This is a genomic window from Kineococcus mangrovi, from assembly GCF_041320705.1.
Classification (GTDB): domain Bacteria; phylum Actinomycetota; class Actinomycetes; order Actinomycetales; family Kineococcaceae; genus Kineococcus; species Kineococcus mangrovi.
Genome location: NZ_JBGGTQ010000006.1, coordinates 1 through 57526 on the forward strand (window position 1 = coordinate 1; position 57526 = coordinate 57526).

Annotated in this window: 56 protein-coding genes and 1 tRNA gene (1 of these 57 cut by a window edge); 26 read left to right on the forward strand and 31 right to left on the reverse strand. The window is 75.2% G+C overall.

What is annotated here, in order from left to right; translation table 11 throughout:
• The first annotated feature begins 434 nt into the window (after positions 1–434).
• Both AB2L28_RS13295 and AB2L28_RS13300 read left to right on the forward strand, forming a co-directional pair.
• Positions 435–3140 (forward strand): MGH1-like glycoside hydrolase domain-containing protein, encoded by a 2706-nt coding sequence (locus tag AB2L28_RS13295; protein WP_370719459.1) that lies wholly within the window; start codon positions 435–437, stop codon positions 3138–3140.
• A gap of 130 nt (positions 3141–3270) precedes the next feature.
• Positions 3271–4851 carry a GGDEF domain-containing protein gene (locus tag AB2L28_RS13300; protein ID WP_370719460.1) on the forward strand — a complete coding sequence of 527 codons (1581 nt, stop codon included), beginning with the start codon at positions 3271–3273 and terminating at the stop codon, positions 4849–4851.
• 4 nt (positions 4852–4855) lie between these two features.
• Here AB2L28_RS13300 and AB2L28_RS13305 read toward each other — a convergent pair whose 3' ends face one another.
• The 4 genes from AB2L28_RS13305 to AB2L28_RS13320 all read right to left on the reverse strand — a co-directional run bounded on the left by AB2L28_RS13305 (position 4856) and on the right by AB2L28_RS13320 (position 10134).
• The gene (locus AB2L28_RS13305) at positions 4856–6835 is read right to left on the reverse strand and encodes a M13 family metallopeptidase (RefSeq protein ID WP_370719461.1); all 1980 of its coding nucleotides are present in this window, start codon (positions 6833–6835) and stop codon (positions 4856–4858) included.
• A 161-nt stretch (positions 6836–6996) separates the two neighbouring features.
• Positions 6997–8271: a multidrug effflux MFS transporter gene (locus tag AB2L28_RS13310; protein ID WP_370719462.1), complete on the reverse strand. Its 1275-nt coding sequence runs from the start codon at positions 8269–8271 to the stop codon at positions 6997–6999.
• Positions 8272–8562: 291 nt separating this feature from the next.
• A complete protein-coding gene (locus AB2L28_RS13315; RefSeq protein WP_370719463.1) occupies positions 8563–8805 on the reverse strand; it encodes a hypothetical protein in 243 nt (80 codons plus the stop codon).
• A 69-nt stretch (positions 8806–8874) separates the two neighbouring features.
• Positions 8875–10134, reverse strand: a complete 1260-nt coding sequence (locus tag AB2L28_RS13320) for an MFS transporter (protein WP_370719464.1) — start codon at positions 10132–10134, stop codon at positions 8875–8877.
• Between the two features lie 88 nt (positions 10135–10222).
• Between AB2L28_RS13320 and AB2L28_RS13325 the strand changes: the two genes are divergently transcribed.
• Together AB2L28_RS13325 and AB2L28_RS13330 are read left to right on the forward strand one after the other, a co-directional pair.
• Positions 10223–10831 carry a TetR-like C-terminal domain-containing protein gene (locus AB2L28_RS13325; RefSeq protein ID WP_370719465.1) on the forward strand — a complete coding sequence of 203 codons (609 nt, stop codon included), beginning with the start codon at positions 10223–10225 and terminating at the stop codon, positions 10829–10831.
• Between the two features lie 9 nt (positions 10832–10840).
• A complete protein-coding gene (locus AB2L28_RS13330) occupies positions 10841–11419 on the forward strand; it encodes a TerD family protein (RefSeq protein WP_370719466.1) in 579 nt (192 codons plus the stop codon).
• Positions 11420–11516: 97 nt separating this feature from the next.
• Here the strand turns inward: AB2L28_RS13330 and AB2L28_RS13335 are convergent, their stop codons facing one another.
• The 4 genes from AB2L28_RS13335 to AB2L28_RS13350 form a co-directional block, all read right to left on the reverse strand.
• Positions 11517–12227 (reverse strand): DsbA family oxidoreductase, encoded by a 711-nt coding sequence (locus AB2L28_RS13335; protein ID WP_432526076.1) that lies wholly within the window; start codon positions 12225–12227, stop codon positions 11517–11519.
• Positions 12228–12298: 71 nt separating this feature from the next.
• The gene (locus AB2L28_RS13340) at positions 12299–12517 is read right to left on the reverse strand and encodes a hypothetical protein (RefSeq protein ID WP_370719468.1); all 219 of its coding nucleotides are present in this window, start codon (positions 12515–12517) and stop codon (positions 12299–12301) included.
• Between the two features lie 78 nt (positions 12518–12595).
• The gene (locus tag AB2L28_RS13345; RefSeq protein ID WP_370719469.1) at positions 12596–13087 is read right to left on the reverse strand and encodes a dihydrofolate reductase; all 492 of its coding nucleotides are present in this window, start codon (positions 13085–13087) and stop codon (positions 12596–12598) included.
• Positions 13088–13097: 10 nt separating this feature from the next.
• Entirely contained in the window at positions 13098–13916 is an 819-nt protein-coding gene (locus AB2L28_RS13350) for a thymidylate synthase (RefSeq protein ID WP_370719470.1), read from the reverse strand.
• 131 nt (positions 13917–14047) lie between these two features.
• On the opposite strand from AB2L28_RS13350, the gene AB2L28_RS13355 reads away from it, so the two are divergent.
• Positions 14048–15226 carry an ATP-binding protein gene (locus AB2L28_RS13355; RefSeq protein WP_370719471.1) on the forward strand — a complete coding sequence of 393 codons (1179 nt, stop codon included), beginning with the start codon at positions 14048–14050 and terminating at the stop codon, positions 15224–15226.
• Positions 15227–15230: 4 nt separating this feature from the next.
• Here the strand turns inward: AB2L28_RS13355 and AB2L28_RS13360 are convergent, their stop codons facing one another.
• Positions 15231–16130 carry a hypothetical protein gene (locus tag AB2L28_RS13360; protein WP_370719472.1) on the reverse strand — a complete coding sequence of 300 codons (900 nt, stop codon included), beginning with the start codon at positions 16128–16130 and terminating at the stop codon, positions 15231–15233.
• A 92-nt stretch (positions 16131–16222) separates the two neighbouring features.
• On the opposite strand from AB2L28_RS13360, the gene AB2L28_RS13365 reads away from it, so the two are divergent.
• A complete protein-coding gene (locus AB2L28_RS13365) occupies positions 16223–16786 on the forward strand; it encodes a hypothetical protein (RefSeq protein ID WP_370719473.1) in 564 nt (187 codons plus the stop codon).
• On the opposite strand, the gene AB2L28_RS13370 is transcribed toward AB2L28_RS13365, so the two are convergent.
• The 6 genes from AB2L28_RS13370 to hutH are packed head-to-tail and all read right to left on the reverse strand — an operon-like array spanning position 16783 to position 23260.
• Positions 16783–16938, reverse strand: a complete 156-nt coding sequence (locus AB2L28_RS13370; protein WP_370719474.1) for a hypothetical protein — start codon at positions 16936–16938, stop codon at positions 16783–16785. The two genes, AB2L28_RS13365 and AB2L28_RS13370, sit on opposite strands and share 4 nt — an antisense overlap.
• A 1-nt stretch (position 16939) precedes the next feature.
• Positions 16940–17542 carry a phospholipid scramblase-related protein gene (locus tag AB2L28_RS13375; protein ID WP_370719475.1) on the reverse strand — a complete coding sequence of 201 codons (603 nt, stop codon included), beginning with the start codon at positions 17540–17542 and terminating at the stop codon, positions 16940–16942.
• A 40-nt stretch (positions 17543–17582) separates the two neighbouring features.
• Positions 17583–18728 (reverse strand): imidazolonepropionase, encoded by a 1146-nt coding sequence (gene hutI / locus AB2L28_RS13380; RefSeq protein WP_370719476.1) that lies wholly within the window; start codon positions 18726–18728, stop codon positions 17583–17585.
• Positions 18725–20041: a formimidoylglutamate deiminase gene (locus AB2L28_RS13385; RefSeq protein WP_370719477.1), complete on the reverse strand. Its 1317-nt coding sequence runs from the start codon at positions 20039–20041 to the stop codon at positions 18725–18727. Before AB2L28_RS13385 ends, hutI begins: the two co-directional genes overlap by 4 nt.
• Entirely contained in the window at positions 20038–21705 is a 1668-nt protein-coding gene (hutU, locus tag AB2L28_RS13390; protein ID WP_370719478.1) for a urocanate hydratase, read from the reverse strand. Before hutU ends, AB2L28_RS13385 begins: the two co-directional genes overlap by 4 nt.
• A gap of 10 nt (positions 21706–21715) precedes the next feature.
• Positions 21716–23260, reverse strand: coding sequence for a histidine ammonia-lyase (gene hutH / locus AB2L28_RS13395; protein ID WP_370719479.1), 1545 nt, complete (start codon positions 23258–23260; stop codon positions 21716–21718).
• Between the two features lie 71 nt (positions 23261–23331).
• Here hutH and AB2L28_RS13400 point away from each other — a divergent pair, with 71 nt between their 5' ends.
• Complete coding sequence (locus AB2L28_RS13400) at positions 23332–24090, forward strand: IclR family transcriptional regulator (protein WP_370719480.1); 759 nt, start codon at positions 23332–23334, stop codon at positions 24088–24090.
• A gap of 137 nt (positions 24091–24227) precedes the next feature.
• Positions 24228–25124 carry a dihydrodipicolinate synthase family protein gene (locus AB2L28_RS13405; RefSeq protein ID WP_370719481.1) on the forward strand — a complete coding sequence of 299 codons (897 nt, stop codon included), beginning with the start codon at positions 24228–24230 and terminating at the stop codon, positions 25122–25124.
• A gap of 139 nt (positions 25125–25263) precedes the next feature.
• On the opposite strand, the gene AB2L28_RS13410 is transcribed toward AB2L28_RS13405, so the two are convergent.
• Complete coding sequence (locus AB2L28_RS13410; RefSeq protein WP_370719482.1) at positions 25264–25725, reverse strand: OsmC family protein; 462 nt, start codon at positions 25723–25725, stop codon at positions 25264–25266.
• Between the two features lie 101 nt (positions 25726–25826).
• The gene (locus AB2L28_RS13415; RefSeq protein ID WP_370719483.1) at positions 25827–26930 is read right to left on the reverse strand and encodes a spore photoproduct lyase family protein; all 1104 of its coding nucleotides are present in this window, start codon (positions 26928–26930) and stop codon (positions 25827–25829) included.
• Positions 26931–27084: 154 nt separating this feature from the next.
• Here AB2L28_RS13415 and AB2L28_RS13420 point away from each other — a divergent pair, with 154 nt between their 5' ends.
• Positions 27085–27474, forward strand: coding sequence for a TfoX/Sxy family protein (locus AB2L28_RS13420; protein ID WP_370719484.1), 390 nt, complete (start codon positions 27085–27087; stop codon positions 27472–27474).
• Between the two features lie 76 nt (positions 27475–27550).
• On the opposite strand, the gene AB2L28_RS13425 is transcribed toward AB2L28_RS13420, so the two are convergent.
• Together AB2L28_RS13425 and AB2L28_RS13430 are read right to left on the reverse strand one after the other, a co-directional pair.
• Positions 27551–28174 carry a maleylpyruvate isomerase family mycothiol-dependent enzyme gene (locus AB2L28_RS13425; RefSeq protein ID WP_370719485.1) on the reverse strand — a complete coding sequence of 208 codons (624 nt, stop codon included), beginning with the start codon at positions 28172–28174 and terminating at the stop codon, positions 27551–27553.
• Positions 28175–28268: 94 nt separating this feature from the next.
• Positions 28269–28580 carry a hypothetical protein gene (locus AB2L28_RS13430; RefSeq protein ID WP_370719486.1) on the reverse strand — a complete coding sequence of 104 codons (312 nt, stop codon included), beginning with the start codon at positions 28578–28580 and terminating at the stop codon, positions 28269–28271.
• A 58-nt stretch (positions 28581–28638) separates the two neighbouring features.
• Here AB2L28_RS13430 and AB2L28_RS13435 point away from each other — a divergent pair, with 58 nt between their 5' ends.
• Both AB2L28_RS13435 and AB2L28_RS13440 read left to right on the forward strand, forming a co-directional pair.
• A complete protein-coding gene (locus AB2L28_RS13435; RefSeq protein WP_370719487.1) occupies positions 28639–30303 on the forward strand; it encodes a CYTH and CHAD domain-containing protein in 1665 nt (554 codons plus the stop codon).
• Between the two features lie 116 nt (positions 30304–30419).
• Positions 30420–32045 (forward strand): methyl-accepting chemotaxis protein, encoded by a 1626-nt coding sequence (locus AB2L28_RS13440; protein WP_370719488.1) that lies wholly within the window; start codon positions 30420–30422, stop codon positions 32043–32045.
• Here the strand turns inward: AB2L28_RS13440 and AB2L28_RS13445 are convergent.
• On the reverse strand, positions 32026–33762 hold the full coding sequence (locus AB2L28_RS13445; RefSeq protein WP_370719489.1) for a putative bifunctional diguanylate cyclase/phosphodiesterase: 1737 nt from the start codon (positions 33760–33762) through the stop codon (positions 32026–32028). The two genes, AB2L28_RS13440 and AB2L28_RS13445, sit on opposite strands and share 20 nt — an antisense overlap.
• A 223-nt stretch (positions 33763–33985) precedes the next feature.
• On the opposite strand from AB2L28_RS13445, the gene AB2L28_RS13450 reads away from it, so the two are divergent.
• From AB2L28_RS13450 to AB2L28_RS13480, 7 genes are all read left to right on the forward strand, one after another.
• Positions 33986–36709, forward strand: a complete 2724-nt coding sequence (locus tag AB2L28_RS13450) for a putative bifunctional diguanylate cyclase/phosphodiesterase (RefSeq protein WP_370719490.1) — start codon at positions 33986–33988, stop codon at positions 36707–36709.
• Positions 36710–36729: 20 nt separating this feature from the next.
• Entirely contained in the window at positions 36730–37251 is a 522-nt protein-coding gene (locus AB2L28_RS13455) for an FBP domain-containing protein (RefSeq protein WP_370719491.1), read from the forward strand.
• 143 nt (positions 37252–37394) lie between these two features.
• Positions 37395–37661: a hypothetical protein gene (locus AB2L28_RS13460; protein WP_370719492.1), complete on the forward strand. Its 267-nt coding sequence runs from the start codon at positions 37395–37397 to the stop codon at positions 37659–37661.
• A gap of 34 nt (positions 37662–37695) precedes the next feature.
• On the forward strand, positions 37696–37869 hold the full coding sequence (locus AB2L28_RS13465; RefSeq protein WP_370719493.1) for an I78 family peptidase inhibitor: 174 nt from the start codon (positions 37696–37698) through the stop codon (positions 37867–37869).
• 151 nt (positions 37870–38020) lie between these two features.
• Positions 38021–39004: a glycoside hydrolase family 6 protein gene (locus tag AB2L28_RS13470; protein ID WP_370719494.1), complete on the forward strand. Its 984-nt coding sequence runs from the start codon at positions 38021–38023 to the stop codon at positions 39002–39004.
• A 17-nt stretch (positions 39005–39021) separates the two neighbouring features.
• Positions 39022–39094, forward strand: a tRNA-Gly gene (locus AB2L28_RS13475).
• 23 nt (positions 39095–39117) lie between these two features.
• Positions 39118–39567 carry a hypothetical protein gene (locus AB2L28_RS13480; RefSeq protein ID WP_370719495.1) on the forward strand — a complete coding sequence of 150 codons (450 nt, stop codon included), beginning with the start codon at positions 39118–39120 and terminating at the stop codon, positions 39565–39567.
• Here the strand turns inward: AB2L28_RS13480 and AB2L28_RS13485 are convergent.
• Complete coding sequence (locus tag AB2L28_RS13485; RefSeq protein ID WP_370719496.1) at positions 39519–41540, reverse strand: SpoIIE family protein phosphatase; 2022 nt, start codon at positions 41538–41540, stop codon at positions 39519–39521. The genes AB2L28_RS13480 and AB2L28_RS13485 overlap by 49 nt on opposite strands.
• 33 nt (positions 41541–41573) lie before the next feature.
• Positions 41574–42035: a redox-sensitive transcriptional activator SoxR gene (soxR, locus tag AB2L28_RS13490; protein ID WP_370719497.1), complete on the reverse strand. Its 462-nt coding sequence runs from the start codon at positions 42033–42035 to the stop codon at positions 41574–41576.
• A gap of 94 nt (positions 42036–42129) precedes the next feature.
• Between soxR and AB2L28_RS13495 the strand changes: the two genes are divergently transcribed.
• Complete coding sequence (locus tag AB2L28_RS13495; RefSeq protein WP_370719498.1) at positions 42130–43167, forward strand: LLM class flavin-dependent oxidoreductase; 1038 nt, start codon at positions 42130–42132, stop codon at positions 43165–43167.
• 55 nt (positions 43168–43222) lie between these two features.
• On the opposite strand, the gene AB2L28_RS13500 is transcribed toward AB2L28_RS13495, so the two are convergent.
• From AB2L28_RS13500 to AB2L28_RS13520, 5 genes are read right to left on the reverse strand one after another with little or no spacing between them, the layout of a single operon-like run.
• The gene (locus tag AB2L28_RS13500; protein WP_370442755.1) at positions 43223–43492 is read right to left on the reverse strand and encodes a DUF4235 domain-containing protein; all 270 of its coding nucleotides are present in this window, start codon (positions 43490–43492) and stop codon (positions 43223–43225) included.
• Positions 43493–43494: 2 nt separating this feature from the next.
• Positions 43495–43797: a DUF3618 domain-containing protein gene (locus AB2L28_RS13505; protein WP_370719499.1), complete on the reverse strand. Its 303-nt coding sequence runs from the start codon at positions 43795–43797 to the stop codon at positions 43495–43497.
• Positions 43794–44267 carry a phage holin family protein gene (locus AB2L28_RS13510; protein ID WP_370719500.1) on the reverse strand — a complete coding sequence of 158 codons (474 nt, stop codon included), beginning with the start codon at positions 44265–44267 and terminating at the stop codon, positions 43794–43796. The genes AB2L28_RS13505 and AB2L28_RS13510 overlap by 4 nt, the downstream gene beginning before the upstream one ends.
• A 44-nt stretch (positions 44268–44311) precedes the next feature.
• Positions 44312–45946 (reverse strand): L-glutamate gamma-semialdehyde dehydrogenase, encoded by a 1635-nt coding sequence (gene pruA / locus AB2L28_RS13515; RefSeq protein WP_370719501.1) that lies wholly within the window; start codon positions 45944–45946, stop codon positions 44312–44314.
• Between the two features lie 41 nt (positions 45947–45987).
• Positions 45988–46905: a proline dehydrogenase family protein gene (locus AB2L28_RS13520; RefSeq protein WP_370719502.1), complete on the reverse strand. Its 918-nt coding sequence runs from the start codon at positions 46903–46905 to the stop codon at positions 45988–45990.
• Positions 46906–46994: 89 nt separating this feature from the next.
• On the opposite strand from AB2L28_RS13520, the gene AB2L28_RS13525 reads away from it, so the two are divergent.
• The 5 genes from AB2L28_RS13525 (at position 46995) to AB2L28_RS13545 (ending at position 51232) form a co-directional block, all read left to right on the forward strand.
• Entirely contained in the window at positions 46995–48092 is a 1098-nt protein-coding gene (locus tag AB2L28_RS13525; RefSeq protein WP_370719503.1) for a PucR family transcriptional regulator, read from the forward strand.
• Between the two features lie 171 nt (positions 48093–48263).
• On the forward strand, positions 48264–49064 hold the full coding sequence (locus AB2L28_RS13530) for a PHP domain-containing protein (protein ID WP_370719504.1): 801 nt from the start codon (positions 48264–48266) through the stop codon (positions 49062–49064).
• Positions 49065–49259: 195 nt separating this feature from the next.
• Positions 49260–49763 (forward strand): putative immunity protein, encoded by a 504-nt coding sequence (locus AB2L28_RS13535; protein ID WP_370719505.1) that lies wholly within the window; start codon positions 49260–49262, stop codon positions 49761–49763.
• Between the two features lie 45 nt (positions 49764–49808).
• Entirely contained in the window at positions 49809–50774 is a 966-nt protein-coding gene (gene pip, locus AB2L28_RS13540) for a prolyl aminopeptidase (protein WP_370719506.1), read from the forward strand.
• Entirely contained in the window at positions 50771–51232 is a 462-nt protein-coding gene (locus AB2L28_RS13545) for a MarR family winged helix-turn-helix transcriptional regulator (protein WP_370719507.1), read from the forward strand. The genes pip and AB2L28_RS13545 overlap by 4 nt, the downstream gene beginning before the upstream one ends.
• A 435-nt stretch (positions 51233–51667) precedes the next feature.
• On the opposite strand, the gene AB2L28_RS13550 is transcribed toward AB2L28_RS13545, so the two are convergent.
• From AB2L28_RS13550 to AB2L28_RS13560, 3 genes are all read right to left on the reverse strand, one after another.
• Positions 51668–51805, reverse strand: a complete 138-nt coding sequence (locus AB2L28_RS13550; protein ID WP_370719508.1) for a hypothetical protein — start codon at positions 51803–51805, stop codon at positions 51668–51670.
• A 248-nt stretch (positions 51806–52053) separates the two neighbouring features.
• Entirely contained in the window at positions 52054–54087 is a 2034-nt protein-coding gene (locus AB2L28_RS13555) for a SpoIIE family protein phosphatase (protein WP_370719509.1), read from the reverse strand.
• Positions 54088–54159: 72 nt separating this feature from the next.
• The gene (locus tag AB2L28_RS13560; protein WP_370719510.1) at positions 54160–54597 is read right to left on the reverse strand and encodes a MarR family winged helix-turn-helix transcriptional regulator; all 438 of its coding nucleotides are present in this window, start codon (positions 54595–54597) and stop codon (positions 54160–54162) included.
• Positions 54598–54661: 64 nt separating this feature from the next.
• Here AB2L28_RS13560 and AB2L28_RS13565 point away from each other — a divergent pair, with 64 nt between their 5' ends.
• Entirely contained in the window at positions 54662–56512 is a 1851-nt protein-coding gene (locus AB2L28_RS13565; protein WP_370719511.1) for an ABC transporter ATP-binding protein, read from the forward strand.
• A gap of 115 nt (positions 56513–56627) precedes the next feature.
• Here the strand turns inward: AB2L28_RS13565 and AB2L28_RS13570 are convergent, their stop codons facing one another.
• Positions 56628–57296, reverse strand: coding sequence for a DUF998 domain-containing protein (locus AB2L28_RS13570; protein ID WP_370719512.1), 669 nt, complete (start codon positions 57294–57296; stop codon positions 56628–56630).
• 222 nt (positions 57297–57518) lie between these two features.
• Between AB2L28_RS13570 and AB2L28_RS13575 the strand changes: the two genes are divergently transcribed.
• A protein-coding gene (locus AB2L28_RS13575; RefSeq protein WP_370719513.1) for a DUF6226 family protein crosses the window boundary here: on the forward strand, positions 57519–57526 show its beginning. It continues 661 nt past the right edge of the window; 8 of the gene's 669 nt are visible here — the first part of the coding sequence; it begins with the start codon at positions 57519–57521; its stop codon lies off the right edge, out of view.

Sequence of the window (57526 nt, forward strand, 5' to 3'; positions counted from 1 at the left end):
GTAGATCCCAAAGGAACCCCAACCACCAGACACTCAGGCCCGGCGGTCATTGGGGGTTAATGCATTGGCATCAACATATTTCTAGCGCACTGTTGAGTTCTCAAGAACCGGACGCACCCACCCCGACCACACCCCCGAAACGAGGGCCAGCGGAAGAGGGGCAACTTTCCCACCTTAACCAGCAACCAGGCCAAACCTCAACCCAGCCCCAGCACAGGCAGCTCCCAGCGCCACCAGGCAGTGAACGAACCCCTCAGGCTGTGACCCTCAGCGTCCGCCCCGTTGCTCGCGGCGACATGAAGAACAGTAGACGGCAGGGCGCCAAACAGGCAAATCGCCTCCGTCCGATCGAGGTGACCTGCTGTGCTGCAACGACTCGCGCCCGACCTGAGCGTCACCACGCGGGCCCGGGCCGCTCTTGGGAGACTTGAGCGGTGACCGACGGCACCGACCCCCCCGAGCTGGGTCCTCAGCACCGCAGCGCCGAGCACGCCCGGATGGCGGAGTCCCCCGGCGCGGACGGGCCCTGGCGGCTGTGGGGTCCCTACGTCTCCGGCCGGCAGTGGGGCACGGTCCGGGAGGACTACACCCCCGGCGGGGACGCCTGGTCCGCCTTCCCCTTCGACCAGGCTCGGGCCCGGGCGTACCGCTGGGGCGAGGACGGCCTCGGGGCGGTCTGCGACCGGTTCGGCTTCCTCAACCTCGGCGTCGCCCTGTGGAACCGCAGGGACCCCGTCCTGAAGGAGCGCCTCTTCGGCCTGACCAACGGGGAGGGCAACCACGGCGAGGACGCCAAGGAGTACTGGTGGGCGCTGGACGGGACGCCCAGCCACTCCTGGATGAAGTGGCTCTACCGCTACCCGCAGGCGGAGTTCCCCTACGAGCAGCTGCGCACCGAGAACGCCCGGCGCGGGCGCGAGGAGCGCGAGTACGAGCTCGGGGACACGGGTGTCCTGGACCAGAACCGCTTCTTCGACGTCGAGGTCACCTACGCCAAGGCCGGGCCCGACGACCTGTGCATGGTCGTCACGGCCACCAACCACGGGCCCGACCCCGCGCCCCTGGACCTCGTCCCCCAGGTCTGGTTCCGCAACACGTGGACCTGGGGGTGGGACCGCCGCCGCGGCAGCATGACCCAGGTGCTGCCGCCGACGCTGGCCGTCGGCGGGCTGGAGTCCGTCGAGTGCGAGCACGGCCACCTCGGCCGCTACCACGTCAGCGCCGAGGGGTCCCCCGAGGTGCTGTTCTGCGAGAACGAGTCGAACCTCGTGGAGCTGTTCGGGGCCGCGTCCAACCCGACCGCGTTCACCAAGGACGGTGTCGACCGGCGCATCGTGCACGGTGACACGACCGCCGTGAACCCGCGGCGGGAAGGTACCAAAGCGGCGTTCTGGTACTCCTTCGACGCCGTCGCGCCCGGGGAGACCGTCGAGGCGCGGCTGCGGTTGTCCCCCCGGGCCCCGAGCCGGGACACCTTCGGCCCCGGCTACGACGCCGTGCTCCGCGACCGGGCCCAGGAGGCCGACGAGTTCTACGACCAGGTGATCCACCGCGGCCTCGGCGATTCCGACCGGCACATCGCCCGCCGCGCGTACGCGGGGCTGCTGTGGACCAAGCAGCTGTACCGCTACGACGTCCGGCAGTGGCTCGGCGGGGACCCCGAGACCGAACCGGCGCCGGACTCCCGCAAGGCGCGGGGAGCGCGCAACGTCGACTGGGGCCACCTGTCGCTGGCGGACGTCATCTCCATGCCGGACGAGTGGGAGTACCCCTGGTTCGCGGCCTGGGACCTCGCCTTCCACGCCATCCCGCTGGCGCACGTCGACCCCGAGTTCGCCAAGGAGCAGCTCGTCCTCATGTGCCGCGAGTGGTCGATGCACCCCAACGGCCAGCTGCCCGCCTACGAGTGGGCCTTCGGCGACGTCAACCCCCCCGTCCACGCCTGGGCCGCCTGGCACGTCTACCGGCTCGACGGCTACCGGGACCAGGGCTTCCTCGTCCGCGTCTTCACGAAGCTGCTGCTGAACTTCTCCTGGTGGGTCAACCGCAAGGACTCCAGCGGGTCCAACCTCTTCGAGGGCGGCTTCCTGGGGATGGACAACATCGGCCTGTTCGACCGCTCCGCCGACCTGCCCCCCGGGTACCGGCTGGAGCAGTCCGACGCCACGAGCTGGATGGCGTTCTACTGCCAGCAGATGTTCAAGATCGCGCTCGAGCTGTCACGGCACGACCCGGCGTGGGAGGACGCCGCGACGAAGTTCCTCGAGCACTTCCTGTCCATCGCCCAGGCCATGAACTCCTTCGGCTCGCACGACGCGTCCCTGTGGGACGAGGAGGACGGCTTCTACTACGACGTCCTGCTGCGTCCGGACGGGTCCTCGGAACCGATGCGCGTGCCGTCGATGGTCGGGTTGCTGCCGATCCTGGGGTCGACCGACGTCCCGTCGTGGATCGCGGAGGAGACCCCCGACCTCACGGCGCGGCTGCGCTGGCTGCAGAAGCGCCGCCCCGACCTCACGCTGCCGCTGCTGACGCGGTCGACCCCCGAGGGGCGCCGGATGCTCCTCTCGCTCGTGGACCGGCCCCGGCTCGTCCGCATCCTCGAACGCATGTTCGACCACGACCAGTTCCTGTCCGCCTTCGGCATCCGCTCGCTGTCGGCCGCGGTCAAGGAGGAGGTCTGGACGTCCGTGGAGGGGCAGAGCTCCTCGGTCGTCTACGAGCCGGGGGAGTCCCGGACCGGCATGTTCGGGGGCAACTCCAACTGGCGCGGTCCCATCTGGTTCCCCGTGAACGTGCTCCTGGCCGACAAGCTGCGGACGCTGGGGCGCTTCTTCGGCGACGACCTGACCATCGAGGTTCCCAAGGGCTCCGGACGCCGGATCGACCTCGTGCAGGCCGCCGACCTCATCGACGACAGCCTCGTGAACCTCTTCCGCCCCGTCGACGGTCGGCGGCCGGCCGACGGGGAGCGCCTGGAAGCCAGCGACGACCCGCTGTGGCGGGAGCACATCACGTTCAACGAGTACTTCGACGGGGACACCGGGGAAGGGCTCGGCGCCACCCACCAGACGGGGTGGACGGCGCTCGTGGCCCACCTCCTGCACCCCCGGCTGCCCCCCAGCCCGCCCGGACGGTGACACCCCCGGCCGGTGAGAGCCGGCCGGGGGTCGCCCGGACGGCCGATGCGCTCCCGTCGGACGGTGGTCGATGACAGGCTGGGAGGACCGGCCGCCGCGGCCGGCCTGACACCTGGGGGCGAGGACGTCGATGACGTCGATGGGACCGCTCGCGCTGCTCATCGCCCTCGCGGCGGCGATCACCGCGACGACGGGCGTGCTCACCTTCCGGCGTCGGCGCGAGACCCCCGCCGCCCTGCCGCTCACGGTGGCGCTGGCGTCGGTGACCGTGTGGGGGGTCTCCGTCGTCCTGCAGAACGCGGCGCTGCCGGCGTCCTGGCTCGACGCGACGGTCTTCCCGCAGTTCCTCGGCGTCAGCGGGGCCGTGCTGTCGTTCCGGCTGTTCGTCGACGCCGTCAGCGGGCGCGTCCTGCGACCCCGGCGCGTGCTGGCGTTCAGCGTCGAGCCGGCGCTCCTGCTGCTCGCCCTGGCGCTGGACCCGCAGCTGCACTGGTTCCACGCGACCGTCGACATCGGCGGGGACCCCGCGCGCCGCGTCGTCACGGCCGGGCCGCTGTTCTGGGCGCACACCGCGTACAGCTACCTCGTCGTCCTCACGGCCGCCTCGACGATCTGGCAGCTGCGGCGCAGCACCCGCGGGCTGCTCCGCCGCCAGGCCACGACGATGCTCGTCGCCATCGCCGCGCCCTTCGCCTGCAACCTCACCGTGATCGCGCCGAGGGTGGCCCTGCCCGTCGACATCACCCCGCTCGCGTTCACCGTCACCGGGGTGCTCTTCGCCTACGCGGTGCTGCAGCAGGACCTGCTGCGCCTGGTGCCGGTCGCGCGCTCGCTCGTCGTCGAGACCGTGACCGACGCCGTCTTCGTCGTCGACGAGCGGGGGCGGCTCGTCGACCTCAACCCCGCCGGGCACGCCCAGCTGCGGCCGGACGCCGGCCCGCGGGACACCGTCGTCGGCCGCCCCTTCGCCGACCTCGTGGACGCGGCGGTCGCCGGGGCCGTCGACGCCGGAGACGGTGAGACGGTCGTCCAGCCGGCGCGCGGGGGCTTCCTCGACGTCCGCACCCGCTGGATCCGCGACGACCGGGGCGACCCGCTGGGGCGCGTCGTGGTCGCGCGGGACGTGACCGAACGGTACGAGGCGGCGCAGGCCCTGGAGCGGGCCAACGACCGGTTGCGCGCCCAGGTCGCGACCATCGAGCGGCTGCGGGCGGACCTGGTCGAGGAGGCGTCCCGCGACCCGCTGACGGGCCTGCGCAACCGGCGGCGCTTCGTCGACGACCTGGCCGCACGGCTCACGACGGCGGCGGAGGTGGGCCGCCCGCTCTCGCTCGTGCTGCTCGACGTCGACCACTTCAAGGCGATCAACGACACGCACGGGCACGCCGTCGGCGACGACGTGCTCGTCGAGGTCGCCCGGGTGCTCGGCGCGCACGCCCGGCCCGAGGACGTCGTGCGCTACGGCGGGGAGGAGTTCGTCGTCCTGCTGCCCCACCTGGACACCGACGCGGCCCGGGCCCGGGCCGAGGAGCTGCGGACCGCCTGCGCGGGGGTCCGGGTCGGGGTCGAGTCCCTGCGCATCACCATCAGCGCCGGGGTAGCGACCGCGCCCGCGCACGGGACGACCCCGGACGAGCTCCTGCTCGCGGCCGACCGCGCCCTGTACGGGGCCAAGGGCGGCGGCCGCGACCGGGTGGTGCTCGCCGACTAGCGGGTCACCAGATCCGGACCCGCTCGGCCGGGTCGAGCCAGAGGCCGTCACCGGGCTGCGTGCCGAACGCGTCGTGGAACTCCACGAGGTTGCGCACGACCGCGTTGCACCGGAACTCCGGCGGGGAGTGCGGGTCGACGGCCAGACGGCGCTCCACCTCGGCGGGGCGCACCTTGCCGCACCAGACCTTGGCCCACCCGAAGAACAGCCGCTGGCTGCCCGTCAGGCCCTCGACGACGGGCGCCTCCTGGCCGCCCAGGGCGATCTCGTAGGCCTTGTGCGCGATCGTCAGCCCACCGAGGTCGCCGATGTTCTCCCCGACGGTCAGCGAGCCGTTGACCTTCTTGCCCGGCGTCTCCGGCGGTTCGAGGGCGTCGTACTGGTCGACGAGCGCCTGGGTGCGCTGGCCGAACTCGGCGCGGTCGTCGTCGGTCCACCAGTCGTTGAGGTTGCCCAGGCCGTCGTACTTCGAGCCCTGGTCGTCGAAGCCGTGGCCGATCTCGTGGCCGATGACCGCCCCGATGCCGCCGTAGTTCTCCGCGTCGTCGGCGTCGAGGGAGAAGAACGGCGGGCGCAGGATCGCCGCGGGGAAGACGATCTCGTTCATGCCCGGGTTGTAGTAGGCGTTGACCGTCTGCGGCGTCATGAACCACTCGCTGCGGTCGACCGGGCCCCCGAGCTTGGCGAGCTCGCGGTCCACCTCGAAGGCGAAGGCGCGGCGGACGTTGCCGAGCAGGTCCGCCCGGTCGATCGTCAGCGCGGAGTAGTCCCGCCAGCGGTCGGGGTGACCGATCTTGGGGGTGAACCGGCCGAGCTTGTCCAGCGCGCGGTCCTTGGTCTCGCGCGTCATCCAGTCCAGGGCCTCGATGTCCTGGCGGTACGCCTCGACGAGGTTCGCGACCAGCTGCTCCATGCGCGCCTTGGCGGCCGGCGGGAAGTGCTCGGCGACGTAGAGCTCGCCGAGGGCCTCCCCGAGGCTGCCCTCGACCAGGCCGACGCCGCGCTTCCAGCGCTCCCGCAGCTGCGGTGCGCCCGTCAGCGTCGTGCCGTAGAAGGCGAAGTTCTCCTCGACGAAGGCCTGGGGCAGGAACGCGGCGGCCTGGTGCAGGACGCGCCAGCCCAGCCAGTCCCGCCACGTCTCGACGGGCGTCGCGAGCAGCACCCCGGCCATCGCCGTGAGGTAGCTCGGCTGGCGGACGACGACCCGGGCGAAGGCCGAGGCGGGCAGCTCGGCGGCCTCCAGCCAGGCGGCGAGGTCGAGGCCGGGCAGCAGCTCGTCGAGGCCGGCGCGGTCCACCTTGTTGTAGGTGGCGTTGGCGTCGCGGTTGCGCACGCGGTCCCAGTGGTGGGCCGCGAGCGCCGTCTCCAGGTCGAGGACCCGCTGCGCCGCCCCGGCCGGGTCGGGGCGGTCCCCGAGGGTGAGGATGCGCTCGACGTGACCGCGGTAGGCCTCGCGGACCTGCGCGTACTGCTCCTCGCGGTAGTACGACTCGTCGGGCAGGCCGAGACCGGACTGGGTGAGGTAGACGACGTACTCGTCGGACTTGGCGTTGTCGGTGTCGACCCAGTAGGCGAAGGGCCCGCCGACGCCGGAGCGCTCGAAGGCGCCGAGCCGGCGGAGGAGGCCGTCGTGGTCGGTGATCGCGTCGACGGCGGCGAGCTCGGGGCCCAGCGGGGTGGCGCCGAGCGCCTCGACGCGGTCGGTGTCCATGAAGCTGGCGAAGAGGTCGCCGATCTTCTGCCGGACGGTGCCGGGCACCGCCTCACCGGTGGCCGCGGCCTGCGCGGCGGCCTCGACGATGGTGCGGCACTCGGCCTCGGACTGGTCGCGCAGCCGGATGAAGGCTCCGTCGACGGCTCGGTCGTCGGGGATCTCCGTCGTCGCGAGCCAGCGGCCGTTGACGTGCCGGAAGAGGTCGTCCTGGGGGCGGACCGACGGGTCGACGTCGCTGCCCGCGGGCTGGGCGTCCGTGATCGAGCTCATGGACTCACCCTAGGGCGTGGCTGTCGGACCCGCCTCGGATGGATCAGCGCCCTGCCACGGGCACGGCGAGGCCGAGGAGGGGCCGGTCCCGCTGGTGGACCGGCCCCGGCGAGAACGCCGCCAGGGTGCCGGCAGGGGACTGGTCCACCGGCGTGAGGCCGTCAGCCAAGCCCTCCGGGCCGGATCCTGCGCCGCACCGAGAGCAGGAGGGCCACGTTGATCGCGACGGCGCCCAGGACGACGAACGCCATGGCGTGGGCGTCGCCGCCGAGCAGGCCGACGAGGACGCCGACGAGCCCGCCGACACCGGACTGCAGGGCCGTCACGAGGGCGGCGGCGGCACCGGCGCTGTCGCCGTACGGTTCGAGGGCGAGCGTGACGGCGTTGGGCATGATCAGCCCGAGGCTCAGCAGGAGCAGGTAGAGCGGGGCGGCGAACAGGACGAGGCGGTCGGTCCCGGACAGCAGCGACACCGTCAGGGTCGCCCCGAAGACCGCGGCGCTCGTCACGCCGACGCGCAGCAGCCGGGGGGAGCCGAGCCGCTCGACGAGGGCGGCGTTGAGCTGCGTCCCCCCGATGAGGGCCGTCCCGTTGAGGGCGAAGAAGACCGCGAAGCCGGTGCCGGTGAGGCCGAACCCGTCCTGCAGGACGAAGACCGACGTCGAGACGTAGGACATGATCGTCGCGAGCGCGAGGCCGGGCATGGCGGCGAACGCCAGGAAGCGCCGGTCCCGGACGAGCTCGCGGTACCCGGCGAAGGTGCGCAGCACGCGGCGGGTGCGCTCGGGGACGACGGGCGCGGCCTCGACCTCGGCGCGGGCCCGGGCGGCGGAGTCGCACAGCTCCCGCCGCGTCTCCGGCAGCGCGCGCCACACCGCGATCAGGACGCCGGCCCCGGCGAGGACGAGCAGGCCCAGCACCGGCCGCCAGCCCGTGCGGTTCGCGATGAACCCGCCGACGGTGGGGGCGAACAGCGGGGCGACGCCGATGACGAGGACGAGGCGGGACTGCAGGCGGGCGGCCGCGGGGCCGGTGAAGAGGTCGCGGATGACGGCCATGCCGATGACGGCACCGGCCGAGGCACCGACCCCGGAGAGCACGCGGAAGGCGACGAGCGTGGGCAGGTTCGGGGCGAGCGCGCACAGGGTGCTGGCGACGACGTAGACGCCGAAGCCGACCATCGCGGGGCGGCGGCGGCCGAAGGCGTCCGAGAGGGGGCCGACGACGAGCTGGCCGAGCGCCGAGCCCACGAGCACCCCGGTGATCGTCAGCTGGGTGCGGGCGTGGGTCGTGCCGAGGTCCTCGGCGACCTCCGGCAGCGAGGGCAGGTAGAGGTCGATGGTCACGGCGCCGAGGGCGGCCATGGCGCCGAGCAGGACGACGAGGCCGACGGTCGAGGGGCGGCGGGTGGTGGGCGCGGTCTGGAGCGCGGACATGCGCGGGGGGATCCTCGGGGGCAGTCGCGGGGTGCCTCGCACAGCGCCGGGCGGGGCTCGACGCGGCAGGACGCCGCCGTCGGCTCCACCCTAGGACGGCGGGGACGGCGGCGTCCTGTCAGATCCCGGACCCGGTACCGGTCCCGTCGCGGGGGCGGCGGGCCGGCCGGGCCCCGGCAGCGGTCCGAGGGGGACGAGGGGGAGCAGGACGGGGCGCCGCGGGAGAACCGGCGGAGGCGTTCGGGACCGCGGTCCACCAGCGCACCCCGGGGGGAGTCCCCACGGCCGGGGTCAGGCCGCCAGGGAGGTGGACTCCTCGAAGGCGTACTCGTCGAGGACGGGGGTCCCGAGCGCGAGAGCGGTGCGCACGGCCGCCGCCCCCGAGCCCGCGTCGTTGGCGACGAGGACGTCCGTCCGGTCGGTGACCGCGTCGTCGACGTGCAGACCGGCGCGGCGCGCGCGGGCCTCCAGGTCGGCACGGGGCAGGAGGAAGTGGCCGCTGAAGGCGACGCGCTGACCGGGGCGGAGGGTCACGCCGTGGTGATCGGCAGGGACCGCCGCGGCCTTGACCGGCACCTGCCGCGAGGGGGGTCGCCCCGCACGTCAGGCCTGTTCCTGCAGCGGGCAGGCCTCCGGCGAGCGGCGGCGCTGGCTCGGCAGGGCGGTGGAGTGGCGCGGGGTGCGGCGGCGGGAGCGGGCGCTCGCGAGGAGACCGGCCAGCCCGGCGAGGACGACGAGCGCGGCGTAGCCGTCGACGACGGGCCGCAGCCCGAGGTGCGGGGCCAGGAGGCCGGCGACGACGGCGGGCAGGCCGAAGGCCAGGTAGCTGACGACGTAGACCGCGGCGAGGACGCCCGCGCGCTCGTGGGCCGGGGCGGTGCCCAGGACGCCGCGCAGGGCGCCCTGGAACCCGGCGCCGAAGCCCACCCCGGACAGCATCGCCCCCGCGAAGAAGACGGGCACGGACAGCAGGCTCAGCCCGAGGGTCAGGACGAGCGGGCCGACGACGAGGCCGGCCATCCCGAGCGCGACGACCCGGCGGGGGTCCTGGTGGCGGGTGAGCAGGCCCGTGAGCGCGCCGACGCCCGCGACGGAGGCGACGACGAGTCCACCGGCGACGTGGTTGCGCAGGCCGAGGACGCCGGCCACGACGGACGGACCGAGCCCCAGGCACAGGCCGCCGAGTCCCCAGCTGCCGAGGAAGCCGGGCAGGTGGGCGGTGAAGGGGCGGCGCGAGGACGCGGGCAGCTGCACGACGGGTCGCAGCGACCGCAGGGCGCCGGGGGCGCGGCCGACGAGGTCGGGGGTGAGGGCGACGGCGACGGTCGCGACGGCCAGCAGCCCGGCGAGGACCACGTAGGTGAGCCGGGTGGGGGCCGGTCCGAACTGCACGAGCAGCCCGGCCCCCAGGCCACCGACCATCAGCCCGACCGGCGGGGCGGCGCCGTTGACGAGCTGGGCGAGCGGGGTCCGTCGCGGACCGGCGAGGTCGAGGAGCCAGGCGCCCAGGGCGCCGATGGCCGTCCCGGTCGAGAAGCCCTGCAGCGCACGGCCGGCGACGAGCGTGCCGACGTCGCCGGCCCGGGCGAGGACGAGCATCGAGGCGATGACGCCGGCGAGGGCGGCGAGGACCACGGGCCGGCGGCCGAGGTGGTCCGACAGCGAGCCCACGGTGAGCAGCGCGACGAGCAGGACCGCGGCGTAGACGGCGAAGACGACGGTGACCGCGGCCGGGCCGACGCCCCAGAGCTCCTCGTAGACGGGCAGGACCGGCGACGGCGCCGAGCTGGCGGCCACGAGCAGGCCGAGGGTGAGGGTGACCAGGGCGAACCCCGTGCGGGGACCGGTCGCGGGGCGGGACACGAGAGCTCCTGGGACGTCGGGGTGGTGTTCTGGGGAAACTACTCGCGGGAGTGACCTAAAGCAACTCGATTTGCGTTAAGTTGGGGTCATGACGCCGGCGATGACGCGCCCCGGCGGGCGCAGCGCGAAGGTGGCGGTCGCCGTCCACGCCGCCGTCGTGGAACTGCTCGCCGAGGGCGCCCCGCTCACCGTCCCGCAGGTCGCCGCCCGGGCCGGGGTCAACGCGACGAGCGTCTACCGCCGCTGGGGCGACGTCGCCGGCCTGCTCGCCGACACCGCCCTCGTCCGGTTCGGCACGAGCTCGCCCGTGCCGGGCACGGGGTCGCTGCGCGGGGACCTGCTGGCCTGGGGTGCCGCGCTCGTGGAGGAGGCCGGGCGCCCCGAGGAGCTCGCCCTGCTGCGCGCCGCCGTCGCCGCCGGGCCCGCCGATCCCGGTGCACCCGAAGGCTTCGAGTCCGCCTGCTCGGCCTGCCTCACCGGCCGCAGCACGCAGGCCGAGACCATCCTGGCGGCCGCGCAGGCGCGCGGGGAGGAGACGCCGACACCGACCCGCGTCCTGGACCACCTCGTCGCCCCGGTGTACCTGCGCGCCCTGTTCGGGCTGCCGGCGCCGTCCGTCGAGGTGCTCGTCGAACTCCTCGTCGAACGGCTCGCAGCCCCGGCCACCGCCCGGGCGACGCCCGGCGCGCGCAGGTAGGTTCACCGCATGGGTGTGACTCTCGCCAAGGGTGGAAACGTCTCGCTGGACAAGGTGGCCCCGAACCTCGACGAGGCCACCGTCGGCCTCGGGTGGGACGTGCGCACGACGACGGGCCTGGACTTCGACCTCGACGCCAGCGCCCTCGTGCTCGGGACGAACGGCAAGGTCCTGTCCGACGGGCACTTCGTCTTCTACAACCAGCTGAGCAGCCCCGACGGGACCGTCCGGCACACCGGTGACAACCGCACCGGCGAGGGCGAGGGCGACGACGAGAGCATCGAGGTCGACCTGCGCAGCGTCCCCGCGAACGTCGACAAGATCGTCTTCGCGGTGTCCATCCACGACGCCGAGGCGCGCCGGCAGAGCTTCGGGCAGGTCGTCAACGCCTTCATCCGGCTCGTCAACCGCGCCGACGGCAGCGAGGTCGTCCGGTACGACCTGTCCGAGGACGCCTCGACCGAGACGGCGATGGTGTTCGGCGAGGTGTACCGCCACGGCGGGGAGTGGAAGTTCCGCGCCGTCGGGCAGGGGTACGCGTCGGGGTTGCTCGGGATCGCGCAGGACTTCGGGGTCGACGTCTCCTGAGGCGCGCAGGCCGGGTGGCCTCGTTGCCTCCGCGGGGACGATGATCGTCCCCGCGGAGGCAACGAGGCGACCCGCGGAGCGGGCGGTCCCGCGGGGTTCAGATCGCGCAGCCGTCCGGGCCGCACGCGTCGGCCGAGGAGTCCCCGACGAGGGTGAGCGGGTGGCTCTCGGCCCACGCCCGGCGCAGCACCTGGGCGAACTGCTCGGTGGGCTGAGCGCCGGAGATCCCGTACGTGCGGTCGACGACGAAGAACGGCACGCCGCGGGCGCCGAGCGCGCGGGCCTCGGCGACGTCGGCGCGGACCGCGGACAGGTAGCGGTCCTCGGCCAGGACGGCGCGGGCCTCGTCGGCGTCGAGCCCGGCCTCGGCCACGAGCCGGACGAGGGTCTCGTCGTCCCCGACGGGCTCGCCCTCGGTGAAGTGGGCGCGCAGCAGGCGTTCCTTCACCGCACCCTGGACGCCGCGGTCGGCCGCGAGGTGCAGCAACTGGTGGGCCTTCACGGTGTTCGCCGGGACGGAGACGTCCTGGTGGAACTCCAGACCCTCGGCCGCGGCGGTCTCGTCGACGTGCGCGACCATCGGCGCGACCTCCTCGACGGGCCGGCCGAACTTGGCCGACAACCGGCGCAGGTGGGCGTCGCCGGGACCGTCCGCCCGCTCGTGCACCGTCTCCGTCGTGGGGTCGAGCTCGAAGGACCGCCACACGACCTCGACGTCGTCGGCGTGCTCGAAGTCGCGCAGCGCGCTCTCGAACCGGCGCTTGCCGATGTAGCACCACGGGCAGACGACGTCGGACCAGATCTCCACCTTCACGACGGGCGCAACCGCACCCGGTGCGCGGCTGTTCCGCGCGTCCGGGTGATGCCTCCCGACGCGGCTCAGCGGCCGGAGCGGCGGTGCGTCCCGCGCAGGTCCACCGACCGGGCGGGCCGGTCACCGGAGCCCACGAGACCGGGCACGCCGAGGTCGGTGCGGGACCGTCGCGGCGGGGCCGGCGGACCGAGCACGCGGTCCCCGGGGCGGGAGGCCGAGCAGACGTGCCCGACGACAGCGGCGACGGCCACGATCACCGCGAGGGAGAGGAAGAGCGTCACCACGACTGCCTCCTTCGGCCGGGAGCCCGCGAGGGCCTCGATGCCTCACGGTGGCACGCGGGACCCCGTCGCGCCAGGGTCTCACCCCGTCGGGGGGTGCTCCCGCCGCCACGTCACGACGCGGAACCGGGGGCCCGCGGAGGACGTGCGCCACTCCCCCGTCCCCACGGGGCGCCAAGGCTCCCCCACCGCCGGTGCGCGGGTGTCGCCATCGACGTGGACGTCGACCTCGGTGACGACGAGCACGTCGGCACGCGCGAGCGCCGCCGCGTAGACGGCCTGCCCGCCCACGACCCAGACGTCCGTGCCGAGGCCCAGCGCGACGTCGAGGTCGGGGACGACCTCGGCTCCGGGGGCGTCGTAGCCCGGGGTGCGGGACAGGACGACGTTGCGCCGGCCCGGCAGCGGGCGGAAGCGGGCCGGCAGGGACTCCCACGTCGCGCGCCCCATGACGACCGTGGCGCCCGAGGTGAGCGCGGAGAAGTGCGCCGTGTCCTCCGGGACGCGCCAGGGGATGCGGCCGTCGGCGCCGATGACGCCGTCCGCGGACTGCGCCCAGACGAGACCGATCATCAGGCGGCCATCACACGGCCACCGGGGCCTTGATCGTCGGGTGGTGCTGGTAGCCGACGACCTCGAGGTCGTCGTAGGTGACGTCGAGGAGGGGCTTGCGCGCGACCTGGAGCGTCGGGAACGGGTACGGGGTGCGGGTCAGCTGCTCGCGCACCTGGTCGACGTGGTTGTCGTAGACGTGGACGTCACCGCCCGTCCAGACGAAGTCGCCCGGTTCCAGGCCCACCTCGTTCGCGACGAGGACCGTCAGCAGGGCGTAGCTGGCGACGTTGAAGGGCACGCCGAGGAACAGGTCGGCCGAACGCTGGTAGAGCTGGCAGGACAGCTTCCCGTCGGCGACGTGGAACTGGAAGAAGGCGTGGCAGGGGGCCAGGGCCATCTTGTCGAGCTCGGCGACGTTCCACGCCGAGACGACCATGCGACGGGAGTCCGGGTTCGTCCGCAGCGTGTGCAGGACCTCGGTGATCTGGTCCACGTGCCGGCCGTCGGGGGTGGGCCACGAGCGCCACTGCACGCCGTAGACCGGGCCGAGGTCGCCGTCCTCGTCGGCCCATTCGTCCCAGATGGTGACGCCGCGCTCCTGCAGCCAGCGCACGTTGCCGTCCCCGCGCAGGAACCACAGCAGCTCCAGGGCGATGGACCTGAAGTGGACCCGCTTGGTGGTGATCAGCGGGAAGCCCCGGGACAGGTCGAAACGCATCTGGTGGCCGAAGACGCTGCGCGTGCCCGTGCCCGTGCGGTCGGACTTCGGGGTCCCGTTCGCCAGGACGTGGCGCAGGAGGTCCTCGTACTGGGTGTCCACGGCGGGGGCGGGGAGCGGCTCGGGCACGGGGAGAGCGTAGGTCAAGCGGGGGTGGCCCACGACGAGTGGCCGGCGTCGGACCTACCGAAATATGACGCAGTATGATGACGTATGACGCGGTATTGCGGATCGTCATACGTTTGTAGACACTGGTAGACGTGGATGAGGTCCGTAACCCCTACTCCCCCGGCGCCGGCCGACCGCCCGTGGCGCTCGTCGGACGGGACCGCCAGCGTCGCGCCTGGCAGGTGGCCCTCCAACGCATCGAAGGGGGCCGAGGTGCGCAGCCGGTCGTCCTCTACGGCCTGCCCGGCGTGGGCAAGACCGTGCTGCTGGGCGAGTTCGCCAAGGAGGCGCGCCGTCGGGGGTGGGTCGTCGCCACGGTCGAGGCGGGTGTCGGGAAGTCGCTGCGCGAACTGCTCGGCGAGGCGCTGCACGGTCCCCTGTCGGACCTGGCACGTCCGTCTGCTGGGGTGCGCCTGCTCAGGGCGCTGAAGACGGCGACCAGCTTCAAGGCGTCGTACGAATCCTCAGGCTCAGGCACCTGGTCGTTCGGCCTCGACCTGAGCGACGTCTCGGGCGGTGGAGCCGACACCGGGGTCCTCGAGACCGACCTCTCCAAACTGCTCCGGGACGTCGCGGCAGCAGCGGCCGAGGAAGGTGGCGGACTCGCCGTCCTCGTCGACGAAGCGCAGGACCTCGGCAGGGACGAGCTGACCGCGTTGTGCTCGTCCGTCCACGTCGCCGGGCAGGAAGGGTGGCACCTCACGACGGCGCTGGCCGGTCTGCCCAGCCTGCCGCGCGAGCTGGCCGAGGCGAAGTCGTACGCGGAGAGGCTCTTCGACTACTCGCGCATCGAGCACCTGGACCCCGTCCTCGCCGAGGAAGCACTCGCGGCCCCCGCTCGGGAAGAGTCGGTGGCCTGGGAGCCGCAAGCCTCGGCCCTCGTCCTCGGCGAGGCCGCGGGGTACCCCTACTTCATCCAGCAGTTCGGCCAGGACACGTGGAACCACGCGGCGGGTCCGTCGATCGGTCTCGACGACGCACGGGTCGGCGTCGTCGCCGGTCGGGCGACGCTCGACTCCGGGTTCTTCCGCGCCCGCTGGGACCGGGCCACGCGGGGTGAGCAGCAGTACCTGCGCGCCATGGCGGTCGACGGCGACGCCGGCAGTCCCTCGGGCGAGGTCGCCTCACGGCTGGGCAAGCGGAACAGCAGCCTCGGGCCGGTGCGGGCCAAGCTCATCGAGAAGGGGCTGGTCTACGCACCCGAGCACGGAGTGGTCGCCTTCACGGTGCCGGGCATGGCCGCGTTCATCGCCCGTCAGCCGGAACCGTGACCCCTCACGCGTCGAAGTCGCGGTCGTCCTCCGCCTCACCGCGCACGACGGCCGCGAGACGGGCGAGCCAGGCGGCGCCGGCCTCGTCGTGGACGGTGCGCCGCGGCTGCAGGACCGGGTAGGGGGTGGGCGGGACGCCGTCGGCGGGGCGGACGTCGACGTGGGCGACGTCGTGACCCTGGGCGTGCAGCCAGTCGGCCATCGCGTAGTCGGTGCGGGAGTCGCCGACGGTGCGCCAGGCGGTCGGCGGTTCCCCGTCCTGGGCGAGCATCCGCAGCGCCATCTCGGCGCCGCGGTCCTTGCCGAGCAGCACGGACTCGACGTCGGTGGAGATGATCGTCGGGTCGATCCGCCAGTCCACCCGGCCCTGGGCGTCCGGCATCGTCGCGCCCTTCCAGGTGACGCCGAGGTCGAGGTCGGCGAACACCTGCAACGCGGCCTTCTCGTACTCGGGCTGGCGGGCGAGGTAGGTGGCGGAGTCGACGTCGAGGCGCTGCTCCAGCGACACCATCGCGCGCTTGCCCCGGTCCACGAACAGGACGTCGGCGAAGTCGGTGCGCGCCAGCGCCTCCAGCCGGACGGCGGCCTCCCGCGGGAGCGCGACGGCCTCGTCGACCTCCACCGGGCCCATCCCGTCGGCGGTGACGCTGAACGTCACCGCCCCCTTCTCGCACACCGCGTGCAACCGGGCCGCGGCGGGCAGACCGGCGGCGAGGACGGGGCCGACGACCTGCTCGCGCAGGAACGTGTCGGACCGGCCGGTGTTGAAGACGACCGGGATCCCCGCGGCGAGGAGTTCCAGGAGGCTGTCGAGCAGGCCGGGGGCGCTGATCGAGCGGGTCACGGGGCTGGCGATCGGGCCGTCGACGTCGAGGAGCAGGCCGAAGGCGGGAGCGGTCGTCACGCCTCGATCCTCCCACCCGCGCCCGCTGGGCCGGACGGGTGAGGGGCCGGTGTTCGTGGCGTCCGGCCGGTGTCCACCGGCAGGCTCGACGGGTGCGCCCCGTGCTCGCCCCGCCGCTCGCCGCCGTCCTCCTGGCCCTCGCCGCCTGCGGGACCCAGACCCCCTCACCCTCCACGGGTGCGCCCACCGACGTCCCCACGACGGCGCCCGACGTCGACACCTGGACGCCGAGCCCGGAGCAGATCGCCCACGACGAGTGGCTGCAGGCAGGACCGCCGGCGACGTCGATGCCGACGCGCACCTGCACGCGGCACGAGCCGACCGAGGAGGAACTGGCGACGACGGACCCCGACGACCTCCTCGCGGTGTCCGGGCTCTCCTGGACCAGCTGCTTCGACCCGTCCACCTACTCCACGGCCTCCCCGTGCACCCCGCCCCCCGACCTGGCCGAGGGGCAGGGGTTCGCCTGCGTCGAGGGCCCCCGGCTCACCCAGCGCGTCGTCGACGACTGGAACGAGTTCGTGGACACCGAGGACCGGGCCGCCGCCCGCCGGCTGGGGATGGGCCTGGAGGAGTACCGCACGCGGTACCTCGACGACGCGGGCGGGCCCCCTGTCGGGTCCTCCGCCGGGTCCGGCGGGGAACCCGCGCCCTAGTCGAGGACGTCGAGGACCGCCTTGACGACCTTGAACGGGAGCTTCACGACCGTCCACACCAGGGAGAACAGGTCCACGACGTCGGCGGCACCCTCGGCGACCTCGACGGCCCCGTCCCGGCGCCGGTGGCGACGGCGCCCGCGTCGCGCCACGTCAGCCCGCCGACCGCTTCTGCTGGTCGCGCACCCCGTCGAGGGCGACGACCCCGGCGAGCAGCAGGGCGCGCAGGTCCGGGTCCAGGGCGGGGTCGGTGCTCAGCACGAACTCGTCGGCGTCGGCGACGGCGCGGCCGAACGTCCGGTGGCGGCGGTGCACCCCGCCGAGCACGTCGCCCGCCGTGCGCAGGCTCGTCGGCCGCGGGTCGGCGTGCAGGGTGACGGTCCACTCGCGGCTGCCCCACGCCCCGCCGGTCATCCGCGCCAGGACGCCGTCGGGGGTCGCGATCTCCAGGCGCGGCGCGCCCCAGGAGTTCTCCTGCCGGACGCGACCGAGAGGGCTGCCGTCGGGCCGCACGGCGTGGAACTCCAGGCGCTGCCCCCAGCGCGCGGGCCGCTCGACGAACAGCACCGGCGCACCGTCCGCGACCACGACGTAGCGCGAGGACGTCACGATCCCCAGGAACCCGAGCCGCTGCTCCTCCTCGACCACCGCGAGGGCGGTCCCGTCCGGGGCCAGCACGTCGTAGTGGTGGCGGGTCGAGAACACCCGGCCCTCCTCGTGCAGGACGAGCTCGGGGGCGTCGAAGACCGCGGTCACCGTCGCAGCATGGCGCAGCGGGGCCCCCTCCGGTGCCCGTTCAGTGCACGGAGTGCGTGAGCGGGACCCCCGGGCGGTAGGCCAGGTGCGTCACCGACGGGGCGTCGAGCACGTGCAGGTCGGCGCGGGCGCCGACGGTGAGGCGGCCGACGTCGGTGCGGCGCAACGCCTGCGCCCCGCCGGCGGTGGCGGCGTGGACGGCCTCGGCGACGGTCAGGCCCATCTGCAGGACGGCCGTCGCGACGCAGAACGCCATCGAGCTCGTGTAGCTGGACCCGGGGTTGCAGTTGCTGGCGATGGCCACGGTCGCCCCGGCGTCCAGGAGGCGGCGGGCGGGGGCGAGGGGCTGGCGGGTCGAGAGGTCGCAGGCGGGCAGCACCGTCGCGACGGTGCCGGACCCCGCGAGGGCGTCGACGTCGGCGTCGGACAGGTGGTTGCAGTGGTCCACGCTGGCGGCGCCCACCTCCACGGCCAGGCGGACCCCCGGCCCCGGGCCGAGCTGGTTGCCGTGCACGCGCAGCCCCAGCCCCGCCTCCCTCGCCGCCCGCAGCACGGTGCGGGACTGCTCCTCGTCGAACGCGCCCGCCTCGCAGAACACGTCGGCCCAGCGGACGTGGGCGCGCACGGCCTGCAACTGCGGTCCGACGAGCTCGGCGAGGTAGTCGGCGGGTTCCTCGCCGGGGGCGACGACGTGGGCACCCAGCCAGGTCACCTCGTCCGTGAACTCCGCGGCCAGGAGCGCGGCGCGCAGCTCCTCGGCGGGGGTCAGGCCGTACCCGGTCTTCGTCTCCAGCGTCGTCGTGCCCTGAGCGCGGGCCTCGGCGACGTGCCGGCGCAGACCGCGGCGCAGCTGCTCGTCGGTGGCGGCGCGGGTCGCCGCGACGGTCGTCGCGATGCCCCCGGCGGTGTAGGGCTGGCCGCCCACCCGGGCCTCGAACTCGCTCGTGCGATCACCCGCGAAGACGAGGTGGGAGTGCGAGTCCACCCAGCCGGGCAGCACCGCCCGCCCGCCGACGTCGATCCGGTCGTCGGCGTCCGGGGCCTCGCGCGCCGGGCCCGCCCACGCGACGAGGCCGTCGTCGACGACGAGCGCGGCGTCGCGGACCCGGCCCAGCGGGTCCTCGGGCGCGGCCCGCTCGGGGTCGTTCGTCGTGAGTTCGGCGATGCCGGTGTAGAGCGTGCTCACGCGAACCTCCGCAGGACGTCGGCGACGCGGTCCTCCCCCACCACCGCGTGCCCACCCCGGCGGACGCGGACCTCGCCCGCCACGACGACGTCGGTGACGTCCTGCGCGGTCGCGGTCATCACGAGCTGGGAGGGATCGGACCCGGCGGTGCGGACGGAACCGGTGCGCACGGCGACGAGGTCGGCGGGCTGCCCGACGGCGATCGTCCCGCCCTCCAGGCCCAGGCTGCGGTGGCCTCCCGTCGTCAGGGCCGCGACGAGGTCGGCCGGGTCGAACACCCCGCGCCGCAGGGACCCCAGCCGGGCGGCCGCCTCCAGCCCGCGGGTCTCGGCGAACGGGTCGACGACGGCGTGCTGGTCGGTGCCGAGCGCCAGGACGGCTCCCGCGTCGGCGAGGGCCCGGGCGCGGCCGACCCCGTCGCCGAGGTCGGCCTCCGTCGTCGGGCACGCCACGACCGAGGCCTGCCGCGCCCCGAGGAGGGCGACGTCGGCGTCGGTGACGTGGTTGGCGTGCACGACGGACAGGGCCGGGCTGAGGGCCCCGGCGCGGTCGAGCAGCTCGGTCGGGGTGCAGCCGTAGGCCCGGCGGCACGCCTCGTTCTCGGCGGGCTGCTCGGACAGGTGGACGTGGACCGGGGCGCCGAGGTCCCACGCCGTCTCCGCCACGACCGACAGGTCGGCCGGGGCGACGGCGCGCACCGAGTGGGCCGCCACCCCGACGCGGAAGAACCCGTCGGCCGGGAGCTGCCGGACCCGGCGCGCCCAGGCCCGCGCGTCGCCGTCGCAGAACCGGCGCTGCTCGGGCAGGACGGGGTCGCCGGGGGCGGACGTCAGGTAGAGCGCGTCGAGCAGGACGAGGCGGATGCCCGCCGCGCGGGCCGCGTCGCGCAGCGCGAGGGCCATCGCGTTCGGGTCCTCGTACGGGGTCCCGTCGGGTCGGTGGTGCAGGTAGTGGAACTCCCCGACCGCGGTCCAGCCCGCCAGCACCATCTCGGTGAACGCGGCCGTGGCGAGTTCCCGGTAGGAGTCCGGGTCCAGGCGGCCGGCCAGTTCGTACATCGCGGTGCGCCACGTCCAGAACGTGCCACCGTCCCCGTGCGTGCGGCCGCGCAGGGCGCGGTGGAAGGCGTGGGAGTGCGCGTTGGCGAACCCCGGGAACACCAGACCGGTGAGCACCTCCTCGCCCGGTTCCGCGCTCACCCCCGGGGTGAGCGCGGTGATCCGGCCCGCGGCCACCGCGATCCGCACGTCCCGCACGACGGCCCCGTCCAGCCAGGCGCTCTCGGCGTGGAAGCTCACCACGTGGGGGCTCACCGCTCCCACATCGGGACGCGCAGCCCGCGCTCGCGGGCCACCTCGGCCGCCCGGTCGTACCCGGCGTCGACGTGCCGCATGACGCCCGTGCCGGGGTCGTTGGTGAGGACCCGTTCGATCTTCTCCGCGGCCAGCGGGGTGCCGTCGGCGACGGTGACCTGACCGGCGTGGATCGAACGGCCGATGCCGACGCCACCACCGTGGTGCAGGGACACCCACGTCGCCCCGGAGGCGGTGTTGAGCAGCGCGTTGAGCAGCGGCCAGTCGGCGATCGCGTCCGACCCGTCGGCCATCGCCTCGGTCTCCCGGTACGGGGAGGCCACCGACCCGGAGTCGAGGTGGTCGCGGCCGATGACGATCGGGGCGGAGATCTCCCCGTTCGCGACGAGCTCGTTGAACTTCAGGCCCGCGAGGTGGCGTTCCTTGTACCCCAGCCAGCAGATGCGGGCGGGCAGGCCCTCGAAGTGGACCCTCTCCCCCGCCGCCGTGATCCAGCGGCGCAGCTTCTCGTCCTCGGGGAACAGGTCGAGGATCGCGCGGTCGGTGCGGGCGATGTCCGCGGGGTCGCCGGACAGCGCGGCCCAGCGGAACGGGCCGCGGCCCTCGGCGAACTGCGGGCGGATGTAGGCCGGGACGAACCCGGGGAACTCGAACGCGCGGTCGTACCCGCCGAGACGGGCCTCCTCGCGGAGGGAGTTGCCGTAGTCGAACACCTCGGCGCCGCGGTCCTGGAACCCCACCATGGCCTCCACCTGCTTGGCCATCGCCGCGCGGGACCGCCGGGTGAACTCCTCCGGGTCCTTCGCCGCGAGCTCGTGCCACTCCTGCACGGTGACGTCCTCGGGCAGGTAGCTCAGCGGGTCGTGCGCCGACGTCTGGTCGGTGACGACGTCGATGGGGGCGCCGCGGTCGAGCAGTTCGGTGAACACCGTGGCGGCGTTCCCGACGACACCGACGGACAGCGGCCGGCGGGCGTCGCGGGCCGCGACCACGCGGGTCAGACCGTCGTCGAGGTCGTCGGCGAGCTCGTCGAGGTAGCCGTGGTCGACGCGGCGCTGCAACCGGGCGCGGTCGACGTCGACGACGAGGACGGCGCCCTCGTTGAGGGTGACGGCGAGCGGTTGCGCACCGCCCATCCCGCCCGCACCGCCGGTGAGGGTGATGGTGCCGGCGAGGGTTCCGCCGAAGGACTTCTCGGCGACGGCGGCGAACGTCTCGTAGGTGCCCTGCAGGATCCCCTGGGTGCCGATGTAGATCCAGGACCCGGCGGTCATCTGCCCGTACATCGTCAGGCCGAGGGCCTCCAGGCGGCGGAACTCCGGCCAGGTGGCCCAGTCCCCGACGAGGTTGGAGTTCGCGATGAGGACGCGCGGGGCCCAGGCGTGGGTGCGGAACACCCCGACGGGTTTGCCGGACTGCACGAGCAGGGTCTCGTCGTCCCCGAGGGTCTCCAGGGTGCGGACGATCGCGTCGTACGCCTCCCACGAGCGGGCGGCCTTCCCCGTGCCGCCGTAGACGACGAGGTCGTCGGGGCGTTCGGCGACCTCGGGGTCGAGGTTGTTCATGAGCATCCGCAGCGGGGCCTCCGTCTGCCAGCTCTTCGTGTGGAGCTCGTTCCCGCGGTGGGCGCGGACGGGCCGGGGGCCGTGGGTGTTCGCGGGCACGTGGTTCTCCTCAGTCGATCTCGGTGAGCGAGCGGGCGGCGGACACGAGCTGCCCCGAGGCGACGAGACCGGTGACGGCCTCGATCTCGGGGGCGAGGAACCGGTCGGGGCCGGGGCCCTCGACGACGGTGCGCACGAGGCGCAGGAGTTCACCCGTGACGGGCGCGGGTTCCAGGGGTTTCCTGAGGTCGAGAGCGCGGGTGGCGGTCATCACCTCGATCGCGAGGACGCGGGTCAGGCCGTCGAGCGCGCGGCGCAGTTTCCGCGCCCCCGCCCAGCCCATCGAGACGTGGTCCTCCTGCATCGCCGAGCTCGGGATGGAGTCGACGCTCGCGGGGACGGCGAGGCGCTTGAGCTCGGAGACGATCCCCGCTGCGGTGTACTGCGCGATCATCAACCCGGAGTCGACCCCGGCGTCGTGGGCCAGGAACGGCGGCAGGCCCTGGTTGCGGGCGCGGTCCAGGAACCGGTCGGTGCGGCGTTCGGAGATGCTGGCGAGGTCGGCGACCGCGATCGCGAGGAAGTCCAGGACGTAGGCGACGGGCGCGCCGTGGAAGTTCCCGTTCGACTCGACCCGACCGTCCGGCGTGACGACGGGGTTGTCGACGGCGGCGGCGAGTTCCCGCTCGGCGACGGCGCGGGCGTGGGCGGCGGTGTCGCGACCGGCGCCGTGGACCTGCGGGGCGCAGCGCAGCGAGTACGCGTCCTGCACGCGCGTGCACCCCGGGCCCCGGTGGCTCGCGACGATCGGCGAACCCGCGAGCGCCCGCCGGACGTTCCCCGCCGCGACGCGCTGGCCGACCTGGGGCCGCAACTGCTGCAGGTCGTCGGCGAACACGGCGTCGGTGCCCAGCAGCGCCTCGACGGACAGGGCCGCGGCGAGGTCGGCGGTGGCGAACAGGACGTCGAGGGTGTCGAGCGCGAGGGCGAGCTGGCCGAGCATCCCGTCGGTGCCGTTGATGAGGGCCAGGCCCTCCTTCTCGGCCAGGACGACGGGTTCCAGCTCGGCGGCGGCCAGGGCGTCGGCGGTGGGCAGGAGTTCCCCGTCGCGGGTGCGGACGTGGCCCTCGCCCATGACGGCGAGCGCGCAGTGGGCGAGGGGGGCGAGGTCGCCGGAGCAGCCGAGGGAGCCGTGCTCGGTGACCACGGGGGTGAGGTGGGCGTTGAGCAGGTCCGCGTAGGCGCCGGCCGTGCGGGGGCGGACGCCGGTGCGGCCGGTCATGAGGGTCGACAGGCGCAGCAGCATCGTCGCGCGGACCACCTCCGTCTCGACCTCCGCGCCGGACCCCGCGGCGTGCGAGCGGACGAGGCTGCGCTGCAACGCGGTGCGCTGGTCGACCGGGATGTGCTGGGTGGCCAGGGCGCCGAAACCCGTGGAGATGCCGTAGTGGGGTTCGGCGTCGTCGGCGAGCGCCTCGACGCGGGCGCGCGAGTCCTGCACGGCGTCGAGGGCCGCGGGGTCGAGCTCGACCCGGGCGCCGTGGCGGGCGACGGCGACGACGTCGGCGACGCTCACCGGCCCGGTGGAGACGAGGACGTTCTGCACGTCCCTCACTCTGCAGCGCGGGCGCCGTCCCGTCAGCGCCCGGCGCGGCGCTGCTGTCCAGAGTGCTGGACACTCGACGGGTGCCCACGTCCACCGGCGCCCCGACCGTGGGGGCCGCCCTGCGGATCCTGTCGTTCATGGCGGCGCAGCAGGGCCCGGTCGCCGCGGCGACGCTCGCCCGGTCCCTGGGGCTGCCGCGGTCGAGCGTCTACCGGTTGCTCGGCGAGCTGACCGAGCAGGGTTTCGTCCTGCACTTCCCCGAGGCGCGGCGGTACGGGCTGGGGATCGCCGCGTTCGAGCTGAGTTCGGGGTACGTGCGGCAGGAACCCGTGACGCGGCTCGGGCGCCCGGTGCTGGCCGCGCTCGTCGACCGCGTCGGGGAGTCCGCGCACCTGGCCGTCCTCGTGGGCCGCGAGGTGGTCTACCTCGTGGAGGAGCGTGCCCCGCGGCGGCCGGTGCTCGTCACCGACGTCGGCGTGCGGCTCCCGTCGCACCTCACCGCGAGCGGCCGGGCGCTGCTGGCGGAACTGCCGCGCGAGCAGGTGCGGGCGCTGTTCCCGGACGCGACGGCCCTGGACGGGCGGGGCACGACGACGCTGCGGGACCTGCGGGGCGAGCTGGTGCGGACGCGGCAGCGGGGGTTCGCCGTCGAGAACGGGGACGTCACCGCGGGGTTCGCCTCCGTCGCCGTCGCCGTGACCGACCGCGCGGGGTGGCCGGTGGCGAGCCTGGCCGTGACGTTCGAGAGCACCGCCGTCGACGCGGGGCGGCGGGAGGAGCTGGTGGGCGCGGTGCAGCGGTGCGCGGGAGAGCTGCGGCGGCGGCTGGTCGGGGGGTGAGCCGGGCGAGACCGGCGGGCCTCGTTGCCTCCCCGGGGACGATGATCGTCCCCGGGGAGGCAACGAGGGCGATCCCGACCCGGCGACCGGTGCGTCACGGCGGCTAGCCTCCGGTCCACCCGACCCAGGAGGCTCCCGTGCTCGGCCCGCTGTCCGCCTTCGTCCTGACCCCCTTCGACGGGGACACCGTCGACGAGCGGGCGTTCACCGCGCTGGTCGAGGGCACCGCGACCGCCGGCGTCGACTCGATCGGTGCGCTCGGCTCCACCGGCAGCTACGCCTACCTCGACCGCGCCCAGCGGTCCCGCCTCGCCCGGCTCGCGGTGCGGTCCGCGGGGGACGTCCCGGTCCTCGTCGGGATCGGGGCGCTGAGCACGCCGGAGGTGCTGGCCGCCGCCGAGGACGCGCAGCGGGCGGGAGCCGCGGCCCTGCTGCTGGCCCCGGTCTCCTACCAGCCGCTGACCGACGACGAGGTGCTCGGGTTGTACGAGGATGTGACCGCGGCGGCGTCCGTGCCGGTGTGCGTCTACGACAACCCGCGCACGACGGGGTTCACGTTCTCCGACGCGCTGCGGTCGCGGGTCGCGCACCTGCCGGGGGTGGGCTCGCTCAAGCTGCCCGGGGTGCCGGAGGACCCGACCGCGGCGCGGGCGTGGCTGTCGGGGTTGCGCGCCGCCGTCCCCGCCGACGTGACCCTCGGCGTCTCCGGGGACGCCTCCGCGGTGCGGGGGCTGCGAGCCGGGTGCGCGACCTGGTACTCCGTCGTCGCCGGCGTGCTGCCGCGGACGTGCGCCGAGCTCACCGCGGCCGTCCTCGCCGGGGACGACGAGCGGGTGGCGGCGGTCGAGGCGCGCCTGGCGCCGCTGTGGCCGCTGGTGGCCGCGCACGGCAGCCTGCGGGTCGCGGCGGCGCTCGCCGAGCAGCTCGGCGTCGTCCCGCGCGCCGGGCTGCCCCGGCCGCTGCGGGACCTGCCCGCGCCGGGCCAGCGGGCCGTGGCCGGGGTCGTCGCTGCGGGGGTGGGCGCGGGAGGCTGACGCCGGGGCGCAGGACCTGGACCTGCCCGGCGAGGCGTCGCCCGACCCGCAGCGGACGCGCGTCCTGCCGGCCCACCCGGTCGTCCCGGCACGGAGAGCCGCGGGGAGCTCACCCCCGTGCCGGGCACCACGGGCGCGCTCAGGCCAGCGGCAGCCGCTCCCAGTCGCTGCTGAAGTCCGTGCCGCTGCGCTTGAACAGCTGCGTCACGGGGCACCGGCGCTCGGTCTCCGAGCGCAGCGTCGCGAACGTCTCGTCGTCGGCGTCCGTCTCCACGCTCACCCGCACCGCGACGCGGTCGAAGTTCGCGTTGCCCTCGGCGCCGGCGCCGATGACGGCCGGGTTCAGGTCGCCCTGGACGTGGAACGTCCAGGCGCCCAGCTGCACGCCGAGGTCCTTGGCGACGATGCTGCCCGTGACCTGGTTGCACGACGTCAGGGCGCCGAGCGCGTAGCTCAGCGGGCTCGGGGCGGCGTCCTGCCCGCCGAACGAGGGGTAGGTGTCGGCCCGGAACGTGTGCTGGTGCTCACCCGGGACGGTGAGGTCCTGGGCGACCCCCGTCCCCTGCGCCTGGACGACGAACGGCACGGTCTTCGGGCTCACGGTTCTCCTCTGGTCGAGCGGGTGGTGGGTGAAGCTTCACCCACCACCCTGTGAGCGGCAAGCGGCCCTCACCCGGTGGAGCTGGCGCGCACCGGGACGGGTCAGGTCCAGTAGAGGTACCGGGCGGCCGGGAGCCGCTCGGCGAGCGCCGTCTCGAACCACGAGCGCAGCTCGCGCATCGTGTCGCGGTCGTAGACGAACTTCACCGCACCGAACTTCCCGTGCTTGCGGCTGCGGGTCGACTCGTCGAGGTCGAGCTTCGTCGCCGGGTACCAGCCGAGCTGGACGTCCTTGCTCTTCGGGGTGAAGCGGTGGGTGATGCACTCCACGGTGAGGTCGGCGCTCGCGGGCAGTTCGGCGGCGGCGGCATCGAGCAGGTCGCCGTAGGCGGTGCGCCAGCCCTCGACCGGCATGATCGGCGCGATCGTGAGGCCGACGGGGTAGCCGGCCCGGGCGAGCCGGCCGAGCGCGCCCAGCCGGGCCGGGACGCGGGCGGTGCCGCCCTCGAACCGCTCGACGCCGGCGACGTTCACCGACGCCCGCACGCGGGTGCGGCCGTGGTGGGGCAGGTCGAGCAGCCCGTCCACGTCGTCGTACTTCGTGGTCAGCCGCAGCTGCACGGGACCGGGCCAGTCGTGCGTGCCGAAGTGCTCGACCGTGGCGGCCAGGGACCCCGTGACGTGCTCCAGGGCGAGGGGGTCGGTGTAGCAGGACGCCTCGAACGTCGTGCCCTCGTGGCCGCGCTCGGCCGTCCCCGACGTCACCCCTCCCGTGCCGACGACCTCGTCGAGCCCGGCGAGGACCCGCGGCAGGTCCGCGTAGACGCGGGTGATCGGCGGGCCGGTGAGCGAGCCGGCGAGGTAGCAGTACTGGCAGTGCCCGGGGCAGCCCTGGGCGAGGGGGAAGGAGAAGTCCGCGCTCGGCGGGATCGGCGTCGGGCGGCGCGTGGAGGGGGCGCTGGTGACGACGGCCAGGGTGCGCTTGGCGCGCGCGTAGGTCTCGCGGTCGCTCTGCCCGCGCAGGGGCGGCAGGCGGTCGCCGGGCAGGAGGCGGACGTCCTCGACGCCGGCGGCGGCCAGGCGGTCGAGGATCGCGCGGCCGTGCGGTTCGGCCTGCGCGGAGGCGGTGACCAGGACGTGCCGCGGGGTCCACAGGACGGGGCCGCGGGTCGGGGCCGGCAGGGAGGTGGGGGCGCTGGTGGCCATCGTCCAGTGCAACGGCTCGGCGGGCCGGCTGCATCCCGGAGCTCCGCGTGAGGTGTTCCGGCGGCGGGCGTGGACGCCGCGGGCGTCAGGTGGTCGGATGAGCCCCGCACCGGGTGACGACGGGCCGCGGTGCCGGTCCGGGCGAGGAGGAGCCGTGGCGCACGACACCGAGGTGGCCGAGCGCGTCCGGGACGCGCTGGCCGGCCGGCAGGTCCGGGAGGTGCGGATGTTCGGCGGGCTGGCGTTCATGGTGGACGACCGGATGGTCGTCTGCGTCTCGGCCGGTGGCGCCGACCTGCTCGTGCGCGTCCACCCCGACAGCGACGCCCAGCACCTGCGTCGACCCGGGGCGCGGCGCGCCGAGATGGGTGCTGGACGCCCGATGGGAGAGGGCTGGATCGCGGTGGAGGAGCCGGGGATCGCCGGCGAGGAGGACTTCGCGCGGTGGATGGCGGCCGCTCTGGAGTTCCACGCCTCCGGGTCCGGCGGGACGGGTGGACGCTCGAAGCGGACGGGCGCGTCCCCGCGGCGGCGGCCGGCGTAGGGACCTTGACTCGTCCCCGGTGCCGCCGGCGGACCCGCCGGCGGCACCGTCGCACGACGCGAGGTGCGCGGGCGGGTCAGGCGATCCTCGCGCGCAGCAGGTCGACCCCTTCGCCGGTGAGGTCCTCGAGCCCGGCCGTGCGCCCGGTCACGGCCAGCAGCAGGGCGTCGACGGGTCCGCTCACCTCCGGGCCGTCGCCGTGCGCGAACCCCACGTCCTGCGCGGTCAGCCGCAGGCCGCTCAGGGCCCCCCGGGGCACCAGACCCGAGGGGGACGTGACCAGGAACTCCAGCGCCGACCGCGCCCGCGGGGCGGGGATCTCGTGGCGCAGGCCCAGGGGCCGGCGGATGTCCGCCCTGTGCACCAGCACGTCCACGAGCGGGGCCTGCGGACCGGCACCCGGCGGGGTGAACCGGGAGTCGGCCCCCTCGCGCAGTGCCCGGCACAGCTCCCCGAAGGGGCGCCGGGCGAGCGTGCGGGTGACCCGCTGGTTGGCCCGGTCGAAGTTCCCGCCCGCGACGAGCACCGCGAGCACGACCCTCGGCAGGCTGACCTCCAGGGGCATGACGAGGTGGGCCAGCACGTCGTGCACGGTCCACGCCGAGCACAGGCTCTGCGTCGACCGCTGCTGGGGGGTGAGGGACGTGAGCTCGTCGGCGAGGGCACGGCGCTCGACGGCGATCTCGGCGAAGACGTCCACCGGGCGATCATGGCGTCGACCGGTCACCGCCCGCCAGCACCTGACCTCCGGTGGCCGACGGTGACGAGGACGGCGACCACGGGGAACCGTCGCGTCAGTCCAGGGAGTACGCGGCGGCGAAGTCGTCGACCGCGCGGACGACCTCGCGGGCGGTGCCGGCGGGGACCGCGTCGTGCTCGGTGAGGGCGCTCGCCCGTCCGTCGGCGCCGGTTCCCGCGGCGCGGCGGCCGGCGTCGGCGAGCGCCGCCGCGGCCAGCACCGTGCGGGGCGCACCGGCGGCCGGGCCGAGCCGGTCCAGGACGAGACCGGCGACCCAGTCGGGGTCGAAGCTGCCGTGCGGGGGCGCGAAGACGCGCTCGCCCTCGACGTAGTCGCCGCTGCCGCCCCAGTGCCGTCCACCCGCCACCCCCGCCACGGTAGGGCGACGGGGCGCGCCCGGCCACGGCTGCCGGTAGAACCGTGCCATGGTCACCCAGCACGGCGAGCCCGGACAGGTCCACGAGGAGGTCGAGGTCAAGTACGACCTCGCGCCCGACGCCGAGGCACCCGCCCTGGCCGCGCTGCTGCGGGACCTGCCCGGGGCCGACGAGCGCGGCTACCGCGAGGGCACCCCCGTCGAGCACGAGCTGGAGGCCGTCTACTTCGACACCCGCGACCTGCGGCTGAGCGCGGCGCGGACGACGCTGCGCCGCCGCACCGGTGGGCACGACGCCGGCTGGCACCTGAAGACGCCCGGGCGGGAGGGGGCGCGCCAGGAGCGGCACCTGCCCCTGGGCCGGGCCGTCAAGACGGTGCCCGCCCCCCTGCGCCGGCTGGTGGCCGACGTCACGGGGGACCAGACCCTCGTCCCCGTGGCGCGGATCACGACGCACCGCACGGTGCGCACGCTGCTGGACGCCGCCGGGACCGCGCTGGTGGAACTGGCCGACGACCGGGTGCGGGCCCGGCGTCTCGCCCGGGGGTCCGAGCCCGAGGACGAGCAGGAGTGGCGGGAGGTGGAGCTGGAGCTCCTCGACGGCGACCGGGAGCTCTTCGACGCCGTCGACGCGCACCTGCGGGCGGCGGGGCTGGTGGTCGCCGGGACCGGCTCGAAGGTGGCGCGGGTGCTCGCGGGTGGCCCGGCGCCGCGCACGGCCGACGTCCCGGCGGCGGGACCCGGCGCGTCCCGGCCCGGCGCGCCCCGGCCCGCCGACCGCGTCCTGACCCCGGCCGCCCCGCGCCGCGCGCACCTCGGCCCGGGCTCGCGGGCCGGTGACGTCCTCGTCGCCCACCTCGCCCGGCAGGTGCAGCGGGTCCTGGACGAGGACCCGCGCGTGCGGGTCGACGCACCGGACGCCGTGCACGCGATGCGGGTCGCGACCCGCCGGTTGCGCAGCGCGCTGACGACGTACGGCTCGCTGCTGGCGACCCCGACGGGGCCGGTGCGCGGCGAGCTGCGGTGGCTGGCGGGCGAGCTGGGCGGGGCGCGGGACGCGGAGGTGCTGCGCGACCGCCTCGCGGAGTCGGTGGCCGCCCTCGACGACCACTCCGACGACGGGTCCGACGACGGGTCCGCGCTCCCCCGGCTCGTCCGGGAGCAGCTCGAGGGCGAGCACCGCGCGGCGCACGAACGGGTGCTCGCCGAGCTGGACTCCGAGCGGTACCGGTCGCTGCTGGACACCTTGCAGGACCTCGTCGAGCGGCCGGTGTTCTCCGGCCGGGGCCGACGCAGGGCCGGGAAGGTGCTGCCGCGGCGGGTCGCGACGACGTTCCGCGCGCTGGCGGACCTCGTCGACCGGGCCGCGGACGCCGGTGCCGGCCCCGAGCGCGACGAGCTGCTGCACGAGGCGCGCAAGGCGGCCAAGCGGAGCCGGTACGCCGCCGAGGCCGTCGTCGTGGTGTTCGGCGGGGACGCCAAGCGGTTCGCCAAGGCGGTCACGGGGTTGCAGGAGGTGCTCGGCGAGCACCAGGACTCCGTCGTCACGCGGCAACGGCTGCGCGACCTCGCGGTCGCCGCGCGCCCGGAGGTCGCGTTCGCCTACGGGCGCCTGTTCGCGCGGGAGGAGGTCCACGCGGCGGCCACCGAGGCCGACGTGGCGCGGGTGTGGTCGGCGGCACGGTCGAAGCGGCTGCACCGCTGGTTGCGCTGAGGACCCGGGGACCGGGGAAGTTGAACGCAGGATGAACGTCGGGCTGGGCGCTCAAGGTGCCCCCCGCGCCGTTCGATGGGGAGGGGCCACGTCCTGCTCGTCGGAAGGTCCCTCCCGTGTCCCAGCCCACCCGCACCTCCTCCGCGGCGTCGCGCGGCACCCCGCCCGGACCCGTCGGGCGGTGGCTGCGCGGTCGCCGCGTCGCCACCCGGCTGCTCATGGCCACGGCCGCCGTCGCGATCGCCGCGACGGTCGTGGGTGCCCTGTCGTGGGCGGCCCTGGGCAACCTGCAGGCGCAGCGGCAGCAGGAGGTGGGCCGGGCGGTCCCGTACATCACCGGCCTGCAGCAGGCCGCGCTGGCCGCCAAGGCCGCCGCCACCGACGAACGCGGGTACCTGCTCACCGGCGACGCGAAGTACGCCACGGAGAGCCTGGACCGCCGCACGACCTTCGCGGCGGCCCTGGACCAGTCCCGGGCCGCCGCCGACCCCGCCGAGCGCGCGACCCTGGACCGGATCGAGGCCCAGGTGAGCACGTGGTTCACCGCGCTGGAGGCGGAGTACGCCCAGTACGCGACCGACCCCGCCGGCGCGACCGCCGTCTCCTTCGGCGCCAACCGCGACCTGCGCAAGGGCTACGAGACGGCCATCGCCGAGGAGACGCAGCGCGCGAGCGACGCCCTGGCCGGGGGGCGGGAGTTCGCGCGCATCGTGGACCACGCCCAGGTCAGCGTGCTCGGCGTGCTGGCCGGCGGTCTGCTGCTGGCCGTCGTCGTCGCGGTCGTCATCGGTCGCTCGATCGTCGCGCCGCTGCGGCACGTCACCGGTGTCCTGCAGGAGGTCGCCGCCGGGGACCTCACGGTCACGGCCGGCCTGCGCAGCCGCGACGAGATCGGCACCATGGCGCAGGCGCTCGACGAGGCCACCGGCGGCTTCCGGCGGGTCCTGCAGCGCATCACCGCGACCGCCGGTGAGGTGTCCGCGTCCGCCGACGAGCTCGCGACCGTCTCGGCCGGCCTGTCCGAGCGGGCCCGCGTCTCCGGCGACCAGGCGCACACCGTGGCCTCGGCGACCGAGGAGATCTCGGTCAGCGTCGAGACCGTCGCGGCGGCCGGCGAGGAGATGACCGCCGCCATCGGCGAGATCGCCGCGTCGACGACCGAGGCCTCCAGCACCGCCTCGGCCGCGGTGACCTCCGCCGCCGAGGCGGGGCACACCCTGGAACGGCTCTCCGCGTCGAGCCGGGAGATCGGCGACGTCGTCAAGCTCATCACCTCCATCGCCGAGCAGACCAACCTGCTGGCCCTGAACGCCACCATCGAGGCCGCCCGGGCCGGGGAGATGGGCAAGGGGTTCGCCGTCGTGGCCGGGGAGGTCAAGGAACTGGCCCAGCAGACCGCGCGGGCGACCGACGACATCACCGCACGGGTGCTCGCGACGCAGTCCGACGCCGCCGCGGCGGCCACCGCGATCGGCGGCATCGGCGACGTCATCGCCCGCATCGACGCCCTGCAGGCCACCATCGCCGCCGCGGTGGAGGAGCAGTCGGCCACCACGGCCGAGATGGTCCGCAACGTCCACGAGGTCTCCGGCGGCTCCCGGGAGATCGCCGCCAACGTGTCGGGGCTGGCCGACGCGGCGACCCGCACGACGGCGGACGCGACCGGGACGGCCCGCACGGCCGGTGACCTGCAGACGTCGGCCGCGGCGCTGCGCGACCTCGTCAGCAGCTACCGGAGCTGACGGGGAACCACCGCTCCTCCGGGGCCGGCACCCCGAAGTGGAAGCCCTGGGCCGACTGCCAGCCCTGGGCGGCGAGGTGGCGGGCCTGGGCGGCGGTCTCGACGCCCTCGCACGTGGTGGTCAGGCCGAGGTCGCCGGCCAGCGTGGCCACCGCCGCGGCGATCCGGTCCGAGCCGGTGTCCTGCGGCAGGCCCGTGACGAACGACCTGTCCAGCTTCAGCCCCGTCACGGGCAGCCGCCGCAGGTAGGACAGCGCCGAGTAGCCGGTGCCGAAGTCGTCGATGAGCACCTCGACGCCCAGGGCGGCCAGGTCGCGCAGCTCGGCCTGGGTGACCGGGTCGCCGAGGGCGAGCGACCCCTCGAGCAGCTCGACGGTGAGCCGGTCCGGGGTGAGCCCGCGCCGGCGCAGCTCGGCGGCGACCGTGGCCGCGAAGGTCCCGTCGAGGCGGCGGGCCGAGGTGTTCACGGCGACGCGCGCGCAGGGGTGGCGGGTCAGGAACCCCAGGGCCTCCTCCAGGACCAGCCCGTCGACGGCGCCCACCAGACCGCACTCCTCGGCGACGTCGAGGAACTGCTCGGGCAGCAGCAGGCCGCGGCGCGGGTGCGCCCAGCGCACCAGCGCCTCGAACCCCGTCCGGAGGCCGTCGCGCAGGCCCACGACGGGTTGGTAGTGCACCCGCAGCTCGCCCTCGTCCACCGCGCGCCGCAGGTCGTTCTCGACGGTGAGGCGGCGGACGGCGCGCTCGTGCAGGGCGTCGGCGAAGACGCGGCAGCGGCCCCCGCCGGCCGCCTTCGCCGCCGCGAGGGCCGTGGTGGCGTCGCGCAGCACCGTCGCGGCGTCGGGCCCGCCGCCGGAGCACCCCCCGGTCCTGGTCCCGGCGGTGAGGTCCACGACGACGAGCCCCGCGCTGGCGGTGCACCGGACTTCCTGCGGACCGCCCGGGGCGTCGAGGAGGAAGGGCGCGCCCAGGCTCCGGGTCAGCCGGTGCGCCACGTCCACGGCCTCCGTCTCGTCCACCAGACCCGCCAGCACGACGAGGAACTCGTCGTCCCCGAGCCGGGCGAGCAGGTCGCCCCCGCGCACGTCCCGGGCCAGGCGCGCCGCGACCGTCGCGAGCACCCGGTCGCCGACGCCGGGCCCGAGGCTGTCGTTGAGGACGCCGAACCGGTCGAGGTCGCAGGTGATGACACCCACCAGCCCGGAGCCGGCGCGCAGGCGGGCGCCCAGGTCGGCGACGGCCCCGGCCCGGTCGCGCAGACCGGTCAGCGCGTCGTGGCCGGGCCCGGGCCCGGGCCCGGGCGAGCCCGTCCGGAGGTCCGGGGAGGTGGCCGGGCTCACCGGGGGCAGCAGGTGGACGAGGACGACCTGCGCCCCGTCCGGCGCGGCGCCCAGCGTCAGCAGCGCCGTGCGGGGCACGACCGCGCCGTCGGGACGGTGCAGGAGGGTGCCGGTGAGGACGTGCCCGGCGCCGGCGAGCAGCTCCTCCACGCACCGGTCGACGGGCAGCGGCTCCAGCCCGGGGTGCGGGGCGGACAGCAGCTCCCCCAGCTTGCGCCCGACCACGTCCGCGGCGGGGCGGTCCAGGGAGCCGGTGGCGCCGGCGCCCCCCGCGTCCAGGACGAGGCCGTGCAGGTCGCAGACGACCGGGGCACCCAGCGCAGGCGTCAGGACGCACCCGCCGTCGAGCCCCACGTCGGACCCGTCGTCCTGCCGCACGGTGCACCTCCGTCCCCCGGTGGATCCCACCGGACGCGTCTTCTAGAAGATGCGTGGGACGAGTGTGCCGTCGAACGGCCCCGCGCACAATCGGCCCGCAGGACGCGGGACGGGTGGACCGCTCCGCCCCGTCGTCCGCTCGGACTGGGCCGAACGGGGGACGGCCGGGCCCCCGGGTGCGCTCCGGCTCAGGGAAACGGGTCCGAGCGCCGATCCCCTGCAGGTGGCGGACCTCCCCGAGCAGCGCGAACGGCGCTCGACCAGCCTGCGGACCAGGCTGCTCGTGCTCGTCCTGGTGCCCGTCGTCGGTCTCTCGGTCTTCGCCTCGATCCTCGTCGTGCACCGCTTCGAGCGCGTCCGGGCCGCCCAGGACGCCGTCCACCAGGTCCGCGCCGCCGTCGCCCTCGACGCCGTCCGCGCCCGCATCGCCGAGGAGGCGATCCCCCTCGTCTCCAGCGTCGAACTGCTCGACCTCGACACGGGCGGGCAGGCGCCCGGGGACGGGGACGCGCTCGCCGCGGACCTGCGCGACCTCTTCGGGCAGGCGACCGCGCGCACCGACGCCACCGTGGCCCAGGCGACCGCCGACCCCCTCGCGCGCCCCCAGGTGCTGGCGGCCACCGAGCGACTGGCCGCCGTCCGCGCCTCGTGGGGAGCCGGCGACACCGCCAGCGAGCGCGAGACGAGCAACCGGCAGCTCTTCGACAAGTACCGCTACCTCGTCGACGGGCTGAGCGAGGCCGTCGACGCCCACCTGGCCACCGCGGAGGTGGAGGGCGGCGGGGACACCGGGCTCGAGCACGCGCTGGCCGACCTGCGCCGCACCGCCCGCGCCACCACCCTCGCCGGGGAGGAGGTGCCCTACTACCTGGGGTTCCTCTCCGCCCCCGCCGGCGCCGAGGGGGCCTCGCGCCAGCCCTTCCTGCGCAGCTGGGCCGGTTTCCAGATCGCCTCCGAGGACATCACCGCCTCCGGGCAGGCCCGCGTCCGGTCGGGCTGGACGGCCGCGCTCGCCGAGGAGCCGACGCAGGTCGTGGACCGGACCCTGGCCGCGGCCGTGGCCTCCGGCAGCCACGAACCACCGAGCTCGGCGGTCCTGGTGTCCCTCAGCTCCGCCGTCGTGGGACGCGACGACGCTCTGCGGTCCGTGCTCGACACCGCTGCGACGCAGGCGGTCCAGGCCGCCGAGACCTACCGCGCCGACGCCTACCGGGAACTGGTCAAGTACGCCGGCGCCACGGGGCTGCTGCTGCTGCTGTCCGTCGGCGGGACGCTGTCCACGAGCCGCTCGATCGGCGCGCCGCTGGACCGGCTCGCCGCCGCCGCCCGCTCCATCAGCCGGGGCGAGCTCGTCGACGTGGCGGTCGAGGGACCGCCGGAGACGCGCGTCGTCGCCCGCGGCCTCGGCGCCGCCGTCGCCAGCCTGCGCTCGGTGCAGGCCCAGGCGCAGGCCGTCGCCGACGGCGCCTTCGACGACGAGATCCTGCGCCGTCCCGTCGGCGGGCCGCTCGGCGGTGTCGTGCACGCCTCCGTCCAGCAGATCCTCGGCGTCATGCGCGACCGCGAGCTGCTGCAGGAGGAGATGGCCCACCAGGCCACCCACGACGCGCTGACGACGCTGCCCAACCGCGGCGAGGCGCTGGCCCGGATCGACCGGGCGCTGCGCCGCGCCCACCGCACCGGCGAGCGCGTCGGCCTGCTCTTCCTCGACCTCGACCAGTTCAAGGCGGTCAACGACTCCCTCGGCCACGTCGCCGGGGACGCCGTCCTGCGGACCGTGGCGCACCGCCTGCGCCAGCGCGTGCGCGGGGTCGACGTCGTGGCCCGCCTCGGCGGCGACGAGTTCGTCGTCCTCGTCGAGCCCGTGCAGGACGTGGAGGGGCTGGTCGAGTTCGGGCAGGCCCTCATCGACACCGTCTCGGCCCCCGTCCCGCTGCCCGGCTCGGCGGAGTCGCAGGCCGTCATCGGCGCGAGCGTCGGCGTGGCCGTCAGCCGCGTCGGGGCCGGCGCCGGGCCGGCGGAGTCCGGCGAGGCCGCCGACACGCTGCTGCAGGAGGCCCACACCGCCGCCTCCCGCGCCAAGGACGCCGGCCGCGGCCGCGTCGAGGTCTACGACGACGACCTGCGGCAGACCCTCGCCGCGCAGGCCGCTCTCGAGGACGGGCTCCGGCGCGCGCTCGCCGAGGACGAGCTCGTCCTGCACTACCAGCCCGTCACCGACCTGCGGACGGGGCTCGTGGGCAGCGTCGAGGCGCTGGTGCGGTGGCAGAAGCCGGGCGAGGGGCTCGTCCCGCCGGGCGTGTTCATCCCCGTCGCCGAGAACTCGGACCTCATCTGCGACCTCGGCCGGTGGGCGCTGCGGACGTCGCTCGCGCAGCTGGCGCAGTTCGACGCGTCCGGTGGACCGGGTGCGGGCCTGCGGGTCGCGGTCAACGTCTCCGGCCGCCACCTGCGCTCCCCGCGCCTGGTCGACGACGTCCGCTGCGCCCTGGAAGCCTCCGGCACGGCTCCCGACCGGCTCGCGCTGGAGATCACCGAGACCGTCATGGTCGAGGACGACGCGGCGTGGGCGCGGCTGGAGGAGCTGCGGGCCATCGGCGTGCAGATCGCCATCGACGACTTCGGGACGGGCTACACCTCGTTCGGCCAGCTCGCCCGGGTCCCCGTCGACGTCCTGAAGATCGACCGCAGCTTCGTCGACTCCGAGGACCCGCGCACCGTCGAGCTCGTCCGGCTCGTCGTGGGCGCCGCGCGCAGCTTCGGCCTGCGGGTCGTCGCCGAGGGCGTCGAGCAGGTCTCGCAGGTGCGGGCGCTGCAGGCCGTCGGTTGCGACACCGTGCAGGGCTACTACTTCTCCCGGCCCGTCGCCGCGGACCGGCTGCCGGCCGCCGTCACGGGCTGCCACGAGGTCTTCGAGGAGACCTGCCGGCTCGAACCGGCCGGCTGACGGGCGTAGCCTCGACGGCCGTGTCCTCCGCAACCGTGGACCTCGAGCACGGTCAGCTGACCGACGAGGCCATCCGCTCCACGATGACGAACTGCTCGCGCGGCGAAGCGCACCGGATGCGCGTGCCGGGCTGGGTGCACGAGTGCGACCCCGCCCACGAGGTCGTCGGCTGGCGCGACCCCAAGGCCCCCGAACGCGGGTGGCTGCTCGTCCCGCTCGACGAGGCCGTCGTGGGCCTGGCGCTGCGCGCGGCGCCCGGCAGGGGGGTGCGGGCCACGGCCGTGTGCGACCTGTGCCGCACGACCCGCTCGCCCGGGGACGTCTCGCTGTTCGTCGCCGCCCGCGCCGGGGAGGCGGGCCGCAAGCACGACACCGTCGGCACGTACGCGTGCTCGGACCTGGCCTGCGCCGACAACGTCCGCGTGCTGCGGGCCACCCCGACGCTCAAGCCGGACCCGGGCCTGAGCGTGTCCCAGCGGCAGGAGGGGCTGCGCGAACGCGCCGCCGCGTTCGCCGCGAAGGTGCTGGCGACGCGGGACTGAGGAGCGGGGGGTCGACGGCGGCCGGGGGCCGACCCCCCGTCGAGGCTCGGCCCGCTCCCGGTACGACCGTGGTCGCAGGCCCGGCGCACGGCGTCCGACCCCAGCCGGACGCGCCGGAGCGGTCCCGCCGCGACACTCGACCCATGACCTCCTCCACCTCCTCCACCTGCCCCACCTGCGGTCACGCTCTCGCGGCGGAGCTGCAGCCGGCGCCCGACGTGTCCGTGGTGCGGTGGTTCCGGGACGCACCGGCGTGGTCGGGGATGCTCTCGACCGACGAGGTGTACGGGCAGTACCTGCGCGCCACCGACGACGCTCCGGTCTCCCGCCGCCGGTTCGTGTCCGACCTCGCGTACCTGGGGGTCGAGGAGGTGCTGGACGAGGAGACGTTCGTGCTCGACCGGCAGTGAGGTGGGCGCGGGGGACCACCCCGACGAGACGTGGTTGGACGACTTCGCCGGGCTCTCGGTGAGCGGTGCCCTCGAGAGGGCGCGAGCCCAGGGGCGGCCGGTGCGCGTCCTGCGCCCGGGCTCGGAGATGACCTCGGACCTCCGCCCCGACCGCTTGAACCTGCACGTGGACGCGGACGGTGAGCTGGAGGCGCTGAGCGCGGGCTGAGGCCCGGTCGGAACCGGTGGTGGTCGTGGGCCGCACGGGCGGTCCCCTCACCCGGACGGGTCCCGACCCGTCGCGGACCGTGGCCGGCGCGGGTGCCCGCGGGGTGGACTGGGGGTGGCGGGACCGGCCCGCGCGATCGGGTGGGGTGGGCGTGCGACGGGGACCGCTGCGGCGTGCGGGTGTGCTGGGGGTCGCCGGCGGTCTCGTCGCCGCCCTGACCGTGGGCGGGGGCGCCGTGGGGGAGACCGTGCCGCGACTGGGCCTGCAGCCGCTGTGGTCCGACCCGGACTCCCTCTCCCACCGGCGGCTCGCCGCCCACGAGGCGGCGGGCCGCACCGACCTCGCCGACGCGCTGCGGCCGCTGGCGCAGGCGCCGACGGCGACGTGGTTCACCGGGGACGCCCCCCGCGAACGGGCCCGCGCGCTGACGGCGGCCGCCGCCGCGGCGGGCGAGCTGCCCGTCCTCGTCGCCTACGACGTCCCCGGCCGCGACTGCGGGTCCTTCTCGGCCGGCGGGGCCGCCGACGAGGACGCCTACCTGGCGTGGGTCCGGGAACTGGCCGCCGGGATCGGGGAGCGCCCGGCCGTGGTCGTGCTCGAACCGGACGCCGTCGCCTCCGCGGTCACGGGCTGCGGGACGGTCCCGGTCCGGGAGCGGCTGGGGCTGCTGCGCCACGCCGTCGAGGTCCTCACCGCGCTGCCCGCCACCCACGTCTACGTCGACGCGGGCCACGCGGGCTGGGTGCAGGACCTGCCCGCGCTGGCGGCCGCGCTGCGGGCGGCGGGGATCGACCGGGCCGCCGGCTTCGCCCTCAACGTCTCGAACTTCCAGCCCACGGACGCCACCGTCGCCTACGGCCGCAGGCTGTCCCGCCTCCTGGGCGGGGCGCACTTCGTCGTCGACACGAGCCGCAACGGGGCGGGCGCGCCGGTCACCACGGGCCGGGACGAGGACTGGTGCAACCCGCCGGGCCGCCGGACCGGGCGGCTGCCCTCGACGCTGACGGGGGTGGACGTCGTCGACGCCTGGCTGTGGGTCAAGCGGCCCGGGGAGTCCGACGGGAGCTGCCGACCGGGTGAACCCGCAGCCGGGGAGTGGTTCGAGGAGTACGCCCTCGCGCTCGTGGGCGTGTAGAGTCATCACCGCACGTTGCGGACGTAGCGCAGTTGGTAGCGCATAACCTTGCCAAGGTTAGGGTCGCGAGTTCGAGTCTCGTCGTCCGCTCTGTCGAAGTAGCGTCGGTCCCCGTGAGGGACCGGCGCTCTTCTGCTTCCTGGGGCTGGATCGCGTTCCGCGCCGCCCGCAACCTCCCCGCCAGCGCGCTCGCGCTCGCCTGGGCCCTGCGGCACGGGGCGACGGTCTTCGTGGGTGAGGACCTGTTCGTGGAGTGCTCCGGGATGCCGCGCGGCACGTACGGCCGGGGCGGGACGACCGTCGGCAACGTCTGGCTGCACGGCGGGCTCGGCGGGGAGCGCCGGCGGCGGCACGAGCTGCGGCACGCCGACCAGTACGCGCTGCTGGGGACGCTGCCGTTCCTCGCGCTCTACGGCCTCAACGCCCTCCTCACCCGCAACCTGCCGCACCGCAACGTCTTCGAGCGGTGGGCGGGGCTTCAGGACGGCGGGTACGCGCGTCCCCGCCCCGACCCTCAGGGCCGGACGCGCACCGCGAGGACCGCGACGTCGTCCTCGGCGTGACCGGCGACGAGCTCCAGGACGCCGTCGCACAGCTCCTCCGGTCCCCGGCCCGCGAACCGGCCCGCCGTCTCGGCCAGCCACGTCAGCCCCTCGTCGAGGGACGCGCCGCGCCGTTCCACGAGACCGTCCGTGTAGAGCAGCACCGTCGCCCCCGGTGCCAGGCCGTGCACGTGGTCGGCGCGCACGAACCCGGCGTCGAGCCCGAGCAGCAGGTCGGGGCTGGTGCGCAGCAGCTCGACGCCGCCGTCCGGGCTGACGACGAGCGGGGGCATGTGCCCGGCGTTGGACCAGCGCAACCGCCAGGTCGTCGAACCCTCCAGGGGTTCGACGGTGGCCAGGATCCCCGTCGCCAGCGCCCCCACCCCGAGGTCGCGCATGGCCCGGTCCAGCGCCGACAGCGCGGCGGCCGGGGAGACCTCCAGGGAGTAGCCGATGCCCCGCAGCAGGTTGCGGACCTGCCCCATGGCCGCCGCGGCGTCCTGGTCGTGACCGGTGACGTCGCCGATGACGAGGCAGGCGGCCCCGGCCGCGGTGAGGAACGCGTCGTGCCAGTCGCCGCCGACCTGGGCGTGCTCGGCCGCGGGCAGGTAGCGGACCGCGGTCTCCAGGTGCTGCGGCTGCGGCGCGGCCGTCAGCAGGCTGCGCTGCAACGTCTCGGCCATCGTCCGGACCGCTGCGGCGGCGGTGCGCTCGGCCTGCGTGGCCCGCACCCGGTCCAGCGCCTGGGCCGTCGAGGCGGCCAGGGCCGTGAGCAGGTCGGTGTCCTCGGCCGACAGCTCCCGCGGCCGCCGCCAGGACAGGCCCAGCGCGCCGATGACGCGGTCCCCCACCCACAGGGGCCAGCCCGTGGTCCCGTCGTCGGAGACGACCGCGGTCCCGCGCAGGGCCGCCCCCACGGCGCCGACGGCGGGGTCGTGCTCGTCCCCGCGCACCCGCAGCGTCCCGTCCTCCAGCAGACCCAGCACGATGCCGTCGGCCCCCAGCAGCCCCGCCGCCCCGCGGCCGAGGACCTTCAGGACGTCGTCCTCGGTCTCGACCGAGGGCAGGGCCTGGGCGACGGCGACGAGCCCGGCCAGCCGTTGCGCCTGCCACTGCTGCAGGTCGGCGCGGCGCCGCTCGGCCTCGTAGGAGGCCGCGGCCGACAACGCGTCGCCGACGGTGGCGGCCACGAGGCGCACGAAGTCGCGGTAGGCCGCGTCGAGGGGCACCCGCTCGCTGAGCCGGGCCGCCAGGACCCCCGGGGAGTCCCCGCCGAGGGCGGCGGGGATGCGCACCCAGGCCAGCCGGCCCTGCTCGACGTCCTCGACGAGCACCTGGCGGGGCTTCAGGACGGCGGGCGGCGGGGGCAGGCGGGTGGGTCCGCCGGGCAGCTGCAGGTCCACCTCCGGCAGGTCCAGGGGGGCGGTGGACAGCACGTCCAGGGCCCTGCGGGCCAGCTCGGCCGGGGGCTGCAGCTCCGAGGCCAGGTCGCCGAGGCGGGTGAGCAGTTCCAGGCGCCGGTGGTCCTGGACCTGGCGGGTGGTCTCGGTGGCGATGTCCATGACGCCCGCGATCTCGCCGTCGTCGCCGCGCACCGGGGAGTAGGAGAAGGTGAAGAAGGTCTCCTCGAGGTGCCCGTGGCGGTCCAGCAGGACCGGCAGGTCCTCGAAGTGGACGGCCTCGCCCCGCCGGGCCTGGGCGAACAGGGGCCCCAGGTCGTCCCACGCCTCGGGGAAGACCTCGCGCGCGGGCCGGCCGAGGGCGGCGGGGTGCTTGTCCCCGATCGTGTCGGCGTAGGCCTGGTTGTAGACCATCTCCAGGTCCGGGCCCCAGCAGATGAGCAGGGCGAACCGGGTCTCCAGCGCCAGCTCCATCGCCCGGCGCAGCGTCCGGGGCCAGGACTGGGGGTGACCGGTGCTGGTGCGGGACCAGTCGACCTGCTCGTAGGCGCGGCGCAGCTGCACCGCGGGTCCGAAGGGCAGGCGGGCGACCACGTCCAGAACCTAGCGCCGACCCGGGCCGTCGGCTCACCGCTCGCCGTCGCCGCTCGCGGTCGCCGCGCGCAGCCACCGGGACCCGCTGCCCTCCTCCGCCGCCTCGTCGTGGGGGTTGACCAGGGTGCAGCGGGTCAGCGAGAGGCAGCCGCAGCCGATGCAGCCCGTCAGGGAGGTGCGCAGCCCCTCCAGCTCCCGGATGCGGGCGTCGAGCAGCTGCTGCCACCGGCGCCCGACGCGCGCCCACTCCCGGGCCGTGGGGGGACGGTCGGCGGGCAGGGTAGCCAGCGCCTCCCCGATGTCGGCCAGCGACAGCCCCACGCGCTGACCGGCCGCGACGACGGCGAGCCGGCGCAGGACGTGCCGGGGGAAGCGGCGGCGCCCGCCCGCGTCCCGGACGGCCGTGACCAGGCCGCGCTCCTCGTAGTAGCGCAGCGCCGCGACGGAGACCCCGGCCCGCGCGGCGACGGTCCCGATGCTCAACAGGTCGCTCACCAGGACATCTTGACCTCCAGCGGGCTGCAGCTCGTCCCGGACCCGGGTACCCTCGTCTCATATCATTGAGACTTCAATCAGGAGGCTGGGGATCGTGGAGATCGGGATCAGCGCGTTCGCGGAGACCACGCCGTACCCGGGGACGGGCACGACCGTCTCGCACGCGCAGCGGCTGCGGGAGGTCGTGGCGGAGATCGAGCTCGCCGACCAGGTCGGCCTCGACGTCTACGGCCTCGGCGAGCACCACCGGGCCGACTACGCCGCGTCCGCCCCGGCCGTCGTCCTGGCCGCTGCGGCCTCCCGGACGTCCCGCATCCGGCTGTCGAGCGCCGTCACCGTGCTGTCCTCCGACGACCCCGTCCGGGTGTTCCAGCAGTTCGCGACGCTGGACGGCCTGTCGGACGGACGCGCCGAGATCATGGCCGGTCGCGGCTCGTTCATCGAGTCGTTCCCGCTGTTCGGCCACGACCTCGACGCCTACGACGAGCTGTTCGCCGAGAAGCTGGACCTGCTGCTGGCGATCCGGGACGACCCCGCCGCGGTGACGTGGGCCGGCGGGAAGCACCGGCCCGGCGTCCCCGGCCTCGGGGTGTTCCCGCTGCCCGTGCAGCAGCCGCTGCCGGTGTGGATCGCCGTCGGCGGCAACCCGCAGTCCGTCGTGCGCGCCGGGACCCTCGGCCTGCCGCTGGCCATCGCGATCATCGGCGGGATGCCCGAGCAGTTCGCGCCCCTGGCCGAGCTGTACCGCGAGGCCGGCCGCCGCGCCGGGCACGACGAGTCGGTGCTGCGCGTCGCGACGCACTCGCACGGGTTCGTCGCACCGACGACGCAGCAGGCGACCGACGTGCACTTCAAGCCCTACCAGGGCGTCATGAACCAGCTCGGGCAGGAGCGCGGCTGGGGCTACTTCTCCCACACGTCCTACGAGGCCGCCCGCAGCCGCCGGGGCGCGCTGCTCGTCGGCTCCCCGCGCGAGGTCGCCGAGAAGATCCTCCTGCAGCACGAGCAGCTGGGGATCGACCGGTTCATGCTGCACCTGTCCGCCGGGACGATGCCGCACGCGGACGTCATGAAGGCCGTCGAGCTGCTGGGGACCGAGGTCGCGCCGCTCGTGCGAGCGGAGGTGGGCTGACCTCGCCGTCCCCGGCGGTGACCCCCGCGCCGGGGCGCTGCGCCCAGGGGAGCGCTCAGTCACCCGGCCAGGAGCCGGTGAGCTTCTCGAACAGCACCGCGCCGCCGCGGTCGGAGGCGGCCTTGACGACGGCGAAGACGAGGCCCTGGAGGGCGGCCGCCAGCAGGACCTCCTTCCACGGGTACTCGTGCTGCAGCGCGTCAGGCGCGTCCTCCTCCCCGGAGGCCTTGCGCCACACCTGCTTGACGATGGTCCCGGCCAGGACGCCGCCGAGGGCGCCGGTGGCCAGGCCGAGGGGGCGGTAGAGGAGCTTCGCGGTGTTCACGGTCACCGCCTCCGCACGACGAGCCACACCGCGAGCGCGGTGGCGACGACGATCGCGCCGACGAGGACCGCGGTCTGCTGCGGCGGGGTGCCCGGCGCGCGTTCGCTCGTCTCGTGGACGCGGTGCTGGGCGGTGGACCTCAGCTCGTCGACCTTCGCCGTGGCCTGGGCCTTGACGTCCGCCTTGGCCGCGAGGGCGTCCGCGGTCGCCGCGAGGCGCTCACGGGTCTTCTCGATGTCCTCGACGAGGGCGTCGCGGTCGGTGGGGGTGGGCCCCGTGCCGGGGGTGGGGGTCGTCCCGCTCACCGCTGCAGCCCCTCCTTCACGGTCTGGACGTCCTGCTTGAGGCCGTCGACGGCGCTCTGCGGCACCGGCGGGGTGGCCTGCTGGACCTCCTTCTTGCCCACGAGCCCCAGCACCGCGGCGACGGCGAACAGCACGACGGCGACGATCAGCGCGGACAGCCAGGCCGGCACCAGGTGCGCCAGGCCCAGGATCGCCGTCGTGACGAGCGCACCGACGCCGAAGAACGCGAGCAGACCGGCCCCGGAGAACATCCCGATCCCGACGCCGGCCTTCTTGCCCTTGGCGGTCAGGTCGACCTTGGCCAGCTGCACCTCGTCCCGCACCAGGCGGGACATCTGCTCGGTCAGCTGGCCGACGAGCTGGCCCACGCTCTCGTCGCGACGGTGGGTGCTCGTCGAGGCGGCCGGGCCGGGCCCGTGCGACACGCTCAGGTCGTCGGTCCGGGTGCCGGACCCCGTGGGTTGCGTCATGACGGCCCCTTACCCCCGTCGGCGCGTTCTCAACCAGCTGACGTTCAGCGCATGTGCGGGTAGACGTGCGTGGTCGGCGCGACGAACGTCTCCTTGATCGCGCGGGGGCTCGTCCAGCGCTGCAGGTTGAGGATCGACCCGGCCTTGTCGTTGGTGCCCGAGGCGCGCGAACCCCCGAACGGCTGCTGCCCGACGACCGCGCCGGTCGGCTTGTCGTTGACGTAGAAGTTCCCGGCGGCGAACCGCAACGCCCGTGACGCCTCCGCCACGGCCGTGCGGTCGTCCGCGACGACCGACCCCGTCAGCCCGTAGGCCGCGCCCTCGTCCACCGTCCTCAGGACGTCCGCCCAGGCACCGGGGCGGCTGTCGTCGTAGACGTGGACGGCGAGGAACGGACCGAAGTACTCGGTGCAGAACGCCTCGTCGGTCGGGTCCTGGCCCAGGACGACGGTCGGGCGGACGAAGTACCCCTCGGAGTCGTCGTACGTCCCGCCGGAGGCGATCGTCAGGCCGTCGGTGCGGCGGGCGCGCTCGATCGCGGCGACGTTCTTGGCGTAGCTGCGGGCGTCGATGACGGCGCCGCCGAAGTTCGACAGGTCGCTCACGTCGCCGTAGGTGAGGGAGTCGACGCGGCCGAGGAACTCCTCGCCCACGACGTCCCACACCGACTTCGGCACGAACGCGCGGGAGGCCGCCGAGCACTTCTGCCCCTGGTACTCGAACGCGCCGAGGGTCATCGCCGTCGACAGGGTCGCGGGATCGGCCGAGGGGTGGGCGACGACGAAGTCCTTGCCGCCGGTCTCCCCCACCAGGCGCGGGTACGTGCGGTAGTCCGCGATGTTCTCCCCCACCGTCCGCCACAGGTGCTGGAACGTGGCGGTGGAGCCGGTGAAGTGGATGCCGGCGAGGTGCGGGTCGGCGAGCAGGACCTCGGAGACGTCCACGCCGTCACCGGTGAGCAGGTTGATGACGCCCGGCGGCAACCCGGCGGCCTCGAGCAGCTTCATCGTGTGCCAGGCCGCGAGCGTCTGCGTCGGGGAGGGTTTCCAGACGACGGTGTTCCCCATGAGGGCGGGGGCCGTCGGCAGGTTCCCGGCGATGGCCGTGAAGTTGAACGGCGTGACGGCGTAGACGAAACCCTCGAGCGGTCGGTGGTCGAGGCGGTTCCAGACGCCGGGGCCCGAGACCGGCTGCTCCTCCAGGAGCCGGCGGCCGAACGCGACGTTGAACCGCCAGAAGTCGACGAGCTCGCAGGGGGCGTCGATCTCGGCCTGCTGGGCGGTCTTGGACTGCCCGAGCATCGTCGCGGCGGCGATCTTCTCGCGCCAGGGTCCGGCGAGGAGGTCGGCCGCCCGCAGGAACACCGCGGCGCGGTCGTCGTAGTCCATCGCGGCCCAGTCGCGGCGGGCGGCGAGCGCGGCGTCGGCGGCCGCGCGGGCCTGGTCGCGGGTGGCGGTGCCGAACGTGCCGAGGACGCTCGCGTGCTGGTGGGGCTGGACGACGTCGACGCGCGTCCCCCCGCCGAGCACCTCCTGCCCGCCGATGGTCTGGGTGAGGTCGACGGGGTTCGCCACGTGCGCGGCGAGGGCGTCGGTGAGGAGCTTGCGCTCGGGGCTGCCGGGGGCGTACCCGTGGACGGGTTCGTTGCGCGGGGCGGGGACGTCGGTCACGGATTGCACGACGGTTTCCTTCCGTGTCGGGTTTCTGCAGCGGGGGCCGGTCAGCCGGCGACGAGCGAGCGGGCGAAGAACGCGAGGTTCGCGGGGCGTTCGGCCAGGCGGCGGGAGAAGTACCCGTACCAGTCGGTGCCGTAGGGGACGTACACGCGGACGGTGTGGTCGCGGGCCAGGCGCCGCTGCTCGGCCGAGCGGATGCCGTAGAGCATCTGGAACTCCGCCGACCCCTCCTGCCTGTCGCGCAGGAGTTCCTCGGCGAGGGCGACGATGCGCAGGTCGTGGGTGGCGATCATCGGGTACGCGCCGCCGTCGAGCAGCGCCCGCAGGCACCGCGCGTACGCCTTGTCGACGTCGGCCTTGGCCGGGTGCGCGACCTCCGGCGGTTCGTTGTAGGCGCCCTTGACCAGCCGCACGCGGGACCCGGGGCGGGCCAGGTCGCGCGCGTCGCCCTCGGTGCGGCGCAGCATCGACTGCAGGACGCAGCCGGTGCGCGGGAAGTCGGCGCGCAGCGCGCGGACGGTCGCGAGGGTGTCGTCGACGCGGGTGTGGTCCTCCATGTCGACGGTGACGTCCACGCCGGCGGCGTGGGCGCGCTCGAGGAGGAGGCGGGCGCGCTCGGTGGCCCGCCGCGGCCCGTCGGGGCCGAGCCCCTGGCCGAGGGCGGAGAGCTTGATCGAGATCTCGTTGCCGCTGGTGAGGCCCTCGCCGGCGAGGCGGTCGAGGAGCTCGGTGTAGCCGGCGACGGTCTCGTCGGCCTGCTCCGGGACGGTGACGTCCTCACCGAGCCGGTCGAGGCTCACCGCGATGCCCTGCGCCGCGAGGTCGCGGACCGCACCGGCGGCCGCGTCGACGTCGTCGCCGGCGACGAAGCGGGAGACGACGGGCCGGCTGAGGATGCTGCCGGTCACGAGCCGGCGCACGCCGTCGTTGCCGGCGACGCCCAGGAGGAGTTGTCCGAACACCCTTCGACGCTAGAACGTCGGCGTGACGAGAGCCACTGACGGCTGCCACGTCTTCCGCCGGGATCGTCATCCACGTGGATGATGGGCGGGTGAGCCCGACCGAGCAGGTGCAGGACCTCGTCGACACGGTCGCCGAGCTCACCGGGGCGCCGGCGACGCTGGAGGACCGCGACCTGCTGCTCGTGGCCAGCTCCGGGCACGAGGAGGTCATCGACGACGTCCGTCGCCGGTCCATCCTGCGGCGGCGCTCGGACCCGCTCGTGCAGGAGCTGTTCGCGGGGTTCGGGATCGCCCGCGCCACCGCCCCGCTGCGCATCCCCGGCGACACCTCGTCCGGGCGACTGGCGCGGTGGTGCCTGCCCGTGCGCTGGCGCGGCGTCACCTACGGCTACCTGTGGCTGCTCGACCCGCACGACCGGGTCCGCGCCCAGCACCTCGACCGCGTCCACGACGCCCTCGACCTCCTCGCCGCGCACCTCGCCACCCGCGCGCGGACGGCCGACCGCACCACGTGGGCCGTCGGTGAGCTGCTGTCGACCGACACGGGCTCGCGCGCCCGGGCCGCGGAGGAGCTGCAGCGCGACGGGCTGCTGACCCCGACCGTCGCCGTCGTGGCGATCGCGCCCGTCGACGGCGGCCCGACCGGCGCCGTCAACGGCTGGTTGCTGCCGCGGGCCGTGCTGTCCGCGGCCGTCGGCCACCGGGCCGCCCTCGTCGTGCCCACCCCGCTCGGCGGCAGGGACGTCGCGGAACGGGCCGCCGCGGCCCTGCTGCCCCAGCACCCCGGCGGGCTGGCCGTCGGGGTCTCGGGGACGGTCGCCGCGGGGTCGGCGCACACCGGCTGGCAGCAGGCCGACGCGGCGCTGCGCTCGGGGGGCGCCGGGGTGCGGGAGTGGGAACGGCTCGGCGCCCTGCGGCTGCACGCCCTCGGCGACCCGGCCGCGCTCGCCGACGTCGTGCTCGACGAGCGGGCCCGCCGGTTGCTGGCCGCCGACCCCGACCTCGTCCGCACCGCGCGGACCTACCTCGACCTCGCCGGGTCGGCGCAGCGGAGCGCCGAGGCGCTGTCGATCCACCGGCAGACGCTCTACCACCGGTTGCGGCGGATCACCGCCGTCAGCGGGTACGACCTCGACGACGGGCGGGACCGGCTGGCGCTGCACCTGGCGCTGGTGCTGGGGAGCTGACCGGAATCACGGCGCCGGCGGATGGACCTCCACCTCGTCACCCTCCTCGAGCTGCCGGAACCGGTACGTCTCCACCCGTTCGGGACGGTTGAGCGGGTGGAAACGTACCGGTCCAGGCACCGACCCCTCCCGGCCCTGGCCCCTTCGGGCTGCGGCTGACAGGCTGGCCGGGTGCTGCCACCGGACGGTCACGTGCACAGCCAGTTCTCCTGGGACGCGCGCAACGTCGGCGCGATGCGGGAGACGTGCGCCCGTGCCGTCGCGTTGGACCTGCCGTCCGTCGCCTTCACCGAACACGTCGACCTCACGCCGTTCCGCGCCGGGTTCCTCGCGCAGGAGCACGGCGAGTTCGTCGTCGACGGGATCCTGCGGGCGCCGTTGCCGGACGCGGACGCCTACCGCGAGAGCCTGGACCGCTGCCGCGCCGAGTTCCCCGGCCTCGTCGTCCTCAGCGGCCGTGAGGTCGGGCAGCCGCACCTGCACGCCGCGGAACTGGCCGGGCTGGAACCCGTCGACCGCGTCGTGGGGTCGCTGCACTGCCTGTGGGACGGGGAGGCGTACGCCGAACCGTGGCTGCTGTTCGAGCAGCGGCCCGCGGCAGACGTGTTCCGCGACTACCTCGCCGAGGTGTGCCGGATGGCGACGGCGGACTTCGACACGTTCGCGCACCTCGACTACCCGGTGCGCAGCTGGCCCGGGGAGTTCGACCCGACGGAGTTCGAGGAGGAGCTGCGCACCGCGTTGCGGGCGCTCGCCGGGACGCAGCGGTGCCTGGAGTTCAACACCCGGCTCCCGCTGCACCCGGCCGTCCTGCGGTGGTGGGTGCAGGAGGGCGGGCGACGGCTGACGTTCGGCAGCGACGCCCACCACCCCGGCGCCGTCGGGCACGGGCTGGCGGAGGCGGGAGCGCTGGCGGCCTCGGTCGGGTTCGTCCCGGGGCGGCGGCCGCAGGACCCGTGGGTGCGCGCGTGAGCTGGTGGGAGGAGGTGCACGGCGCCCCCTGCCGGGAGTGGGGCGTGGGCGCCGAGCAGGCCCTCGACGACGTCGCGCGGGTCCGCCGGTGAGGGGCCGGTCGGGGCCCGAGCACGCCGTGCACGTCGCCGACACCCTGCGGTCCTGGTCGGGACGGCTGGTGGCGGCGCTGTGGGCGGTGGGGCGGGGCGCCGCGTGATCCTGCCCGCCGTCCGCGACCCGCGCCTGGTCACCGTCCGCCGCGGCGGTTCCCTGACGGACGAGGACCACCACCTGCTGGCGTCGTGGGCGGCGGACTGCGCCGAGCACGTCCTGGAGCTGTTCGAGCGCGAGCGCCCGGAGGACCGGCGCCCGCGCGAGGCCGTCGACGCCACCCGGGCCTGGGTGGCGGGGTCGCTGCCGATGACGGGGTGCCGGGCCCTCGGCGGGCACGCGATGGGGGCGGCGCGACCCCTGCGCGGGGCGGCGCGTTTCGCCGCCTACGCCGCGGGGCAGGCCGCGTGCGTGGCCCACGTCGCCGAGCACGACCTCGGCGCGGCGGCGTACGCGATCAAGGCGGTCGTCGCCGACGCGGGCGTGGCGGCGGGTCGCGCGGTGCGGGACCGGCAGCGCGACCGGTTGCCGGCGGCCGTGCGGACGCTCGTGCTGGAGGACCAGGGACGGCGGGACGCGATCTGCTGGGGCGTCTTCTCGCTCTGACCGGGTAGCGTGGATGCAACAGCACTGTTGCATCGGGGGAGCGTCGTGGTCGGCTACCGGGAGGGCGCACCGCACGCGCACGGGGTGCTCGACGTCGGCGACGGCCACCGCGTCGCGTGGTGGGTCAGCGGGAACCCGGCCGGGACACCCGCCGTCGTCCTCCACGGCGGACCGGGTGGCCGGGCGACACCCGGGTGGCGGCGGTACCTCGACCCGGCCCGCTACCGGATCGTCCAGTTCGACCAGCGCAACTGCGGGGCCAGCACCCCGTCGGCGGCGGACGACCTCGTCGACCTGTCGGCCAACACCACCGCGCACCTGCTCGCCGACGTCGAACGGCTGCGCGAGCACCTCGGTATCGAGCGCTGGCTCGTCCTGGGGGCGTCGTGGGGCAGCACGCTGGGGCTCGCCCACGCCCAGCGCCATCCCGACCGCGTCCGCGCGCTCGTCCTGTTCTCGGTGGCGACGACGACGCGGCGGGAGGTGGAGTGGATCACCCGCGACGTCGGCCGCGTCTTCCCCCGCGAGTGGGAGGCGTTCCGCGACGCCGTCCCACCGGGCGACCGCGACGGCGACCTCGCCGCGGCGTACGCGCGGCTGCTGCACGACCCCGACCCGGGCGTCCGGGACCGGGCGGCCCGGGACTGGTGCACGTGGGAGGACGTCCACGTCTCCCTCGCCCCGGGTCACCGGCCGGACCCGCGCTACGCCGACCCGGCGTTCCGCCTCGCCTTCGCCCGGCTCGTCACGCACTACTTCGCCGCGGCGGGGTTCCTCGCCGACCTCGCCCCGGGCGGTGACCTCGTCGCGGGTGCGGACCGGCTCGCCGGCGTCCCCGGTGTCCTCGTCCACGGCCGGCTCGACGTCTCCAGCCCGCTCGACACCGCCTGGCGGTTGCACCGGGCCTGGCCCGGCAGCGAGCTCGTCGTCGTGGAGGACGCCGGGCACGGCGGCGACGCGTTCCTCGCCCCCGTCACCGCCGCCACCGACCGCTTCGCCGCGCTGCCGTGAGCCGGGAGGACCTGCACGTCACGGGCCTGGGGACGCAGCTGCGGCGGTTGCTGGACCGGCTGGAGCACGACGTCGCCGACCTCGGCGCGGACCTCGGCCTGGAGGGGTGGCGGCCGCGGTACTCCCCCGTCGTGCGGGCCGTCCTCGCGCACGGTCCGCTGACGATCCGCGAGGTGGCGCGGGCGACGGGGGTGACGCACTCCGCCGCCAGCCAGACCGTCGCGCAGATGCGCCGCGACGGGTGGTTGCGGACCGCTCGCGGGGTGGACGGCCGCGAGCGCGTCGTCGACCTCACCGGGCGCGCACGCGAGCTCGTCCCGCTGCTGGAGCGGGAGTGGCGGACGACCGAGGTCGCCGTCGCCGACCTCGACGCGGAGCTCCCGATGCCTCTCGGTGAGCTGCTGACGTCGGCAGAACGAGCACTGGACCGGCGGTCGCTGCGCGAGCGGATGCCGTGACGACCGGGGAACCTCAGCCCCGCGCCTCCTCGAACGGCGCCACGAGGTGCACGACGAGGACGGGGGGACCCCCGGACGTTCAGACCGGTTCCCGCACCGGTCGGCCCGCCACCGGTCGGACCCGGCGGAGCGCGCCGAGGCGTTCCAGGGGCAGGAAGGCCGCCCAGCACACGACGGTCGGCAGGAAGTGGATGCCGAGCGTCAGGTGTCGAGACGTGGAACAGCGTCACGGCCCCGACCGGAGGTGCAGCCGCTTCCCGCGCAGCCAGAGCGCGACGGGGGCCAGGGACCGGGCGAGGTCGGCCAGCCCGCCAGGTGCCGGGTCCGCCGCGGCAGGGCCAGGACGACGCCGAGCACCATCGCGGCGAGCGCCGGCGAGGCCGTCACCGTCGTCGGCGGGGGCAGGTGCAGGACCCGCCCCACCAGGACGGGCCGTCAGAACGCACCGACGTGGACGTGCTGCAGGACGTGGTCGGTGACGAGGGTGGCGTCGAGGGGGGCGAAGGCGCCCAGGACGAGGCGCAGCCACGCGACGCGCGCCGCGGGCAGGGCCGGGACGAGGAGGCCCGGCACGCGGTCCCGCCTCACGGGGCGGTCCAGGTCACGAGGACGCGCACGTCGGTGGGTCCGACGAGCCGGGAGTCGCGCCGCTGCCGCTCGCTGCGGACCAGGCGCAGTTCGCGCAGCGCGTCCGCACCGGGGTGCAGGGCGGCGCGCGAGCGGGCGAGGTCCCCGGGCGGTGACGCGTCAGGCGACGGAGCGGGTGGGCAGGTCGTCCGGCGGCGCAGTGCTCACGGTCGGTGGTGCTGGCGGGCGGAGGGTCAGTCCCGGGTGCGAACGGCGACGACGGCCACGTCGTCCTCGGGCCGGGACGGCAGCAGGTCGTCCAGGACGGCGTCGCACAGCCCCTCCAGGTCGAGCCGGGCGTGCCGTTCGACCGCGGCCAGCAGCAACGCCGTGCCCTCGTCGAGGTCCTGGTCGCGCCGCTCGACGAGACCGTCGGTGTGGAAGAGGACGGTGTCGCCGGGTCGCAGCACGACCTCGCCGTCGTGGCGGGGGGTGGCCGGGTCGATGCCCAGCAGCAGGTCCGGGCCCTCGCGCCCCTCGGCGACCCCGAGCGGCACCGCGGTCCCGGTGCGGCGCAGCACGACGGGGGCGGGGTGCCCGGCGCTGGAGAACTCCAGGACCACCCCGTCGGGGCGGGGGTGCAGGCGCCCCACCAGGACGGTCGCCAGCGTCCCCACCCCCAGGCCCGCCACGGCGGCGTCGAGCCGCCGCAGGAGAGCTGCGGGCCGGTCGGGTGCGGCGAAGGCGATGCCGCGCAACAGGTTCCGCAGCTGCCCCATGGCCGCCGCGGCGGCGGTGTCGTGGCCGACGACGTCGCCGATGACCAGGGTCGTCGTGCCGTCGGGCTGGTGGAAGGCGTCGTACCAGTCGCCGCCGACCTGGGCGGCGTGGGCCGCCGGCCGGTAGCGCACCGCCGTCTGCCAGTGCGGGGACTGCGCGGGCGGGGTCAGCAGGTCGCGCTGCAGCCCTTCGGCGATGCGCTGCTGCTGCCCGTAGAGCCGGGCGGTGTCGAGGGCGAGGGCGGCGCGTTCGGCGACGCCGGACAGGGTCGCGAGGTCCTCGGGGTCGAACCCCCGCCGGCCCCGGTCCCGGCCCAGGGTGGCGACGCCGACGGTCCTCCCGCGCGCCCGCAGCGGCAGGACGACGACGTGCTCGGGGGCCAGCGCGGTGATCTCGTCGAAGGCCCGTCCGGGTCCGACGACCTGCTGGATGGCGGTGACGGCGGGGACGGGCAGCGTCACGGGACGTCCCGTGCGGATCGCCTGGAGGATGAACGGCGGCCCACCGGGGCTGTGGCCGGCGACGGCCCGCATCCGGTGCGAGCGGTAGGCCTCGAGCAGGTCCTGCCGCGTGGGGTCGGCGTGCTGGCAGCCGACGTCGCGCAGCGTGGACTGGTCCTGGACGACCGAGACGATGCACCAGTCGCCGAGGACGGGGACGAGGATGCCGGACAGGCGGGACACGGCCGTCTCGGCGTCCAGCGTCCCGGACAGGTGGGAGCCGACACGGGTCAGCACCTGGACCTGGGTCCGCGCCCGCTGCGCCGCCTCCTCGGCCTCCCGGCGCGCCGTCGACGGCAGCAGCAGGACGCTCGTCCCGTCCCCGTCGGGCCAGGCCCGCAGCTCGCACCACAGGGACAGCGGTTCGGGGTGCAGCAGCTCGACGGTCTCGGCGCGGCCGGTGCGCTCGACCGACTGCAGCACCCGGTCGGCCTCGGACCCGGAGGCGAGGGGGAAGACGTCACCCCAGGGCCGGCCGAGCAGCTCCTCCCGCGACCGTCCCGCACGGCGTTCGCCCTCGGCGTTCAGGGCGCGCAGCGACCCCCCGTGGTCGAGCGCGTAGTAGGCGGCCGGCAACGACTCCAGCGCGCTGGCCGCGTCGACGACGTGGTCCCCCGTCGTGTCGCGCACGACGCCGAGCAACCGCACGGGCCGGTGGTCCTCCAGCACCACCCGGCCGCGGACGCCCACCCACGCCGGGCGGTCACCCCCGGGTCGACCCCGCAGTTCCACGTGGAACGGTGCGGCGGTCTGGACGGCGCGGGTGACGACGTCGCGGAACCGGCGGGTCTCCTCGGGGCCCACCAGCGCGCAGAAGTGGTCCGTGAACCCCGTCGCCGTCGTCTCGACCGGGGTGCCCAGCAGCGCGGCCAGGCGGTCGTCGGCCCGCAGCACCCCGGTGAGGAGGTCGTAGTCGAAGAGCGCGACGCGCGCGGCGTCGAGGGCGAGGCCGAGCTGGGCCTCGGGCACGGTGCCCGTGGTGGCGGTGGGCCCGGCGGGCTCCAGCACGCTCGACACCTCCCTCGACGGATCGGGTGAGACCGACTGTAGTCGCGAGACGCCGTTCGGTGACCAGGGAGCTCAGCGGACCGGGTCGGCGAGCGCCCCCTCGACCGTCCGCAGGAGCTCCAGCAACCGCCGACGGTCCTCGACGGGCAGCACCCCGAGCGCCCCCGTCGCCGTGGCCCGCGAGCGCCGCCGCAGCTCCTCGAGGACGGACGCGCCCGCCGCCGTGAGCTCCAGGAGCACCGAGCGGCGGTTGCCCGGATCGGGGGTCCGGCGCAGCAGCCCGGCCCGCTCCAGGGGGTCGGCGAGGTCGGTGAGCGAGCGGGGGGCGATGTGCAGCCGCACGGCCACCTCCCCCATCCGCGGCGGTTGCTCGCAGCGTCCGACGACGCGCAGCACCCGGCCCTGGGCGGGGGTGATGCCGAGGTCGTCGACGTCGCCGTGGGCGCTGCGCCGCAGCCGCCACTGCACCGAGCGCAGCGTCTCCAGCAGGTCCCCGTCGAGGTCGTCCACCCCCGCACCCTACCTTTCTTGAGGTAACCTCACTGTGAGGCGACCACAAGAAAGAGGTGAGCTCGTGCGGGGTGACCCCGGACGCGACCCCTCCCGGCCGGGCAGGACCGGCACCACCACCACCGCCACCGCAGGAGGACCCGACCGACCCCACCGCGACGAGATCGCCCGCGTGCTGCGGCTGTTCCGCCCGCACACCCGGACGCTGGTCGTCGTCGCCGTCCTCATCGCCTGCTCCGCCGTCGCCGGCGTGGCCTCGCCGTTCCTCGTCCGCGAGGTCGTCGACGTCGCCCTGCCCCGGGGGGACCTGCGGCTGCTGGCCTGGCTCGCGGCCGGGCTCGTCGGCACCGTCGCCGTCGGCACCGCCCTCGACGTCGTCCAGGGACTGCTGACGACGCGGGTCGGGCAGGCCGTCATGCACGGGTTGCGGGTCGCGCTGTACTCGCACCTGCAACGCATGTCCCTGGGCTTCTTCGCCCGGACCCGCACCGGTGAGGTGCAGTCCCGCATCGCCAACGACATCGGCGCCCTGCAGACCGTCGTGACCAGCACCGGCGCCGACCTCGTGCAGAACCTCGCCACCGTCGTCGTCACCGTCGTCGCGATGCTCGCGCTGGACTGGCGCCTCGCGCTGTTCTCGTTCTGCGTCCTGCCGTTCTCGGTCTGGCTGAACCGCCGCGTCGGACGGTTGCGCCGGCGCACCACCGCCCAGCGGCAGCGGCAGCTCGCCGGGATGTCCGCCACCGTCGAGGAGACCCTGTCGATCTCGGGGATCCTGCTGACGCGGACCACGGGCCGCACCCCCGAGGTCGTCGAGCGCTTCACCGCCCAGTCCGACGACGTGGCCCGCCTCGAGGTCGGCTCGGAGATGGCCGGCCGCTGGCAGTGGTCGCTCATCACGCTGACGATGGCCGCCGTCCCCGCCCTGACCTACCTGCTCGGCGGGTGGATCCGCGGCACCGGGACCGCGCTGAGCATCGGCACGCTGGTGGCGCTCGTGACGCTGCAGGGGCAGCTGTTCCGGCCGCTGGGGGCGCTGCTGCGGATCGTCGTGCGGCTGCACGCCTCCACAGCCCTGTTCACCCGCGTCTTCGAGTACCTCGACACCCCCGTCGAAGTGGCCGAGCGGCCGGGCGCACGGACGCTGCCGCACCCGCGCGGGCACGTCCGGTTCGAGGACGTGTCGTTCGGCTACACCGGCGCGGACGCCCCCACCGTCGCGGACGTGTCCCTCGACGTCCCGGCCGGGACGTCCCTCGCGCTCGTCGGCGCCACCGGGTCGGGCAAGACGACGCTCGGGTACCTGCTGGCGCGCCTGTACGACGTCGACACCGGCGCGGTCCGCCTCGACGGCGTCGACGTCCGCGACCTCACCGCCCGGTCCCTGTCCGACGCGGTCGGTGTCGTGACGCAGGAGACGTCCCTGCTGCACGCCTCCGTCGCCGACAACCTCCGCTTCGCCGCACCGGACGCCACGGACGCCGAGCTGCGCCGGGCCGCCCGGATCGCCCAGGTCGACGACGTGATCAGCGCGCTGCCGGAGGGCTACGACACCGTCGTCGGCGAGCGCGGGTACCGGTTCTCCGGCGGGGAGAAGCAGCGCATCGCCCTGGCCCGCACCGTCCTGCGCGACCCGCCCGTCCTCCTGCTCGACGAGGCCACCTCGGCGCTGGACACCCGCACCGAGCGGGCCATGGCCGCCGCCCTCGCCGAGCTGTCGCGAGGGCGCACGACGATCACCATCGCCCACCGCCTCTCGACCGTGCGCGACGCCGACCAGATCGCCGTGCTCGACCACGGCCGGGTCGTCGAGCGCGGGACGCACGCCGAACTCCTGGCCGCCGGGGGCCGCTACGCCGAGCTCGTCGCCGCCGACGCCGAGCGGGCGGGGACGGGGGCCGGCCTGGTGCCGTGAGGCGGTGGCGGGGACGTGGGTCGCGAGGGGCGGTCCGACCCGTCGGGACGACCGCTCGTGGCGATGAGCGTGTCCAGCTCAGGGCGGAGGACGGCCCGTCCGATGAGCGCTCACGTCAGTGCGCTGGAGAAGTCCTGCCCCGCACGCTCCTGGCCTCCTGGGCACTGGCGGCGCCCAGGAGGTGGGCCACCAGTGTCAGCAGGACGCAGGACGGCCACAGGGCCGCCCGCTCCAGCAGACCACCCCAGGAGGTGTCCAGGCGCACGACGAAGAACGCGCCACACACCAGGCTCCCCGCCCCCACGACCAGCACGACCGCTCGCCACCGCGGCCAACGCCGCAACGTGCCGGCCCTCCAGCCCATCAGCACGCTGGCCAGTCCCGTCGCGACGATCCCCGGGGCCGACACCAGAGCGTGTCCTTCCAGGTCGGCGTCCACGGGCACCAGACCGGAACCCACCTGCGCCACCCCGGCCACGACCCACACGGCGGTGGTGACCCAGCCAGCGCGGCCCGTGAACAAGAAGGGACGCAGCAGCACCGCTCCGAGGGCCATCGCCGCACCGAACACCACGAAGGAGACGTTGACCGCGACGTGCCCCGGGGAGCAGACCGGCACCGGGCCGGTGGGGTAGGCCACCGTCGCACAGCCCACCGCGCCCAGATCGCTGATGGTGTTGTCCACCAGACTGTACGGCGCCTGCACGGCCGCGACGGCGATCAGCTCCACCGCCAGGTAGAGCACTTGGACCACCCACAGCAGCAGTCCCAGGCGCAGTCGCACACCCAGCACCCTAGGGAAGATCATCAGACCGGGTCGCAGAGCCGAGGCCTCAGGCCGTACCGCTTGGCCAGGACGTCGATGACGTCACGGTCATCCCGCGGATCGTGCGCGGCCGCGGCCGTCGGCGACGTCGCGGTCCTGTCGATCTCCGGATGCTCCCCGGCGCCGTCACGACTGCCATTGGCGGCCCGGCGCAACACCGTCCGTCCTACGCTCCCCGCCGTGGACCA

Coding starts and splice junctions, on each gene's coding strand:
- AB2L28_RS13305 (WP_370719461.1), bottom strand. CDS start 6,835: ATGAGCTCGATCACGGACGCCCAGCCCGCGGGCAGCGACGTCGACCCG.
- AB2L28_RS13325 (WP_370719465.1), top strand. CDS start 10,223: ATGACGCCGGCGATGACGCGCCCCGGCGGGCGCAGCGCGAAGGTGGCG.
- AB2L28_RS13345 (WP_370719469.1), bottom strand. CDS start 13,087: ATGATCGGTCTCGTCTGGGCGCAGTCCGCGGACGGCGTCATCGGCGCC.
- AB2L28_RS13330 (WP_370719466.1), top strand. CDS start 10,841: ATGGGTGTGACTCTCGCCAAGGGTGGAAACGTCTCGCTGGACAAGGTG.
- AB2L28_RS13510 (WP_370719500.1), bottom strand. CDS start 44,267: ATGACGCAACCCACGGGGTCCGGCACCCGGACCGACGACCTGAGCGTG.
- AB2L28_RS13310 (WP_370719462.1), bottom strand. CDS start 8,271: ATGTCCGCGCTCCAGACCGCGCCCACCACCCGCCGCCCCTCGACCGTC.
- AB2L28_RS13435 (WP_370719487.1), top strand. CDS start 28,639: ATGGTCACCCAGCACGGCGAGCCCGGACAGGTCCACGAGGAGGTCGAG.
- AB2L28_RS13415 (WP_370719483.1), bottom strand. CDS start 26,930: ATGGCCACCAGCGCCCCCACCTCCCTGCCGGCCCCGACCCGCGGCCCC.
- AB2L28_RS13300 (WP_370719460.1), top strand. CDS start 3,271: ATGACGTCGATGGGACCGCTCGCGCTGCTCATCGCCCTCGCGGCGGCG.
- AB2L28_RS13460 (WP_370719492.1), top strand. CDS start 37,395: ATGACCTCCTCCACCTCCTCCACCTGCCCCACCTGCGGTCACGCTCTC.